The sequence below is a fragment of the Streptomyces sp. SAS_272 genome, assembly GCF_052543235.1.
In genome coordinates this window covers 1-57,478 of the sequence record NZ_JBMNDR010000060.1, presented here as the reverse complement: position 1 = coordinate 57,478, position 57,478 = coordinate 1, and the positions used below count along the sequence as shown (strand labels likewise).

Genomic DNA, 57,478 nt, shown 5'->3' with positions numbered 1-57,478 from the left:
CCGGCACCGGACAGAGGAGTTCAATAAGTTCCTCATCAAGCTGGACCAAGAGATCCCGGCAGATCTGCAGGTACACCTGATCCTCGACAACTACGCCACCCACAAGACCCCGGCCATCAAGACCTGGCTGATCACCCACCCCCGCTTCCACCTGCACTTCACACCCACTGGATCGTCCTGGCTCAACCTCGTGGAGCGGTGGTTCGCCGAGCTCACGAACAAGCGGATACGACGAGGCGTCCACAAGAGCGTCCAAGCCCTCGAGAAGGAAATCCGCTCCTGGATCGCCACCTGGAACACGGACCCCAGACCCTACGTCTGGACCAAGACCGCGGACGAGATCCTCGAACGCCTCGCCAGTTATTTACACAGGATTCCTGACTCAGAAGACCAGATCGAGAACCTGTGCACCTCAACCGTCTTTTCCTTGCCGGCTACCGGCCCCGCGCAGCAAGCGCCCGCATCCGCACGACGAATCCTCTGACCACACCCGCACACGGTGCAACCGGGCCGGTCAGAGGCGAGGCCGGTTCAACAGCCGGGAGAGCACAATGGCACTTTCGGTCCGGTCGACAGGAGGAGTGGCGCGCACCCGTTGGATGGCCTGTTCCAGGTGGGGGATGTCTCGGGCGAGCATGTGGACGACTGCGTCGGCGGCACCGGAGACCGTGCAGGCTTCGACGACCTCGGGGATGTCCCACAGGGCCTGGCGCAGTTCGGCGGGGGTGGGGTTGCCGGTGCAGTAGACCTCGACGAACGCCTCGGTGTGCCAAGCCAGCGCCTGCGGATCCACAAGAGCGGTGAAACCGCTGATCGCTCCGGTGTCCACCAGGCGGTCGAGACGCCGTTTGGCGGCGGACGCGGACAACCCGGCAGCCTTGCCGATCTGGGCGTACGTGGCGCGGGCGTTGCGCAGAACACAACGGATGATTGCTCGGTCGATGGCGTCGATGACTTCACTCCAGACGTCCATGGATATGGCGGCGGCGCAACGATTGGCCACTGCCTCTTTGATTCTGCAAAAAAGTGGCACCATCTCGGAGAAAATTGCGATTGTTTGCGCCACCTGCCGAAACATAGTCTCCGTCTTGTCCTGATGTCACCTGCCGGGAGCAGTGTTGCGATGACAGCAAACGTGAGCGATGTCGAAGCTTCGGCATTGGCCGCAGTGGATGAAACGGCGATCGCTCAGATCCTGTTGGAGCTTCTCGCTGTTCCGAGCGTGACGGGGAGCGCGGCGGAGTCCGAGCTTCAGCACATCCTGGCCCGGCATCTGGAGCGGATGGACCTCGATGTCGACCTGTGGTCCATGAATCTGCCCGAGTTGCGTGCGCATCCCGGCTTTCCGGGGAGCGAGGCCCCGCGCACGGATGCATGGGGCCTGGTGGGCGGCACGCAGCACTCTGGCGACGGGCCGACCCTGATCCTGCAGGGTCACGTCGACGTCGTCCCTCCCGGAGACCCGGCTCAATGGCAGGAGGACCCCTTTCGCCCGCGAGTCACCGGGGACGTGGTGCACGCCCGAGGAGCGTGCGACATGAAGGCCGGGGTAGTGGCGATACTCGCTGCACTGGCAGCAGTACGCGAGGCGGGCGCAAAGCTACGTGGCCAGGTGTCCGCTCACTTCGTCGTCAGTGAAGAAGACGGAGGGCTCGGAGCGTTCGCCACCCTCGAACGCGGCCACACCGGTGACGCCTGCATCATCACCGAACCGACCAGTGGTGCGCTCATGACCGCGAACGCCGGCGCCCTCACGTTTCGGGTCGAGGTACCCGGCCGAGCCACTCATGGCAGCACCAGGTACGCCGGGGTGAGTGCCATCGACGCCTACCTGCATGTCCACCGCGCGCTCGCCCGTCTGGAAACCCTCCGCAACGTCGGCGCCGATCCGCTCATGTCCGAATACCCCATCCCCTACCCGCTGTCCGTCGGCACCGTCCAGGCCGGCGACTGGGCCAGCAGCGTGCCCGACCTGCTGGTGGCCGAGGGAAGACTGGGCGTCCGGCTCGGCGAAGACCCCGCGCAGGCACGCTCCGAACTGGAAGCCTGCGTGGCCGAGGCATGTGGGGCCGACCCGTGGTTGCGCTCCCACCCCGCCACGGTGACGTGGCCAGGCGGCCAGTTCGCCAGCGGCAGACTGCCGGCCGGACACCCGCTGGCAGCCTTGGTCGGCGACGCGCACGCCGACGCCACCAGCGGTCCGCGACCGGCTGAGCGCGGGGCCCCTTACGGCAGTGATCTGCGGCTGTACTCAGGGGCGAGTATCCCTACTCTGCAATACGGCCCCGGCGACGTACGCCTTGCACACGGCCCACAGGAACAGGTCCGCGTGAGCGAAGTTGTCACCGTCGCCCGGGCACTGGTGCTCGCGACACTGCGCACGGTCGGCACGAAGCAGTCCTCCCGCCTGGCCCCCGGCTGATCGCGCGCAAGCTCGGTGTCAGCACCCGCTGTGGACGCGCCCGATGAAGCGTTTCCGGGCGACCCGGCCAGCTGCACTGCATCGGCGGCAGCGGGCGGGCCCCACCGCGGGGCGGCACCACCGGACGTGATGTTCGCCCAGCCTTGTCACACACGCCAAATGCGGAGGCTCCCGTCGACGACGGCGAACGGGATCGGCATCCGGACGACCCACCGGCACGACCTTCTCCTCGAGTGCCGCCCAGTGAGTTCGCGGCAGCACCGGACGTCTACGGGTGAGCAGTCGCGACTCGGCCGCAGAAGGCACCTCGCCCGTCAAAATTCGAACCCCAGGCCTGCCGCGTCGAGGGTGCGTCCCTCTCTCGTCGATTCCTGCTCTGGGCAAGGTCTGTTCGAAGACAGAAGACCGACTCTGGTGATCGGCGCTTGCCCCCCCTGCCTCAGCCGGCGGGGCTGTTCTGGCGTCGGGCGAGGTGCGCCGGGGCGTGGACGTCCGACGGCAGGACGGGGTCCGGCTCCAGCGTTCCCCAGGTGGTATGGAGCGGGAGGACGCCGGCCCAGACCCCGAGCTCGGCGTCAGGTCCATCGCCGTCCTCCGGCGGCCCGGCTGCGACCTTGACGGATGCCTCGTCGAGGGAGAGCGCGAGCAGCGAAGTCGCCGCCAGCTCCTTGCGGCTGGGGCCGCGTGCATAGTCCCACTGGCCCGGGGTGACGTGCTCGGTGAGGCAGCGCAGGCCCGCGAGCTTCTCCTCTGGGTCGGTGACGACGCGCGGTATGCCGTAGACCATGGCGCTGCGGTAGTTCACGCCGTGCTCGAACACCGACCGGGCCAGGACGAGGCCGTCGACATGGGTGACGGTCAGGCACACCGTGCTCTGCGTGGCCTCCACCAGACTGCGGCTGGCCACCGAGCCGTGGAAGTACAACGTCTCGCCGTCCGTGCCGTACACCGTGGGCACGACCATCGTGCGGCCCTCCACCTGCACCCCGAGGTGGCACAGAAATCCGGCGGCGAGTACCGCGTCCAGCTCGGACCGGTCGGACCTTCCCTGCTCGCGCAGGCGGCGGTGCCGGGTCCGTTCGGTGGCGGACAGGGCCAGTCGGGGCAGCGGCTCGAACATGGCGCGAGAGTATCGAATTCGTCGCTGATCGCACAATGATCAGACCTAATCTCCTCTGGAGGAGTCAAAACGCCACGGATTTCGTTGCAAGCTATCACTGTGTTCGCACCGTCAGACCGCCGGCAGACGGATCGGTCCCAGCCCTGATCGTCTTCGGCCTGGACGACATCACGTGGGACCCGGGCCCCTTCGGGAGCCTCCCACGTCCGCGGGAGGTCTCGTCGACATGGAGGTGAAGACGTCGGGGCGCGCGTAGTGGCCGGTGGGGTCCAAGTCGAAGCAGGCGCGCGTGAGGTCGTCAAGGTCGAGTTCGGCTGTCAGGATCCCCTCGCCTCCGCACAGCGGGCCGGCGAGGACCTCGCCGAGCGGGGAACCGATGACGGAGCCACCGCCGATCAGGACGGTGTCGGGTGCGTCGCCTTGGACGGGCCGGATGCCGGCGGGCAGCGCGTCGTGAAGTCGGCCCCGCACTGGGCGCAGACGGGGCGCCGAGTGTTCCGCCGGAAGTCGTACTGCCCCACTCCCCCGCGCTCCGGCTCCGAGTGCTCCCGCGTGCGGGCCGCCGGGGCGACGGCGGCCGCGCCAGCCTGCTGCTTGCAGCCGTCCCACAGGTGAGGGTGGGAGCCCATCGTGGCTCCCCAGTCCGGGTGCCCGGGCCGGCTGGCGCTCGGCCGTCGGTGGCAGCGACTGCCAGGCGTGCGGGGCGGCTGCCGGGTACGGCAGCGTGACACCGCCATGATCGGAGGTGAGAAGAGAGGTGCTGATGAGCAGTGCGGTAGTTCCGCTGGCGATCGCTTTCCTGGGGATCGTCGGCACGCTCGCGTCAGGTCTCATGACCCAGCGGCTCGCCGAAAAGGCCAAAGCCAAAGAACTGGCTCATTCAGACCGACAGCACGCTGACGAACGCCAGTACGAGACCGAGCACGCGACGACAGAGGCCGTTCGAAACTGCTACGTCATACTCAACACGGCTTCCCTGGACTACCACGCCGAGCTAAACAACTTCTGGCACGGGCTGCGATTCGGCCGCGTCACGGACGACCTGAGGTCACGTCTGGACGATGCTCGGCGCGAGCATCGTGCGCGCTACTCCGAGGCGCAGATGCGGGTCCCGGACGACGTGCTTGCCACCGCCGACGACGTCCACCGCAGGCTCAACCGGATGTATGGGGTCCTGAAGCGCCTCGACGGCAAGATTCCGCCACACCGGGAGGACGAATCCCTGGAGCAGACCCGCCCTCAGATCGAGGGGATCTGGGAACAACTCGGCGAGATGCGCCACACCATACGACGAAGCATCGGCGTCCCTGTCAACGGCCCAATCGGGACTTGAGCTCCCGAAACAAGGTCTGCTTCCAGGCGGAGGTCAGGAGGGTCGGCAGGCCGAACAGTGCGGAGTGCGCCCCAGGCCTGCGGTGCAGCAAATCCGGCCGGCAGGACAAGCAGGGCCGGGGCTGGAGTAGTCGTCGTGGTCGTAGTCACGGCCGGTGCAGCAGCTGGTCGTCACCGTTGTTCATCCGTCCAGCCGCCATCGACACCGGTCTGGGATGTCGGTGTGCCCGCACTGCACAGAGGCCGGGCACACCGTGCTCAGTGTGCCTTCGGCCACGCGTCCAGGGGCCAGCGCCCCTCCCCCGCGCCGCGGCCAGCCCATCGCCACACCGGCTCTTCGGCCCCCTTCCAGGTCTCGTGGACTCCGGCTGGATGGGTGGGTTCCTCAACGAGGAGGCGTACCAGTGGGTGCAGCGGTAAACCTGATCGTTTACCCTTCCCCGGCGTCTCGCCGCTGGACTTCCTGCCGTATGCCGCGTCGGCAAGCCGCAGCCCGGAGGGTTCCGCCTCGGACTCACCCCCGGTCTGGCCCAAACTCGAAGGCGTCCAATCCATGCCCTGGGCCGTCGACCTCACGGAACAGGGCTACAACCCCGCCCGCCACATCAAAGGGCGGCGACGCCGTCCTCGACGACGGCGAGTAGACCGTGGCAGAGATCGAGGACGCCATCGAACGCGCCGACCGGGGAGCCTTCACCCGCCAGCCGCCCGAGATCCTCCAGGCCCGCATCAACTTCCTGATGTGGCAGCTCAAGACGAAGCCGTCGCTCAGGAGATTGAGGTCAGCCAGCGGTCGGTGGAGCGCTACCGCAGGGGCGAACGCAAGCACCCGGCCCAAGGCGATCGCGGACCGGATCGACGACGCTCTCCGGGCCCGCTGGCAGCCCCAGGTCCGCAAACGCCGGCGCAAGCAGGCCACCACCACACGCGGGATCACGGTGGAGACCCGCGCCCGGTTCGGCTACACCGCACCGGTCGGCACCACCGACCACAGACGCTTCCGCCGCCTCACCGTCCACCTCCCCCACCCCCCACCGGGCGACCGTGCCGTCCACGGGCTCTTTGTCCGTGTCGATGGTCCTGGGGTCGCGGTCCTCGTTGATGGCGGCTGCGAGTTCTTGCATCAGCGTGATCGTCCGATCCGACCGCAGCAGCATCGCCTTGCGGGCGCTGATGGTGCTGCGCCTGCTGGCGACGGGCCTCAGCAACGCCGAACTCGCGGACCGCCTGTTCCTGAGCTCGACGACGGTGACGACGCACGTGGGCCGCATCCTGTCGAACTCGATCTGCGGGACCGGGTGCAGGCAGTCGTCCTCGCCTACGAGACGGACCGCTCTCTCCGCAGGGGCCGGCCGGCACCGACTGATGTCGCCGGCCCCGGGTCGCCGGTCGCCGGTCGCCGGTCGCCGGTCGCCGGTCGCCGGTCGCCGGCAACAGCGTTGTACGGATCACTGGTTCACGGTCGGGTCCACTACCCTCAGGAATCTGTCAGCGTCGTCGGGTTGCGCCAGGCGGCCCAGCTCCAGCCACGAGCCGTCGCTGAAGTGGAGCCGGAACGTGGCGAATCCCCGGGGCTGACCGGCCTCGCCCACCACACGGACTTCGGAGACCGGGTATTCCGTGACGATCCGGAAGTCGTCCGCCTTCGTGGGCGACAGCCGGCGCCGAGGCGATGCGGCCACGCAGACGCGGTCGCGGGTCAGCATCACCAGGCGCTTCGGGTTGGGCGACTGTGAGTACCAGCCCAGGAGCAGCCGGCCCGCGGTCAGGTTCCAGTCTCCGTCGAAGACGCCGTTGGTCGGGTCCTCCGCGCGGCCAGTGCCCCCTGCCGACCCTTGTCCGTCAACAACCCTACGGTCGCGTGCTGTTGAGCGGCCACCCGGGCCCCGCCCCGACCGCGGCTCTGACCGCGTACCGCCTAGTCGGTCATCGAGTCTGTCGATCAGCATCATCGGAACGACCACGAAGAAGAACGCGACCGCGCCGACGTACAGCAGCCAGTGGTGCCCCGGCTTGAGCGGGCCCTTTCCCGCGGCGCGGTGGACGTCCGCGGGCGGCGTCGGGATTCCCTTGTGGATCTCGCACCAGACCACGGCCGTGGGGTCCTCCCCCAATATCGCCCGAACCCGCCGCTGAACCTTGCGCTTCGCCATGCGAGAGATCCTAGGAGGCCCTGATGCGGGCCCGGTTCACTCCACCGTGACCGTCCTGCTCTCGACGCCCGGGGTCCCCTTGTCCCACCAGTGGTGGTAGCGGCTGTACGGGGCCGGGTCCCTGTCCGCGATCAGGGCGGACAGCTTCCGCGCCTCCTCGGTCAGGCCGCGCCAGGCCGCCTTGTCGAGTTTATGGAACGCGGTCAGTTCCACGCCTTTGTCCGCCGCGCGCCACACCCCGGCGACCTGACCGTCGACGAGCAGGGTGGGCAGCACGTCGCCGTTGCGCCGGACGACGAGCGGTCGGTACTCCTGCGGCATCAGGCGCCCCGGGAGGGCGTGGGCCAGCAGCGTGCTGTCCCACATCGGCAGCAGCCTGGGCGGCGCGGGGGTGTCCTCGGCGGGCACGGTGGCGCCCGCCAGGTCGAAGAGTGCGGCGCGGGCCGGCCCGGGAACGCGCACCACTTGGTCGCGGAGATCGCTCAGCGCCTGGTTGATCACGGGCCGTCCCAGCAGGGTGAAGCGTGCGAAGTCCGGTGCCGACGCCGGTCCGAAGGCCCGCAGGTAGGAGAGCAGGAGCCGCCGTACGCCCGCCGCGGCGCCCTTCGCCTCGTCTGCCGGGTCGACGCCCGAGGCGAGATAGGTGTTCGGCAGCTTGAAGGACCACGGAGCGCCGGTCGGGGTGTGCTGGATCGGCGCGTACGTCCTCAGGGCCCACCACAGGCGGTCCGCGTGGCCGCCGAGGCTCGTTCTGAACTCGGCCTCGACGTCGGCTCCGGTGCGGGGGCGGGCCAGGAACTCGGCGAGCCGCGGAAGCAGCGTGTCGGCGTCCTCCTCGCTCAGCTCGGTCGAGGTGTAGCGGCGGTCGTACAGCCGTGACGCCCGCAGGCTCCGGACCATGGCGGCGTGATACGGCGCGTAGTCGTCGGCGTGGACGGCGTGCAGGGTGGTCCGCATGAGGGTCGCCTTCACGATCCGGCGGTCCGTGAAGGCCGCGTCGAGATCCTCGGGCACGAAGCCCTCCACGCGGCTCCACAGAGCCAGGTAGGGCGAAGCGGGCGCCTGCGCCTGAACGGCGCAGACCTGGCGGACCGCCTCCGCCACGTCGAGGCGCCTGCGCTCCAGGAGGAGCTGCCGGTCCAGGGTCGCCAGGGTGAGCTGCCGTTCGGTGAGGGTCACGGCCGGATTATCCCGCCCGCTCGGCGTCGACGGCACCGCATATCCTTGCCGGAGGGTGTGCCATGAGCGATCCGCTCTGGTACGACGACACCGCGTACGAGCACGCGGTCGAGCATTCCACGGCGGGTGACACAGGCCGGATGGACGGCGATTCTGGGCGTGTCAGGACTGCTGGGCGTGGCCGCGACCGCCGGGTGCTGTCATCTGCGTGGCGTTGCCGCCGCCATGATCCACGTCGTCATGACGGCCGCACGCCAGGGCCCCGCGTTCGTCGCCGATCCCGGTGGTGAAGCGTGGCGCGCCCTGGCAAGCGCCGCCGACGCGTCGTGCGGAGCATCGCGTGAACCCGTGGAAGGGTCGCCCACCAACCCTGATACTGCGTCAGGGTCCGCTCAGGGTCGAGGCGGGGCAGTCACCGATGGCGGTTGCCCGGTCGTAGGCAGCAGGCTGTGCTCATGTTGAACACGACGCCCGTTGACCGCCGTTTGTCACTCCCCCGCCGCGCCGCGCTCGCCCTCGCCGGGGCCGCTGCCCTGACGGGGCTGGTGGGGGCGTACACCCCGAGCTTCGCCGCCGCGGAACCGGGTCCCGCCACCCCGACGTCCGCCACCGACTTCAGCGACTGCCCCGCCCTTCCGGCCGGTGCCGAACCGGCTCTGTGGCGGTGCGAAGTCCACACCGCGGCACCCCGGTTGACGTTGGGGAAGGTCGAGGTGGCTCTCGCCCCGATCACCATGACGCACGCCGAGGGGCGGATGCCCGACGGCTCCAACGCGCAGGTCTGGGGCGCGATGCACAGCGTGCCCACCCCCGTTCCGGGCGGGCTCACCGGCACCGCCGCAGGTGATCCCCCACGACACCTCCGCCTGGCGATCGAACCGCAGTACGGGGGCCGATCCGACTTCTACACCGGGCAGTTCAGCCTGCGCTGGCGGCTGTCGAGCCCGCTGCTGCCGCACGGCTGCACCATAGGGGCGAGCACACCGGTCGACTTCCAGCTCAAGCGGTCGGGCCCCTCCAAGTGGGTCTCCCAGGATCCGCCGATCATCGAGTTCTCGGCCTACGACGACACCTTCAACGCCCCCGCCGCCGAACACTGCGGGCCCCTGGCAGGGCCCCTCAACCGCCGACTGGGGCTGCCGGCGCCGAGCGGCAACCTGATGACGTACGACGCCACCTACACGTTCCGGATGTACGACCAACTGCCCTCCGCGTAGTGCCAGAAGCCGACCACCTCGCGCCGAGGGGGCCACGGCCCCCTCAGCACGCTCGACGAGCCCTCACTCGGTGGTGTGAACTTGCCGGTCACACCCGTAGCGGCTGATCGGCTCGACGCGTTTGGAAAGTCGTGTCCCCTCTGGAATCCCCGCACGTCTCGCTCTGGCTGCTCAACCACTACAGCACCTTCACGCTGACCGTCGTCATCGTCGGCGGGACCGTCCTCCTCGCTGTCGGCGGCAGCGTGCTGTTGCGCCGCAGGTACCCCTCGGTGGCCCGCGGCGAACACAACGAGATGGTCGGCGTGACGCTCGGCATGTTCGGCGCGATCTACGGGATCATCCTCGCCTTCGTCATCGTCACTCTCTGGACCCAGCTGGAGGACACCCAGACCATCGTCGCCTCCGAGGCCACCGACGCGGCGCTCATCACCCGGGACGCCGCCGCGTTCCCGGCGCCGGTCCGTGCTCGGCTCGACGCCACGATGAACGGATACGTCCACGCCGTCGTCGAGGACCAGTGGCCCCGGATGCGTGCGGGAAACCCCAGCTACGGAGCCACGGAGACCCACCTCAGGTCCGCCTACGAGACACTCCAGCGATACGACCCCAAGAGCCAGAGCGAGCAAATCTTCTACGAGGAGGCCGTCAACCATCTCAACGACATCGCCTCCCAGCGCCGCGCCCGCATCACCATGGCACGCCAGGAACTCCCCCCGCTCCTACAGGTACTGGCCTTCGGCGGCGCACTCGTCCTCCTCCCGCTGACGTTCCTCTACGGCATGCGCAAGCTGAGAGTCCAGATCCTCTTCGTCGCCTCCGTCGCAGGACTCGTCGGTTTCAGCCTGCTCCTCGTCTTCGTCCTGGACCGCCCCTTCGCAGGCGAACTCAGCGTGACTCCGGCCCCGTTCAAAGAGGGAGCTCTGACCCAGTACTGGACCCAGTGAAACGACTGCGTGCGCAGGATGTGCTGAACAGCGCTCGCCGTCCGGGAAGTTCTGCAAATGGAGACCTCGGCGTTGCCTCAAACGGTGCCGTCCACGGCCTCGACGGGGCCGCCGACGCGGCGCGACGGCCCTGCGCGGGCCTGGGGCCGACCGTCGTCCCACAGGCCCGCACCGACAGATCCGAAGCCTCGCGAAATGGTCGCTGACCTGGCCCTTCAGGGAATTTCGCGTACCGTGACGAGCTCTGCCGGACAGCTCCTCAGGGGGTCTTCATGAGCCAGGAAGCCACCGGAACCGACACAGCTCGCCTTCGGGTCCTGGAAGGGTTCGACACGGTGCGCAAGCGGCCCGGTATGTGCGTCGGCTCGACCGGTGAACGCGGCCTGCATCACCTGGTGTTCGATGTCGTGGAACGCGCGGTCGACGAGGCTCCGGCCGGTCAGGGCGAACACATCGACGTCACCCGCACCGAAGACGGCGGTGTCCAGGTGGCCGAGTCCGGGCCGGACATTGCCGTGGAAGCGTCCGGTCACACCGACGGCCATGGCCTGGAAGACATGCTGACCCGCCTGCACACCTCCGCCCGGCCTTCGCGGCCGTCACACCATGGCCATGAGCCCGTTGCGCACCGAACCGTCCGTGGTCAACGCGCTGTCGAGCCGGTTGACGGTCGAGGTGCGCCGTGAAGGCGACGCTGGGTCCAGCAGTACACACGCAGCGTCGCTGTCTCCCCGCCCGCCGCGACAGGGGCGGCGACCGGAAGCGGGACCACCATCGCCTTCCGGCCCGACGCCGACATCTTCGAGACCACGCGGCCCTCGTTCGGTGACCTGGCGATCCGCTTCCGTGAAGCGGCCGCTCTGAACCGGGGCTTGAGTCCTTCGCTGACCGACGAGTGCGACCGGGACGAGCCGCGGTCCGCGTTGTTCCGGTGCCCGGACGAGGAGCGGGACCTGGTCTCCGCCCCCGGCATGGAGACACGGCCGCGCGTGCACCCGGACGTCATCGCCTTCGAGGAGGAGGACACCGGATGGCGGGCACAGTCGAAGTGTCCCTCCGGTGGTGCGACTCCCCCAGGGCAACGGTCCGGAAAACGGCAACGCCGCCTCGTGCCGTGTCGCGGAGAAGGCCGGGTACGGCGTGGAGGCCGCGTGCTGCCCGCCATGCCTCCCGCGTATCCCGAGGACGGCCATCTGCATCTGCACGGGTGCAGATGGCCGTCACCGTTCCGTCACAAGTAGTTGCCGCACGGAACCCTGCCGCTCTGCCGCCCTGTCTGCACTCACGTACCACGATCACGCGTACCGCGGGACAACAACCGACGACCGAAACCCGCGGACGAGACGACTCAGGGGGACGACAGCATGCGGCACAGCAACGGAATTCGCAGGGCGGCTCTGGCGACGGCGACGGTCACGGCCGTCGCGGCGGCGGTGACCGGCATCCTGCCCGGCACCGCCATGGCGGCGGGCACCACCCCCTCCACCCCGCCGCCCGCCTGCCCGGCCTCCGCCCTCCAGGTCAGCGCCCGGCAGGCCGTCCACCGGCCCGTCGGGACCGGGACCGGGGCGGCGGTCGTGCAGTTCACCAACGTCTCCCGAAGGACGTGCGTCCTGAAGGGCCATCCGACGCTCGCGGGCGCCGGCAACGGCTCCCCCGCCCACAGCGTCCCGCTCAAGGTCACCCGCACCGGCACAGCGGCCACCGTGACGGTCCGGCCGCACGGCAAGGCGTGGGTGAAGCTGACCTTCGTCCAGGTCCACGGGGAAGCCGACGGCTACTGCGTGTCGGGCAAGGACCCGGTGACGTATCCGACGATGGTCATCGGGCTGGCGCACTCCGGGAAGCACCAGGTCGCCCTGAACGACGGGGTGTGGGCCGAGTGCGACAACAAGGTGACCGTCACCCCGGTCTCGGCGGTCAAGCCTTCCTGACGCCACCGCCCCACAAATCGAGCAGCCCGCAGGACGATCGCAAAGCTCTGACCTGCACTTTTACTAGGCACTGCATATAAGTGCAGGTCAGAGGCTTGCAACTGCACTACGAGCGGCGCAGATGGGCGCCCGCGACATAACTACCACCCGGACACGACGCAGCAAGATCGCCCGCCCGAATACAGCCTGCACCCTGGGGAGGGACCCCTCCCCGCCCCCTCTGGCGCTCGGGAGGTGCTGCGGCCAAAGAATTTCGCCATCGGGCAGGCCGCGCTGTTCCAGCTCGACGACGAGCACGGACGTGTCCTCGCCGTCCAGTTGCTCTTCTTCGACGAACCGGATCACGTCGACGTAGTGCGCGGGGTTCAGCTGGGCCTGTTCGTCCAGCACATCAGGAGCCGGGCCGGGATCGGGCTGCCTTCGACGGTGTCGCGGCCGGCCATGGAGACTCCTTCGCCAGTCGCGTCCGTCTGGATCGGCGTTCGGCCACCATCCGGTTCTCGCGAGCGTCATCGAGGGTGATCTGCTGAGCGATCTGGTCGGCGTCGATCACATCCTCGCCTCGGTGCGGTAGATCTCCCACGACTTGATCGACACCCCCACTTCGGGGGGCCGTCCGCCGGCCCTCGATGACGACGCTCTGGCGGTGGCGCGCGACCGCCGCCGCTCTACCCCGCCGCAGTCCGTGACCGCCATCGCTCGCAGCCTCGGAGTAGGCCGGTCAACTCTGTACCGGGCCCTTGCCGAAGAGGACCAAGTCGCCGAGACATTGCGAGTTCACCCCGGCGGAATACATCGAGAGGCATCCGGCAAGATGCCGGTGGGACGGATACGGCGAGCCGATACGAACCACCCGCGAGACGAACTGCCCAAGTGTGGCCGGACCGCAGAGATGATCCATATGCGATGGGAGCGCCCGGCGGACCTCCAGCGGCTCGTTCAGCGGCCATTCGGTCACGCCTGACGTGAACGGACGATTGCTCGTTGGAGAGGCGCGGCGAGGTAGCTGGGGCAGGTGGATCCCCGGGCGTGCTGCGTCCAGGGTTCTCGCGCGGGCGATAACACCACCGTCACCCGAAGGAACCGGCGCGGCTCTCAGCATGGTGGGCAGCTTCTTGATGATCATGATCGATCGTGGAGGAGAACAGCACATGCGGGTTCACGACGGTACAGCGCGTCCGTATCGGGCGCTCTGAGTCTGCTCCTGGCCGCCTCGTTCACCGGGTCGGAGCAGGTCACAGGCGGCACCCGGGCGGTAGACGCCCCGAAGCAAGCAGCCGGGGCCGCGATGGAGACCTGTCAGGCCGAGGACTGCTCGTACTGCTGACCCGGCCTGGACACCGACAGCATCACTGTTGAACCCAAGCCGCTTGAGAAAGGCAAGCCTCTCGTCATCACGCTGCACGGGAACCTCAGGGACACCGTGCGCGATGGAGCCGAGGTTCGGTACACCCTGAGGGTCGGGGCTGACGCATGTGACTCTCGACCTCGCCAACGAACTCAAGGCGCACAACTCTCCGGTTCGACTACCTGTCGGACCGGGGCCGGTCTCACTGCCGATCCTCTACGACGACTCCTTCGCCGATGCCCGAGGGCGAACTTCCGGATCCACGCTGAGGCGTACAACGCGTCGGCAATGACCTGGCTTGGTGCGGGCCCACGTGGACGCCCTCCTCAGCCCCTGCGCTGCGGAGACCCCGCCGTGCCCATGCAGCTTCAGCGGGTAGGCACAGTGCGGAACGGTCATCCGAGCTGATTCGGCAGGTGAGGCGCGCCGAGCGTGCCGGGCCGGGACCTCGTCCTCGACCCGGCAGCCGGTTAGGTAGGAGGTGGGGCCCACCATGACCTGTCGTCCCAGGACCGTCGGCTCCCGTCGGGTGCCGCGCAGGACCGTGTTCTCCCTCACGATGCTGCCTTCGCCCAGTTCCACCGGCCCGCCCTCGGCGGTGAGCACCGCGCCGAACAGCACCCGACACTCGGCCCCACGCGCACCTCTCCGCACAGCGTGGCATCGGAGCCACATAAGCCGTGGGGTGGACGGAGGGCGAACGGCCCTGATGGGTGATGGGCATGGCCGCGATCAGGCCGTCCTCTCGTGTACCTGCGGTTGTTCCCGGCGTCCGGTCATGAGGGTCGGGGAGCTGGTCAACTCGTCGACCAGCTGGACGAACTCGCTCCGTTGCCGGTCGGTCAGTGTGGCGTAGAGCGGCGCCTGAAGCTCGTCGGTGAGTTGCTCGGCACGCTGCCATCGAGGGATCAGGGGCGCGGCGACGGGACGCGACTCCTGCCAGCCGTAGCGGGTCGCCTGCTCGACGCCGAGGTTGACGACCATCGCCTCCCGGGCGCTCAGCCCGCTCAGGCGCACCGCCGCCAGATGGCAGGCGCCACGGTGTTCCCGCAGGACGTGGATGCGCTGCATCGCCGCGCCGACCGGGTCATCGGCGGGTACGGGCTGCGCGCGCCAGCCGGCGAACAGGGGCAGGCCGTCAGCATCGGCGGCGTCGATCAGCTGCTGAGCCAGGCGGTTGAAGTGCTCCACGTCGACATCGGCGGGGATGTGGGCGCATCCCCACGTCCGGACGGCCCCTGCGTAGCAGGCGGCGGCTTCCTCCGCCGGCATCACCGGCCGGCCGGCCCGCCAGCCGGTGGCAACGAGATCGGGGCCGAGGAAGCCCTGTACCGCCTGGACCACGGCGGCCGGTGCCTCGCCGAGCACTCCGAACCGGCCGCGGCAGTAGAAGCCGCGTCCCGGGGCGAAACCGGCGCGCAGGCCGATGGTGGCGGTCGCCTCGTCGGACATGAACTCGTCGCCGAAGTCGTGGACCGGCCTGGCCACGGCGGCGATGCAGTCGAAGATCTCCATGCGCAGAAGGTCGCTCACCCCTACTCGACAGGTCAAGGGGATGTTTTTTGATGAAACCCTTTAGCTAACCTATCGAGTCATGCTCGACATCCGCCGTCTGCACATGCTCAAGACCGTCGCCGCCCGCGGCTCCATCACCGCGGCCGCCCAGTCCCTGGCGCTGTCCGCGGGCGCCGTGTCCCAGCAGCTCGCCGCACTCAGACACGACGTCGGGGTTGATCTCCTGCGCCCCGACGGGCGGACCGTCGCACTCACGGAGGCGGGCCGCGTCCTCCTCGAACACACCGACCGGATCCTCGCCGCCGTGCAGGAGGCCGAGTGCGCGGTCGCGGCGGTCAAGGGCACGGTCGGCGCCACCGCCACGCTCGCCGCGCTGCCGTCGACAGTCGCCAGGATCGTGGCCCCCGCGCTGACTGCGCTGGGCGCGGACCAGCCGCAGCTCGCCGTGACCTGCCTCGTCACCGACCAGGCACAACTGCGGGAACTCACAATCGGCACCGTCGACGTGGTGCTGGGGCAGCGCTACCGCCACCTGCCGGAGACCACACCCAAGGGGATCGCGGTCTCGCCGCTGCTCGACGACCCACTGCTCGTCGTCACCGCCGACGTCGGAGCCGTCGACGGATCCGACGAACGGCCCGTCGGCCTGCGCGAACTGGCCACGCACCACCTCGTCGTGCCACCGGCGACGACAGACTGCGGACAGGCCATACTGCACGCCTGCCAGCAGGCCGGCTTCACACCCACGACCCGCTACGTCACCGCCGACATCGCCGCCCAGGTCGCCCTCGCCCGGTCCGGCCTCGCCACCGCGCTCGTCCCCCGGACGGCCATCGACCCGGGCACGCCCGGAATCCGTACGGCCCCCATCGAGGACCACCCGATCCAGCGCCTCCTGTTCGCCGCGACCCGCCACACCGAAACGACCAACCCGACGACCGCAGCCGTCATCGCGGCACTCCGCACAGCAGCGTGGCAGGACCGCACCATGCACCTCCCGCCGGCCTGAAATTCTCGCGACGCTACAGGTGTATTGATCACGAGCGTTGTTGACACTCGCCGGTGCTTGATCATGACGAAGACCTCCGGTGCGGTGGAGCTGTCTAGGAACACATCGCATCGGAGGTCATCGTGTCCCGCCGTAATGCCCGGCTGAGGTAGACAGGCTCCAGGGCGGACCCTACGGCCGGGCTGTCCCGTCCGGCACCGGCGTGGCCTGGTGGTAGTAGAGCCGGAACTCCCGGCGGCGTCGCGGCGCCAGATCGACGAACGACGGGCGTGCCGGTCCTCGATGCGGGTCTCGTACGTGAGGTGGACAATGCCGGGGGCGAGGAGTGTGCCCTCGAAGTGCTCTGCGGTGATGGGGGTGCTCTTCTCGAGGCCGCCGTGGAGCGTGGGCAGGGCCGCGATCATCTCCGCGTGAGTCCACCGCCGCCCGGAGGCGCCGACCTCGATGAATTCAGGGTCGAAGAGGGCTTCGGCGAGGGGGCCGGAGAGGCGGACGGAGGGGTCGTGAAGGCGACGCTCCCGGATAGTCGCCTCGGTGACGTCCGGATGCTGCGGGAGCGCTTCGGGTGCTTGCTGGTCGTTCTGGATCATGGCGACATGATGCCCGGTTGCAGCTGGCGGGCCCTCGGCAGCAGCGGTCTCCAGCGGCGACGGGCCCTGGCACTGCCTGATAGTTGATCTTGTGGTGGGTCGTGGTGAGCTGACGGATGCGGCGTGGGAGCGGATAGCGCCGCAGTTGCCGGGTGTTGACGGGCGGGGTCGTCCGTGGCGGGATCACCGGCAGGCGATCAACGGGGTGCTGCGCGGTTGCGGACGGGTGCTCCGTGGCGTGACCTGCCGGAACGCTTCGGGCCATAGCAGACGGTCTGTCTATGAGCGGTTCGCCCGCTGGGAGGTCGACGGGACATGGGCGCGTCTGCTCGAGGAGGTCCAGGTCCACGACGACCCCGTCGTGGCCATGGAATGGACGGACTCGATCGACTCCGCAATCAACCGGGCCCACCAATACGCCGCCGGCGCCCGTAACCATTCAGCCCACCGACCTCGCGGCGGTCGGGCCAGCTGTTTCTCAACGACCGAAAGCCTCCGGTCGGCACACCCTTGACGTGCGCCCGGAGCCCGGCCCGGCTCCGGCTGGCGGACGGAGGAGATCTTCGAAGTGAACATCCGGCTGCTGTCCAACCCGCTCGTCCCCCGAGGACATCAAGGACTTGGACGCTGGACTTTCCCCGGCTGAGGCACAGTTCATCGACACGCGACGCCGAGCACGGTACGTCCACACCGGTGTTTTTGGCCCGCTCCCTCCGCGCCTCCGGGCGGTCCCCGGAGAGACACGCCCGCCCTGGTGTCGAGGCGGCCGTCGCCCGGCACGTCGCCGAACGCGCCCGTGCCGCATGCACAAGAGGTTGAGCCTCCTGAAACTCCGGCGGGTTACGTGCTCCCTGGTGTCCGAGCTGGGACCACAAGGTCTGGAAGAGAAGTGAGCTTGCCGTCTGCCGGGTGGGCTGTCCACGCAAGCCGGCGTTGTCAGCTTCGAGTTGGGCTTTGCGCGGGCTGAGAATCTGTATGTGGTCGGCGTAGGCGGCAAGGGTGGCGCGGTTCTCCCGCCGTTCGGCTGCGTGCTGGGAGCGTAGGGCGCGGTCGGCCCGTTCGAGACGGGATATCTGGTTGGCGAGGGTGTCGGTCTGCAGGCGGGGCGCGTCCGGGGCCTGGAGAAGTGTGGTGACGGTCTTCGCCAGGGGTGAGCGATAGTAGGTGTGGCTCTTGAGATGCCAGCCTCGGTGCACAGGGGCACCGACGGAACTCGCTAGCCAGGCACTTCGGCATCCCTGCGATGAGCGTTTCCCACGGTACTCAAGGTCTTTTCCCAATTCTCAGGTGTGGGCGCCTGAGCCGCCGAGCGCCGACCGAACACGAACCAACCAACCGCTCGGTCGAGGTCTGCACACAGCACCAGCGTGGTCTGCCGACGTTCCGTGGATTCACCGAACGGCCGGCTCGTACGCCACCGCGGCGGCCGGGACCCGCTTCGGTCGTAGCAAGCGGATCCCGGCCGTCAAGGTAGCGGTGGCGCTAAGGGCGGCGGTCGCGGCGAATCCATAGCGGGTGTCGCTTTGGTCGGTGATCGTAGCGACTATCAGCATGGCCATGATGGTGGCGGCCAGGCCGCTGCCGTTGGCCACGCCGAAGGCCCGGCCCGCCTGGTTCGCGTCCACCGACGCCATCAGCAGGTTGCGGGACGCGATCCGCGCCTGGCCGAAGATGAAGGCTGCGACCGGGACGAGCACCGCCAACCCAGCCACTCCGAACTGCGGTTGGAAGACGAACAAGACGTCGCAGACGAGGAAGGCGACCACCGCGATGCCCAGGTCGCGAAACCGGCGGCCGAGGATCCGGTAGGCGCTGGCTGCGAAGAGGAAACCGAGGCCGCCGAGCGCGTCGATGGCGCCGAAGGTTCCCGCGCCCCGGTGCAGTTCACCCAGGACGAGCACGGGCAGCAGTGCGTTGAATACGGTGACCACGACGCTGCCCTGGGCGAAGAGCAGGATGATCCCGCTCATCGACAAGCCTGCGGTGCGCACCGCCGGGATCGGAAGCACTCGGCCGGGGTCCGCAGCCGCAATGCTGGTGATCATCGGGGTCGGCCGACGGCCGACCCCGATGACGCAGATCGCCGAAACGGCAAAAGTGCCCACGTTGACGAGCAGCAGCGGTATCACCCCGAACGCCTGGACTGCCAAACCGCCGGCAGTCGCCGAGAGCAGCATCCCGGCCTGGGTCGCCGTCTCGTAGTGCGCGTTGAACGCCCGCAGCCGTTCCGGCCGGACTCGTTCCTTGATCAGCGCGGCGCTGGCCGGGAAGAAGAGCGCGCTGACAACCGCGAGGGCGAAGTTGGCCGCGTAGATTCCCGGGCCGGGTGCACCGCCCCCGGCGAGCCATAGCGGGAGCGCGAGCGCCGTGACGGCACTGGTGATATCGCTGCCGAACCATAGGGTCCTGCGGTCGAAGCGGTCGACGAGGCGGCCGAAGACAGGAGAGAGGAGAGCCTGGGGCGCGGCGACCGCGATGAACAGCCAGCCGACGGCCATCATCGTCCGGTCGGCTCTGACCACGATCAGAGCACCCGCGATCAGCTGCACGTTGTTGCCCAGGGCGGTGATGAAGGCGGCGGCGACGAGCAGTCGCTCGGTCCTGCTGGTGTGGTGATGGACAGCCATGACGGAAGTGAAGCGACTGTCTCCTGACAACATCTGTCAGGAGACATTGAGAGACTTCCGTCATGCGTGCGAGCCGTCTGCTGTCGATCGTCCTCCTGTTGCAGAACCGCGGCCGAATGACGGCGCAGGAATTGGCGGACGAACTGGAAGTCTCGGTCCGGACGGTCTACCGGGACATGGATTCGCTCAGTGCTGCGGGTATCCCCGTCTGCGGCGACCCGGGCCATGGTGGCGGTTTCGCGCTGCTCGACGGATACCGCACCCGGCTGACCGGCCTGCATAGCGACGAGGCCGACGCCCTGGCGCTGGCCGGGCTGCCGGGCCCGGCAGCGGAACTCGGACTGGGATCCGTGCTCGCGGCGGCCCAGCTGAAACTGGATGCAGCCCTGCCGCCGGCTCTGCGGGCGCGGTCCGCCCGAGTCCGTGAGCGTTTCCACCTCGACGCACCTGGCTGGTATCGCGACGCCGAGTCCCTACCCCATCTGCCCGCGGTAGCCGACGCCGTGTGGAATCAGCAGCCCCTGCGCATCCGCTACCGCCGCTGGGCCGAGCCCCGCGAGGTGGACCGGGACCTGAGCCCTCTCGGCATCGTGCTGAAAGGCGGTACCTGGTACCTCGTCGCCGCCGGCACGGCCGGCTCCGGCGGCATCCGCACCTACCGGGTGTCGCAGATCCAAGAACTGGCCCCGGGCACTGAACCGTTCGAAATGCCTGCCGACTTCGACCTGGCCGAATACTGGCAGGCCTCGCTCGCCGACTTCGACGCCCGCCGCTTCCGCGGACACGCCGTCGTCCGCCTCTCCCCGGAGACAATGCGCCGTTTGCCGGACCTCTTCGAATCAGCGGTGCTCGACGCCGTCGGGTCAAGCGCCCGACCGCCGGACACGCATGGCTGGATCGAGGCGTTCATCCCCATCGAATCGACCACGCACGCCCTGGGCGAGATCTTCCGGATCGGCTGGGGCGTCGAGGTACTCGCCCCACCTGAACTGCGCCAACTGGTCGCGCAGACCGCCGCAGGGATGCTCAGCCTCCACTCCCGCGAGTGAGATGCCCGCTGGGGCATAGGACTTGGAGAGCATGCTGCGTATCCCATGGTGCCGGCGTCCAAGGAACCTCAGAGTCTGGCAGGAGGCCAGGGACATCCTCGCTCGGCACCGCGCCATCCGCCGACCCAGGACTCGAACCAGACTGCGTCGAAGGCTTCAACGGCTTCGCTGAAGACTCCCTCCACCAGGCAATCCCCTCATCGTGATCACGATGAGGGTCTTTCGTCACTGCTCAGAACACCGATCCGTCGGTGCTCCGCACAAGGCGGTGATGGTGATGGTGCCGTCGTGTGCGGGGCGCCCGGACATGATCCGCTCGAAGGCGTGCACGATGGCCCGGTCGACGCCTGGCCGTACGGGAATGTCGACGGCTTCCGGTGCGTGCCGCAGGCGCAGCGCTGATGGGTCAGTCGCGGGCAGGGCCTTCGGATTCGGGTTGCAGTCTGCCGATCGTACGAAGGACCGGCATCTACCCGCTACCAAGGTAAGGAGCACTTCAGTTGACGAGTCAGCGCTTCAGTTGACGAGTCAGCGCTTGAGCTGGCGCGGGCTGAGCGTTCGATTGGTGGGCAGGGGAATTACAGGTGGCGCAAAACATCCGACATCACGGCGAGCGGCAGCGACGGGTTGGCGGCCGCCGCTTCCACCACCTGCCAGTCGGTGTCGGTGAGCAGTTCTACGATGACCGGCGCCGGGAGGGCCGGGTGGCGGGCGGCAATGGGCCTCGCCTGATTGTCGGCCAGGCAGGCGAGCAGCGCCGGGGCCGTCGCGTTGCGATGCCGGGCCACCTCGCGGAACGCTTTCTGTACCGATGGTTCGTGCCGGGCCAGGTCCTCCAGCAGCGCCGGAGTCGCGTCCGGGTTGGCTGCCACCTTGGCGACGACCCGGACTCCGTGCCGGTCGAGCATGGCGCGCAGTTGGGCTTCGGACAGGCCCGGGTGCGGCGCGATGGACTTGACCACTTTCGCGTCGGGATCGGCTGCCAGCGCGTCGCGTATCGCGGGCGGCAGATCGCGTCGTTGGGCCAGGAGCATCCGCGCGGCCGGGTTCGGCGACTGGGCCAGCTCCTTGACCTCGTCGGGGGAGGCGGCGGCGATCCGCGGCAACAGGGTGGCGCCGATCTTGGCAGCCCCGGCCAAGTGGGTGAGCACGTCGAGCGGCACGTGGGGGTTGTGGGCGAGCCTGCGCCGCACGTCGTGATCACGGTCGCTGGCCAGTACGCGGATCAGGACGTCGCCGATCGCTGGATTCTCGGCGAGGTCGGCTCGGACTCCGGGGTGGGGATCCGCAGCGAGCTGTCCGCACGCCTGCGACGGCAGATCGGGGCGGGCGGCGAGCGCCCAGCGCAGCAGCAGCGAAGGATGGTCCACGAAGTCGACGACGGCTTCGGTGGGTGTGGCCGGGTTCCGCAGTGCCATCTGCTGCATGTCGTGCAGGGTGGACTCGTGGGAACCGTCGCAGGAGGCGCCCGGCAGCAGATCGCAGTCGCGCTGCGGACCTTGCGAACCGTGTACGAAAGGGATCTCTTCCCGGTCGCAGACCAGGCACCACCGCGCCGGAGGCAGCCCCTCGCCGGTGAGCAGCGCCGCCAGTACGGCTGGGGGCGTCGCCTCGTTGGCCGCCACCGCCCGGCGGACCTCGGCATGCGGATGCCCCGCAAGCCTGGCGGCCACTTCCGGCGTCGTCCACAAGGCGAGCTCCGCCACGACCCGTACGTCCGAGTCCGCGGCGAGCGTCTCCACCACATCGGGCGGAAGGGCGGAGCAGGCGGCCAGCTTCTCCCGGCGCTCGACGACCGGATCTGCCGCGAGGAGACGCGCCCACTCCGGGCTGCCGGCACGCTCGCCGAGCAGAGCGAGCGCAACGCGTGGCTGTGCCACGGGATCGACGTCGGCGACAGTCAGCCGCCCCGCGTGCGCCAACCACACAGCGCTCTCCTCAACGCGTGAGGCCAGCTTGAGCGCCTGCGCATGACTGAGGTCCGCCCGATGAGCGAGGTCTGCGGCGATGTCGGCGTCCGCAACCGCGGTCAGCCGGTCGACCAGCGCGGACGGCAGGGCCGCATTGGCAGCGAGCCCACACAGGACAGGGTTCACAGGGGGCATCTTGCCTGGCCCGTGACCGAATGGCTTCTGAATTTCCTCGACGAGTCGTTTGGCGGCACCTCTGCACGTCCTGAGCGCGGCACTTGGCGAAACCCGCCAATTGAAGCGCTCAGTCGCAAGTGCGGCTTCCGCACTGCACCTGGCAGCAATACCGCACCACGATCAGCGGGAACGAACCCGTCGCGGACACACTCCAACGGCGGGCCAACGCCCAACGTGGTCACTGGAGCACCCGCGTCGGCGGGGACGCCCGCTCCTCTGAGCGTTCGCGAGGTGAGCACCCCGACACTCCGGGGAGTCGGCGCACCCCGTCAGCTGCGGGAATGAGCTGAGTCTGTATGTGCCGTGGTCACCGGGCGGCCTCGGTCATGGCCCGCTCGGGGAGGAGGGCGAGGAGCTGTCTCGTGTGGCCGGGCAGTTCTGCCTCCGCCAGTCCAGTGACGATGTCGCGCAGCGCCATGGGCTGATCGACAAGGAGGGTGTCGTGGGACAGGAGCCGGGCGGGCACCAAGGTGCCGAGCTCGGCGTCGCTGAGCGCCGCACTTGCGGCGAGTGCGCACAGGGCGGCTGCTTGTGCGCGGATCCGGTCCCTCAGACCGGCGTTGCCGCCGGCATGTGTGATGGTGTGCCGGATGGTCCAGGTGTCGAGGGCGATCCGGTTGTCGTACGTCGTGTTGGCCCCCGCTGCGATACCTGCGACGGCGGCGATGGTGGCGGCGCTGACGAGAGAGACGTGCGCGAGGATCTCGTCGGCGTTCCACTCGCCGTCCGGTGGGGTGGGGCCGGGGTCGTCGGCGCCGGCCACGGTGGCGGCGGCGTCGAGCAGCGCTCGGTAGGCGTCCTGGAGTGAGCTGGCGTCCAGCATGTCGTGCACCTGTCTATGCGGGCGTATGCGGAATGGACCAGGGGCTGTGAGGCGCGGCTCAGGTGTGGGCGCGGGTCATCTCCCAGGGCGCCTGCGGCAGGACCTCGCCGGTCTCCAGCATCGACTTGAGGTTGGCGAGCACGGCCGGCCAGCCGGCCGAGATGCCGCCCAGCATCTCCTGGTTGGGGAGCTTCTCGTGGGTCACTGTGAGGCGGACGATGTCCTGATGCGGCTCGACGAGGAAGGTGACGACCGACGGCTCTCTCGGCGATGGGGCATCGGGGGCGTCGTCGAAGGTGATGACCAGCCGGGTCGGGGGTTCGGTTTCCAGGACGCGGCCCACCACGTCGATCTTGCCCGAGCCGTCGGCTCGCCGGTGCTCCCAGGCCGATCCAGGCTGCCAGTCCGAGACGTTCGCGTGTCCCCAGTAGCGCGCCGTCAGGTCGGCGTCGGTGAGGGCTTGCCACACCTGCTCCGCACCGGCGCGGATGTAGGTGACGTAGACGTAGTCCGGCACCGGGGCGGGTGTGGGTGTGTTACTCATGGCGTGCTCCTCTGCCTGGTGCTTGATGGCGCTGAGCGCCTGTAGGCGGGGTTTGTCGAAGCCGGAGATCCAGCGCTCCTCGATCTCGTGGATCGGAGTCGGGTTCAGGTAGTGCAGCCGCTCCCGGCCGCGCCGTACGACGGTGACGAGGTTGGCCCGCACGAGGACGTCCAGGTGCTGTGTCGCCGACTGGCGCGCCATGTCAAGGCGCTCGCACAGTTCGCGCAGCGTCTGTCCATTGTGCTCGCGCAGTCGGTCGAGCAGGAGCCGCCGAGTGGGATCGGCGAGCGCCTTGAACACCGAGTCGATCGCTGTTGCTTCGAGGCTCACACCCAACATTATGCAGGCATTCACCTGCCTATCGTCAAGCACGATGACCGGGGACGCGATGACCGGCCCTGCGAGCCGGGGTACAGCTCACGCCGGACAAGCCGCCGAGCGCTCGCCGCACTCGCTCCGGACCGGGCCCAGCGCTGCAACGGTGTCTACCGTGACTGCTGGCCAGGTTCGCCGTTGGTGTGGTTATGGGTGGGGACCTTCCTGATGTGCGTGTGTGGGCGAGTGAACTGGATGCGGTGCACGGGCGGTCCGTGCACCGGTTCAGCCGGTCGGAGCCGCGGGAGTCGGCGCCGGCCTCTATGCGGGGCCTGATCGCTCCGTTCCAGCGCAAGAACGGCTGGACCCTGACCGAGGAGGCCTGCCGAACTGGCGCTGCGGGACCAAGACTCAACTGCCGTCCCTGAGCGACCGCGAGTGGTTCGTCTTCGTCGCTCTTGACCCGACGCCTGCGTCGTACGCCGTCCCGCGCGACCGTGTGTGGGCTGCGGCATGGATGGAGCACCAGGCATCGCTGACCGACCCGGGCATCCCGCCCGGCAAGAGGAACACCGGCTTCGATCGGGCCCGCGCGTACGCGCCAACATGGGAGGGCTACCGCGACGCGCGGGACCTGATGAAGCAGCCCACGTAGCAGTGCTCGGTTCGGCTGCCGCAAGCCTGGAGAGCGTGGGTGGACGATCCACGCGTCGGCTTGCCGCCGGGGCACCCCTGGGGGGATGCCCGGGGCAGGACCCAGTTCCAGGCTGATTGCGGTCGATGGCCGGTAGCGTGGTCGTCTGCCGCAGGGAGGGTCCATGTGTCCGGCCAGCCCGTGCGACGGATTCCGGTGGCGAGCGATGGGACCGCGATGAGCGAACTGACGAAGCCCAGAATCGACATTCCGGAGGGTGGTGCGCCCACCGAGCTATCGATCAGGGACCTCGTGGTCGGGGATGGAGCCGAGGCACAGCCGGGCCGGGTCGTCCGGGTTCACTATGTGGGTGTCACGTTCGCGTCCGGTAGAGAGTTCGACTCTTCCTGGGAGGAGGACCGGCCGTTCAAGTTCGCCGTGGGCGGTGGCAGGGCCATCAAAGGCTGGGACCGGGGTGTGAGGGGAATGAAGGTGGGCGGCCGACGCGAGATCATCGTTCCCCCGCATCTCGCATACGGCAGGCAGTCGCCGTCTCCCCTGATCCCGGCGGGCTCGACGCTGATCTTCGTCGTGGATCTGCTCTCGGTCGTGGGCGGGCCCGCCGGAGCGAGCCCGGGCTCGACCGGCTCGGCCTGAGCCTGGGGCCTCTGAGGAAGACGGAACACCCCGTCGCTGCCCGGGGCCGCCGCGCTGGAGGCCGAGGTCAATGCCTATCTGGCGCAGCTGGCCGATGTCCGTGACGATGCTGGGCGGCGTCTGGTGGTGCGCAACGGCTTCCACACCGAGCGGACGATAGCCACGGCGGCCGGCCCGGTGCAGGTCAAGGCGCCGCGGGTGAACGACCGGCGGGTCGATGCCGCCACCGGGGAGCGCAAGCGGTTCGCCTCGGCGATCCTGCCGCGGTGGGCTCGCAAGACCCCGAAGATCTCCGAGGTGCTGCCGTTGCTGTACCTGCACGGCCTGTCCACCGGCGACTTCGTCCCGGGGCTGGAGCAGTTCCTCGGCTCGACCGCCGGGCTGTCGTCAGCGACCGTGTCGCGGCTGACCGCACAGTGGAGCGAGGACCACAAGGCGTTCTGCAAGCGGGACTTGTCGAAAACCGACTTCTTCTACGTGTGGGCCGACGGCGTGCACTTGAAGGTTCGCCTGGACGAGGCCAAGGCGTGCGTGCTGGTCATGGTCGGTGTCCACGCCGACGGCAGCAAAGAGCTGATAGCCCTGAACGAGGGTTACCGGGAGTCTGGCGAGTCGTGGGCGAACCTGCTGCGCGACTGCTCCCGGCGCGGCATGCGGGCCCCGGTGCTCGCGGTCGGCGAGGCGCGCTGGGGTTCTGGAAGGCGCTACATGAGGTGTTCCCCGAGACCCGCGAGCAGAGGTGCTGGGTGCACAAAACGGCCAATGTGCTCGACGCCCTCCCGAAGTCGGCGCAGCCGGCGGCGAAGAACGCCATCGCAGACATCTACAACGCCGAGGACAAAAGCCAGGCCAAGGCCGCCGTTAAGGCGTTCGCCCGGCAGTACGGCGCGAAGTTCCCCAAGGCCGCGGCGTAGATCGTCGACGACGAGGACGTGCTGCTAGCGTTCTACGACTACCCGGCCGAGCACTGGACCCACCTGCGCACCACGAACCCCATCGAGTCCACCTTCGCCACCGTCCGACTGCGCACCAAGGTCACCCGCGGCGCCGGGTCCCGCTCGGCCGCCCTGGCCATGACGTTCAAGCTCATCGAATCCGCGCAAGACCGCTGGCGCGCGGTCAACGCTCCCCACCTGGTCGCCCTCGTGCGGGCCGGAGCCCGCTTCGACAAGGGCGTCCTCGTCGAACGCGAGATGATGACAGCAGTCTGAGCTACGTCCCGATCACAGGACTCGGCAGCTGCACGTTCACGACCGGCCTCATGCGGACGGTCGGCCTCGTCCCAGCAGGCCGCCCAGTTCGGCAGCCAGAGCGACCGAAGCCTCGATCTCGACCCTGCGGATCGACACGCTCTCCACGAGGAACCCGAACGGCATGCCGAGTTTGCGGCAGAAGGCAATCAAGTCGCGGGCGTTCGCCAGACAGTGCTGGTAGGACTCGGCCAGCGTGTCGTCCGCGTGGCGCAGAGAGTTCTCCAGCCAGCGTGGGACGTCCACGCCGAGCCACTTGAGGAACGCCAGCGTCTTCACCGACCCGCACACCGAGAGCGTGAACAGGACGGGCTTGGGTTCCAACTGCCGCTCGCGGCAAACGTAGTAGTAGTCGGAGACCATGCTCTTGGCCGCGTCGGCATTGTAAATGACCTGCGAGATGAAGTACGCGCATCCCGCCTGGTGCTTGGCGAGCAGCCGCTGATGCTCCTCGGGGCGTTCGGTGATGGCGACGCCGCCGAGCAGCAGGTCCGGACGGGCGTCAAGGCGCAGGGCCTGCGCCTCGGGCAAGCCGGTCCGCACCGCCTTGCCCTTCGAGGACGCGCCGACGAAGACGGAAAGCACGCGGTCGGTGTCGGCCATCCGCAACCAGGTCCGCAGCTCCGCCTCGGTGTACTTGCCGACGCACCGGTAGATGACCGCGGGGCGGTTCCACCCGCCGAGGTACTCCGCGTGATACACGGCGGGATCGATCGTCGGCAGATACGGAAACGGCCGCTCCGCCGGATTGCGGTCGCTCTCATCGGCGATGTCGTACAGCGCCAGACCGTCCACATCGAGGAAGTCCAACCGCGCCAAGGTGGCCGCGGTGATCTCCCGGATCCGCTCGGGCGTGGTGCTCAGCCGCGGCGGCGTGATACCGAACAGCAGGACACCACCCTCGGCACCGGCCACCAGTATCCGCTCGGCAGTGCTGTCGTCACGGTCCACCATGATGCGGAAGCTAGCAGCTCATCCACCAGGCAACGGGCAAAGCGCCAGTCTGTGAGACGGAACACCGCTCGTCATCGCACCTTACGATGCGATCGACGCCCGGCAGTGAGGGGGCGATCAGATCCACAGGATTTGACAATTGCTCTCGTCGCCGAATCGCAGGGCATTGTGTGGGCCTGGCAGGAGAGCGTGCACCACCGGTGGGAGGAACTGTACGAACCATGGCCGCTCTGGACACTCACCTGTCTCGGACTGATCCTGGTCGGCGGCTGGTTCGTACTGCACTACGGGAACGTGCTGCTGATCGAGGGGTCCAGTCGGTACACCGAACTGGCCGAGCGGTTGGTCGCCGCGTACGCGGGAGTGAGCTTTGCGGGGATGGGGATCCTCGTCGGGTTCGCCCTCTCCTGGATCTTCGGGCTGGTGTCCATCGTCGTCGTGGCAGGGGCCGTCGGTGTCAACGGCGCGGACCAGTGGCACCATTGGCAAAGCGCCTGGCGCCGTGCCCGCCGTGTACCCCGTTGACCGTACCCGTACCCGCACCCGCGTCCGTGCAGGACGGCAGCCACTTCCGCCCGGCGCACGGCCGCGGCGGCCAGACGTCAAGCTCGTGCGCGCGGCTGCTGGCCGCGGAGTCCACTCAGGTGCTGGACGGCCACGACACTCGGGAGACGGGCTGGGATCCCGCGGCGATCGGCGCACTGATCGGGGCGGCGGGCGTTGGTGTCGCGCCAGCGCAGGTAGGCGTGCAGGGCCCGCTCTGCACGCTGTGGGGGTGGAGCGAGGATCCTCTCGAATTGGCCCTCCAGACCGATGCCGCCCTTATGCCCCCGGTCGCACCATGGAGACATGAGCGCAGGGACCATCACCCACGCCCCGGCACCGGGCCGTCCGCCCGGCGCCACGGCCCGGTCGACGTCCGGCAGCCACCACCGCCTCGGCGACACCCTGTGGGCGATACGCGTCTTCGCGGGCGCCGCCTTCGACGTGATCATCCTCGGGGAGTACGGCGAGGAATCGGGAGTCCGCCGCTCCTGACGGCGCCCCGCCGTCCCTCCCCGGCGATGACGATGACCTCGTCGCCGTCGGACCAGCGCCGGCGGTCCGCCTTGGGCGGATTGAGGCGCAGCCCGTACCCGGGGGCCCGGCGGGCGTCGGCGTGGCTGCGGTAGCCGACAGCGCACTCGCCCCGGGCGCGTGCTGCCGCGACGACCGTGGCGAAGCACGTCTCGTGGCCGGTCACGACGTAGTCGGCGGCCGACCGCAGGTGGATCTGCGTGCCGCCGGCCGAGAACAGTTCGTCGAACACGTCCGCCAAGTGGTGGTTCTGGGAGATCTGCGCCATCAGCAGCCCGATGAGCTTGCCGCTGATGATCACGTCCGCTCCGGGGCCGAGCGGGGCGAGGGGCCGGTTGCCGTCGTCGGTGAGCTCGGTGACCACCGGCAGCTCCCGGCCGGTGCGCCGTTCGAGGTGGCGCAGGACGAGCAGGGTGACGAGCGTGCGGGTGTCCGGCTCCTCGGGGGGCTCACCGGCCCGTGGCTCCTGGCCGAGCACGATGACGCTGTCGTAGGAGCCGAGGTCCAGGCCGGCCAGGGTCTCTGGGCGGGTGGTGTCGCCCCTGAGGGCCGCACAGGTCCAGCCGGAGCCGTCGCCGTCACTGTCGTCGTCGCAGGCGGCCCGCACCACGGCCTCGTCCTCGTCCGCCACCACGTCGGCCACCGAACCCGGGCGTGCGTTGCGGCCCCACTCCCGCAGGACGAGGGGTGCGCGGCGGTTCCAGCCCAGCACCAGCAGCCGCTCCGGCCGGGTGTCCGACGGCCGGGGGCCCGCCACGGAACGCTCGTCGACCAGCGGCGCGCAGTCGGCGAGCTCGGCGGTGTCGTCGTCGGCGGCGATGACGAGGAGCTGGTCGTCGGGTTCGAGAACCGTCCGCGCGGGCGGGTTCAGCCAGGGCACCCCGTCGCGGATCAGCCCGACCGCGCTGGCGTTGCCGTAGGAGAGCAGCGCCTCGCCGAACGCCCGGCCGGCCAGGTACGGGTGGGCAGCCGGGTAGAACTCGTCCCCGGCGAAGTCGAGCAGGTCGCGGTGGACCAGGGACAGTCCCGGTCGGCGCGCCGCCTGCGCGATCAGCCGGGCGGTGACGGTGTCGCTCTCCAGGACGACGCCCCGGGACCCGGCGGCCAGGCGGGCGGCGAGCAGGTAGCCGCTGTCGCGGACCGCCGCCACGACGGGCACGGTGACGTCGCCCCCGCGCGCCGTCGCCCGCAGGGCCAGCAGCGCCTTGACGACGTCCGCGTCGCTGCGGGACGCGTCGGGCGGCAGCACGATCACCGAGTCGGCGGCGGCCGGGCTGGTCAGCGCCAGCACGGCCGGGTCGGCCGGCGGACCGCTGCGGCAGACCAGCCGGGTCCGGCCGGTCGGGCCGACCTTGCTCTGCAGGGACTCCTCCATGGCCGTCTTGTCCCGGTCGGCCAGGATCGCCACGGCCGACCGCCGCTGGTTGGCGCCGGCCGCGACCAGTTCGCTCACCACCGTGAAGACCTGTTCCGACCAGCCCAGGACCACCACGTGGCCGCGCTCCAGGAGCTTGGAGCGGCCGCGCCGCAGGGCGATGAGCCGCTCGGTGAGCCCGGTCGTGATGAGACCGACGAGGGTCGAGACGTACACCAGGGCGACCAGGGCCAGCAGCACCGACAGCGCCACCCGGGCCGGACTGCCCGTGGCGCCGCTCAGCCGCATCGTCTCCCCGGTCAGGCGCCAGATCGCCGCCACCTTCCCGGAGAGGGTGGCGGGGGCGTGCCCGCTCGTCCACACCAGCGCCGCGCTCGCGGGGACGACGACGGCCAGGCAGACCAGCACCAGCCAGCCCACCAGGGCCGAGGTGCCGCGCGCCAGGGTCGTGTCGAACCAGTACCGCGCTCGGGCACCCGCCCCGGGCCGCTGTTCCACTGTGTTCCCCCTCCGCGCGCAGGTCTGTAGGGGGCAGTGTCCTGACCGGCCTCGCGCGCCGGGCGGCACGGGGGCGCGATTCATCCCTTCGCCGTAATCGGGGGCAGGCGCCCGCCCCCGCGTGCCCCCGCGCACCCGGTCCACACCGGTTTGAACGGGGACCTTCCCTCGTCCGTGGCAATTCACCACAACCCGGAGCGAACCGGTCCGGCAGGCCCGTAGAAGTTGCGGCATGACCGAGCATCACCAGGCTGACGCCGAGCACGGCTGCCTGACCAGACGTACGCTCACGACGGCCGCGGGCACGACCGCCGTGGCCGCCTTCCTCAGCGCCGGCAGCGCGGCGGCCCTGCCCGCACAGTCGCCCCCGCGCAATCCCGCCCCGGCGGCGGCCCCGTCCGCCGCGCGCGGCGCGGACTTCGACCGCTGCCTCGCCGTCGCCCGGGCCCTGCTCGTCGTTGACGACGACGGCCGGCCCCTCGTCCCCGGCTACCGGCGCGTGCTCAAGGACGGCCTGCCCCGCACCCGGACGGCCAGGGCCAAGAAGGTCCTCGTCATCGGGGCGGGCCCGGCCGGCCTCGTCACGGCGTGGCTGCTCCAGCGCGCCGGACACCACGTGACCGTCCTGGAGGCCAACGGCAACCGGGTGGGCGGGCGCATCAAGACGTTCCGCCGCGGCGGCCACGAGAAGGCGGCGCAGCCCTTCGCCGACCCGCGCCAGTACGCCGAGGCCGGCGCGATGCGGCTGCCCGGCAGCCACCCGCTGGTGATGGACCTCATCGGCCAACTGGGCCTGAAGAAGCGGCCGTTCTATTACGTCGACGTGGACGGCCACGGACGGCCCGCCGCGCACACCTGGATCCACGTCAACGGCGTGCGCATGCGCCGCGCCGACTACGCCAGCGCCCCCCGGCGCATCAACCGCTCCTTCGGCGTCCCGCGCGCCCACTGGGACACCCCGGCCGCGGCCATCCTGCGCTCGGTCCTCGACCCGGTGCGCGACGAGTTCAGCACACTCGGGCCGGACGGCAAGCGCACCGACAAGCCGCTGCCCGAACGCATCCAGGGCTGGGCCAGGGTGACCCAGCGCTTCGGCGACTGGTCGATGTTCCGCTTCCTGACCGAGCACGCGGGCCTGGACGAGCGGACGGTCGACCTGATCGGCACCGTCGAGAACCTCACCTCACGGCTGCCGCTGTCCTTCGTGCACAGCTTCATCGGGTCCTCCCTGATCAGCCCGGACACCGCGTTCTGGGAGCTGGAGGGCGGCACGGCCGTCCTGCCCGACGCCCTGTTGGCCAAGATCCGCGACATCGTGCGGTTCGACCGGCGGGTGACCCGGATCGAGTACTACGACCCCGACCCTGACCGGGCCGGCAGCGACACCCGGCACGTACGCGCCCGGGGACCCCACGTGTGGGTGGACACCGTCTCCGAGGGACGGGGCGGCCCGGTCGTGCGCGAGCAGTTCACGGCGGACGCGGCGGTGGTGACCGTGCCCTTCTCCGGCCTGCGGCACGTGCAGGTCAGCCCGCCGATGTCGTACACCAAGCGCCGGGCGGTCACCGAGCTGCACTACGACTGCGCGACCAAGGTGCTGCTGGAGTTCAGCCGCCGCTGGTGGGAGTTCGACGAGGCCGACTGGAAGCGGGAGCTGGGCCGCATCGACCCCGGGCTGTACGACGCCTACCGCGCCGGACGGACCCCGGGCGACGGCAGCCTGCTCGGCGCCCACCCGTCCGTCCCGTCCGGCCACATCACCGCCGGCCAGCGCACCCACTACGCCGCGAACCGCGCCGTCACCCGCGACCAGCCGGCCGCGGTCGACGTCGTCGGTGGCGGCTCGGTCTCGGACAACGCCAACCGGTTCATGTACCAGCCGTCCCATCCGGTGCCCGGCAGCGCCGGCGGGGTGGTCCTGGCGTCCTACAGCTGGGCGGACGACGCCCTGCGCTGGGACTCCCTGGACGACGAGGCCCGCTACCCGCACGCCCTGTGCGGGCTCCAGGAGGTGTACGGCCAGCGGATCGAGGTCTTCTGCACCGGCGCGGGCCGCACCCAGAGCTGGATGCGCGACCCGTACGCCTACGGCGAGGCGTCCGTGCTGCTGCCCGGCCAGCACACGGAGCTGCTCACGTCCATCCCGGCCCCCGAGGGGCCGCTGCACTTCGCGGGCGACCACACCTCCGTGAAACCGGCGTGGATCGAGGGAGCGCTGGAGTCCGCCGTGCGCGCCGCCCTGGAGGTCCACTCGGCGTGAACCGCGCCGGGCGCCGCTCCCGATCGAGGGGGCGGCGCCCGGCGTCACCGCGGCGCACGGGCTCTGGTACTCCAGTGAGACTTCGCGTCCTGAGCTGGCGCGGGTCGTTGTCAGGGCATGGTGGGGATGGTTGACGCCGAGGTGTGGGCGGCGGAGCTGGAGTCGGTGTTCGGCCGGGTTGAACCACCTGCGGCGATGGTCAGCCGGCCGAGGCATTCCGGCACCGCATCGCCCGCAAGGGCATCGAGACCTCGCAACGGCTCGGCCGCCACCGCTGGACCATCGAACGCACCATCGGCCTGGCTCGCCGGATGCCGACGCCTGCACCGCCGCTACGAACGCAAGGCCGACCGCTTCCTCGCCTTCACCAGCATCGCCTGCACCCTGATCTACTACCGCAGACTCACCACATGAGATGACTTCAGGAGCGAGGCCTTGCTGGCGGTGCGGCTGACTTCGGATTGCGGTGCGTTTCGTTTAACAGGGGCGCGGGGAAACCGCGCGACCCGCCTTCACCCCACCCGCAGGCGAGCACGCACCCGCGGCTCCCACTACTCCCGGGGGAGTAATCCGCACCCCCCGCCACCCCGGGCAGTACCCGCAGGCTCCCCCTCCCGTCCGACGCAAACCCCTCCCCGTGCCGGAAGGCTGACAGCTGAAACGGTAGCCGTCGCAGCGAGGGAGATCTGCTCATGACGGTCGGGAAGACAACCACGAAGGGTGTGGGACGCAGGCGGGCCGTGCCCTGGGCGCTGCTCGGGCTATGGGTGGCCGCGCTCGCGCTGGTCGGCCCGTTCGCGGCGAAGCTCGGCGACGTGCAGCACGACCGGGCCACCGACTACCTGCCCTCCAGCGCCGACTCGACCCAAGTGGCCCGGATACAGGACGCGCTGCCCGGGGGCGAGAGCACCGAGATGGTGATCGTGTATCACCGGGACGGTGGGCTGAGCGCCGACGACCGGCGGGTGGCGGCCGGGCAGGTCAAGGAGATCGCCGAAGCGCATGAGCTGGTCGGCGGGGCGCCCAAGGCGATTCCGTCCGACGACGGTACGACCCTCATGTACCCCGTCGTCAGCAACGAACCCGGGCATGACGAGAAGCTGCGGGACGCGCTCGTCGAGGACGTCCGGGGCATCGCCCGCGACCAGGACGGGCTCAGCGTCGAGGTGGGCGGCACCGCAGCGCTGGGCACCGACGCCGGCAAGGTCTACGACTCACTCGGCGGACCGCTGCTCTACACCACCGTCGCCGTCGTCGCCCTCCTGCTGATCCTGATCTACCGCAGCCCGGTGCTGTGGCTCGTGCCGCTCGTCGTCGCCGGCGTCGCCGACTACATGTCGATGGGCGTCGCCTACGGCCTCAACCAGGCCTTCGGTACCACCGTCACGGGCCAGAGCTCCGGCGTGATGACGATCCTCGTGTTCGGGGCGGGCACGGACTACGCGCTGCTGCTCATCTCGCGCTACCGGGAGGAACTGCGGCGCATCGAGCGCCCGTACGAGGCCATGGTCGCCGCCCTGCGCGGCTGCGGGCCCGCCGTGCTCGCCTCCTCCGGCACCGTCGCCGCCGGACTGCTGTGCCTGCTCGCCGCCGACCTCAACAGCAGCCGCGGCATGGGACCGCTCGGCACGGTCGGTGTGCTGTGCGCGCTGATCGCGATGCTGACACTGCTCCCCGCCGTCCTCGTACTGCTCGGGCGGCGGGTCTTCTGGCCGCTCGTACCGGCCTACGGCAGCGAACCCAAAGCGCGGCGCAGCGTCTTCGCCGCCATGGGCGACTCCGCCGCACGCAGGCCGCTGACCGTGCTCGCGACCGGAGCCGTCCTGCTCGGCGCCCTCGCCCTCGGCTCACTCAACCTGCCGGGACCGCTCAAGCAGGAGGACTCCTTCGTCACCGAGCCGGAGGCCGTCACCGCCATGGAGACCCTCGCCCGGGCCTACCCCGAGCGCGGCACCCAGCCCATCGACGTGATCACCCCGGCGGACCAGGTCGACCGGACCCTCGCGGCGATCCGGGACACCCGGGGAGTCGAGAGCGCCGAGAAGGGCCGTACAGGAGACGGCTGGGCCGAGATCTCCGTCATCGCGAAGGACACACCCCAGTCGGCGGGAGAGAGCGCCACCATCAAGTCCCTGCGCAGCCAACTGAAGGGCTCGTACGTCGGCGGGGACAGCGCCCAGCAGATCGACCTGGAGGACACCAACCGCCGGGACACGAAGATCGTCGTACCCCTGGTCCTCGTCTCGGTGCTGCTCATCCTGTTCGTCCTGCTGCGCAGCCTCGTCGCGCCGCTCATCCTGGTGGCCGCCGTGGTCGCGGTCTGGGGCGCGGCCCTCGGGATCGGCGGGCTGGTCTTCGGGCCGGTCCTCGACATCAAGGGAACCGATCCGGGGCTCGGACTGCTGTCCTTCGTGTTCCTCGTCGCCCTCGGCGTCGACTACGGCATCTTCCTCATGCACCGGATGCGGGAGGACTCCCTGGCCGGCGCGGAACCGGCCACTGCTGCGCTCACCGCCCTGCGGAGCACAGGCGCCGTCATCGCCTCGGCCGGCCTGGTCCTCGCCGCGACCTTCGCCGTGCTGATGAACATGGGGCTCGTGCAACTCGTCGAACTCGGCTTCGTGATCGCCGTCGGCGTACTCCTCGACACCTTCCTCGTGCGGACGTACCTGGTGACCAGTGCCAGCGTCGCCCTGCGCCGGAAGATGTGGTGGCCGGGCGGCCTCTCCCGCGAACCCGCGCCCGGCGCCGGGCCGTCCGAACCGGCCGAGCCGCCGCGGCAGCCGGAACAGGTCGGCGCGCCTTGACCTGCCGGGCTCACCACAGCCGAGCCGGCGCCTCTCCTGCCTTCTGCCAAAGGGGCGCCTCCATGACGGAAGATGGAGCCGTGCAAGATCGGGGAGCAACCTCAGCCACAGGGGACCGGAGAACTTCCGTCGTACGGGGTGACGCGCGGCCCCGCCGGATCGAGCGCGTCATGGCGGTCGTCAACCGGGACCCGCTCACCGCGCCGCGCCGCACCCGCAACGACGCGTTCCTCGCCGTCGGTGTCGCCGTCCTGGCCTTCGTCTTCGCGTTGCTCCTCGACGACGGACTCCCGCTCGATCCGCCCGGCTGGGCGCTGCTGGCCGGTGCACATGTGCCGCTCGTGTGGCGGCGCAGCCGTCCGCTGCTCGTGCTGCTCGCGGTGGCGGCCTGCGTCACCCCTTACCACGCCCTCGACTACAACCACGCCGTACCGATCCCCGCGACCCTCCTGGCGCTCTATACGGTCGCGGCGACCGGCACGGTACGCCGCTCGCTGCTCACCGCTGTCGTCGTCCTCGGCCCGACGCTGGTCATCAACACTTTCACCAACCCCGACGGGGCACTGGAGCTCCTGCGGATCTCCGGCTGGGTCATCGCGGTCCTGTTCTTCGGCGTCGACGCCCGTTTCTACCGCCAGTACGTCGCCTCCATCGTCGAGCGGGCCGAACGGGCCGAACGGACCCGCGAGGAGGAGGCGCGGCGCCGGGTCGTCGAGGAGCGGCTGCGGATCGCCCGCGACCTGCACGACCTGCTCGCACACAGCATCACCCTGATCGGTGTGCAGACGTCCGTGGCGGCCCACGTCCTCACCGCGGATCCGGACCGGCTCGACCGCAAGGCGGTCGCCCAGGCGCTCGACGACATCGCCGAGACCTGCCGGACGGCCCGGGGCGAGTTGCGTACGACGCTGGAGGTGCTACGGGCGAACGAGATGAGCGTGAGTGTCGGAGGGGAACGGGAGTGGGTGGCCGAGCCGGGATCCGGATCGAGTTCCGGTTCCTGGCTCGGCTCTTCGGACGGGCGCGGGCCGCTGCCCGGGCTCGACGGGCTGGGCGCGCTCGCGGATGCGGCCAGGGTGGCCGGGGCCGAGGTCGAACTGTCCGTCCACGCGGACGGCGTGCCGCCTTCGGTGGGCGCCGCCGCCTACCGGATCGTGCAGGAGGCGCTCACCAACGCCGTACGCCACGGGGGCCGCGACGACCTGACCGTCCGGGTGGGACTGCGGGCGGCGGAGGGGACCCTGCGGGTGACCGTCACCGACGACGGGGCGGGGCAGGTGGCGAGCAACGCGGTGCGCAAGGGGGTGGGGCACGGACAGGGAGTCGACGGCGGCGCGCCGGGGTTCGGGCTCGTCGGGATGCGTGAGCGGGCCCGTAGCGTGGGCGGCACACTGGACGCCGGGCCCAGCCCCACCGTGGGCTTCCAAGTGACCGCCGAGCTGCCGCTGCCCCGGGAGGAACCCTCGTGACGACCCCGATGCCGATCCGCGTACTGCTCGCCGACGACCAGACCCTCGTACGGGCCTCGTTCGCGATGCTCGTCGCGTCCGCCGGGGACATGGAGGTCGTCGCCGAGGCGGGTACCGGGCGGCAGGCCGTGGACCTCGCCCGTTCCGCGAGGGCCGACCTCGTCGTGATGGACATCCGCATGCCCGACCTGGACGGCATCGAGGCGACCCGGCTCATCGCCGCCGACGAGGACTTGGCGGGCGTGAAGGTGCTCGTCCTGACGACCTACGACACCGACGAGCACATAGTCGATGCGCTGCGGGCCGGGGCGTCCGGCTTCCTGGTGAAGGACATCCGGCCGGCCGAACTCCTCGAAGCCATCCGGACCGTGGCCGCCGGGGACTCCCTGCTCTCGCCAGGACCCACCTCGCGGCTCATCGCCCGTTTCCTGCGCGCACCCGGCACGGCGATGTCAGCGGTGGGCGGCCCGGAAGGGCTGTCCGAGCGGGAGCGGCAGGTGCTCACGCTGGTCGCGCGCGGGCTCAACAACACCGAGATCGCCGAAGCGCTGGGGCTCAGCCCGCTCACCGCGAAGACCCATGTCAGCCGGATCATGGGCAAGTTGGAGGCACGTGACCGGGCGCAGCTGGTGATAGTGGCGTACGAGTCGGGGCTCGTGATACCCGGGACGGTCTGAGCGTCGCCGCCAAGTCCCCTCCCTATGAAGCTGCTTGGCCGTCCCGCAGGGCCCTGCCGAGGCGGCGATCGTCCTTGACCGATCGGCTCTGTGGCCCCGGCTCCCAGAGTCGGGGCCCCTTCCGCATGCCCCGAACCGCGCCGGGCCGGCCCTTCGATGCCACGGTGACGCAGCGTGCGGGCGGCGGCGAACAGGGCCGACTGCCGGTGCGCGGGCGGTGATGCCGGCACGGGGCGCAGCGGTACGGGAGGGGGATCGCGGCGCCGCGGTGACGGCTGGAGAACAGGTCGGCCAGGAACAGCTGCTGCCCGCTCCGGCCGGTCTCCTGCCGCGAGGTCGCGGGGCGGGCGCCGAGGGTGAGGGCGGCCTGCTTGCGGCTGTGTCCGGCTGACGCACGAAGCGGGTTGGACGCTTGAAGCAGGTCATGCGCTCTGCCCGCGCACCAGCATGCGCCCGCCGCGGAACGTGCCCTGGCCGAGCAAAGGGTTTGGGAGTTGGTCTCAGTCCGGGCGAGGGAACATGCGCTCGACGGCGGTCACGAGTGCGGCGCGGCGGGCGGTGACAGAGGGGTCCACGGCCTGGTCTGCGGCAGCGGCGGCGATTTCGGGCTGACCTGCCCAGGTCATGGCGATCTGGTTGATCAGGGCGAGGACGTCTACTGGGTCCCAGGCCGGGTCGAGCAACCCGATGCGCTGAGCGTCGCGGAGTTTTTCGATTTTGCCGGCAATCGTGGCCTGGAGGGGGCTGGTGGTGTTGTCTGCGGACTCGGCCAGTTCCAGGCGGCCCCATGTGATCAGGCGGTAGTGGTCCGGACGGGCCGCGAAGTGGTCGAAGAGGGTGCCGGCGTAACCGGGCAGGTCGGCCGGATCCAGCTGAGTCGCCTCGATGAGTGCGGTCGTCTCGCGTTCGGTGATGTGTGCGTAAAGGGCTTCCTTGCTGCGGAAGTAGGCGTAGACGCGCTCCTTGCTCGTCCTGGCCTGCTTGGCGATGCGGTCCACGCGGGCGCCGGCGATCCGTACAGCCTGCCGAACGGGAGACCCTCGCTGCAGTGGGCGCTGCGCTGACGATCTGTGCGGATGATGTGGCGTGATAGCTCACGGCGGCGCGGACGCCGTCGGGAGCCCCGGGTGGGCCTGGGCCCCTCGCGCCCTCCCGGCGGGGGATTCATTTCTGCTGCGGGTCGGTGAGGGCTGGTCGCGCACACGCGGCGGTAGCCGCAGATCGAAGCAGGCCCGCGCCCCCCTTCCGGGGCGGCGTGCCGTCCGCCGCTTACTCCCCAGGGAGTAATCCGCAGCCGCCGTCACCCCCGGCAGTACGCGTCACCTCGCCCTCCCGCCCGACGAAAGCCGTGGTTCTCACCGGAAGTCTGGGGACCGAAGCAGACGTCACCCGGAGGGAGATCGGTCGATGAGGGCCGGAGAGACAACCACGACGAGGACGGGGCGCGGGCGAGCCGTTCCATGGGCGGTGCTCGGGCTGTGGATTGCGGTGATCGCACTCGTCGGGCCGTTCGCGGCGAAGCTCGCCGACGTGCAGCACGACAAGGTCACCGACTACCTGCCGGCGAGCGCGGACTCGACGCAAGCGGCGAAGATCGAGGAGAAGTTGCCCGGTGGAGAGACCACCGAGATGGTGCTCGTCTACCACCGGGACGGCGGGCTCAGCGCCGCCGACCGGAAGACCGCGGCCGGGCAGGTCGCGGAGATCGCCCGACAGCACGAGCTGATCGGCGGTGCTCCCCAGGGGATTCCGTCCAAGGACGGCACGACCCTGATGTACCCGATCGCCAGCAACGAGCCCGGGGCTAACGAGGAGCAGCAGGACAAGCTCGTCAACGACGTCCGCGAAGTCGCCCGGGACGAGGGCGGGTTGAGCGTCGATGTGGGCGGCACCGGCGCGCTGGCCACCGACTCCGGCGCGGTCTACGACTCGCTCGGCGGACCGCTGCTCTACACCACCGTCGCCGTCGTCGCCGTACTGCTGATCCTGATCTACCGCAGCCCCGTGCTGTGGCTCGTGCCCCTCGTCGTCGCCGGGATCGCCGACTACATGTCGATGGGCGTCGCCTACGGCCTCAACCAGGCCTTCGGCACGACCGTCTCGGGGCAGAGTTCGGGTGTGATGACGATCCTCGTGTTCGGGGCCGGCACGGACTACGCGCTGCTGCTCATCTCGCGCTACCGGGAGGAGCTGCGGCGCATCGAGCGACCGTACGAGGCCATGGTCACCGCCCTGCGCGGCTGCGGGCCCGCCGTGCTCGCCTCCTCCGGCACCGTCGCCGCCGGCCTGCTGTGCCTGCTCGCCGCCGACCTCAACAGCAGCCGCGGCATGGGCCCGCTCGGCGCCGTCGGTGTGCTGTGCGCGCTGATCGCGATGATCACCCTGCTTCCTGCCGTCCTCGTACTGGTCGGACGGCGGGTGTTCTGGCCGCTCGTGCCCGCCTTCGGGAGCACGCCCAAGCAGCGGCGGAGCCTGTTCTCGGCGATGGGCAGCTCTGCCGGACGCAGGCCGCTGACCGTACTCGCGAGCGGTGCCGTACTGCTCGGCGCCCTCGCCCTCGGCTCACTCAACCTGCCGGGACCGCTCAAGCAGGAGGACTCCTTCGTCGAGAAGCCGGAGGCCGTCGTCGCGATGGAGACCCTTGCCAAGGCCTATCCCGGGCAGGGCAGCCAGCCCATCGACGTGATCACCCCGCAGGGGCGCGCCGACGAGACCCTCGCGACCGTCCGCGGCACACCAGGCGTGGGCAGCGCGGAGAAGGGGCGTACGGGAGACGGCTGGACCGAGATCGCCGTCTTCGCGAAGAGCGCACCCCAGTCGGCGGAGGAGACCGTCACCATCAAGTCCCTGCGCAACGAACTGAAGGGCTCCTACGTCGGCGGGGACAGCGCCCAGCAGATCGACCTGGAGGTCACCAACGCCCGGGACACGAAGATCGTCGTACCGCTCGTCCTCGTCTTCGTGATGCTCATCCTGATCGGGCTGCTGCGGAGTCTGGTCGCACCGCTGCTCCTGGTGGTCGCGGTCGTCGCGGTGTGGGGCGCCTCCCTCGGGATCGGCGGACTGGTCTTCGAACCGCTCCTCGGCCTCAAGGGCACCGATCCGGGGCTCGGACTGCTGTCCTTCGTGTTCCTGGTCGCCCTCGGCGTCGACTACGGCATCTTCCTCATGCACCGGATGAGGGAGGAGTCCCTGGCGGGAGCGGAACCGGCCACGGCGGCACTGACCGCACTGCGCACCACCGGCGGCGTCATCGCCTCCGCCGGACTCGTCCTCGCCGCGACCTTCGCCGTGCTGATGAACATGGGCCTGGTGCAGCTGGTCCAGCTCGGCTTCGTGATCGCCGTCGGCGTCCTGCTCGACACCTTCCTCGTACGGACGTACCTGGTGACCAGTGCCAGCGTCGCCCTGCGCCGGAAGGTGTGGTGGCCGGGCGGGCTCTCACGGCAGCCCGGGCCGGCCGAACGGGCCGGGTCGAGCGGAAGGGGCGGACCGACCGAGCCGCCCCGGCAGCCGGAGACCGTCAGTGCACCCTGAGCACGCTGATCGTGCACCTTGATCCGGCGGGCCCGCCCGGGCGCCTCTGCTTCCGCAGGGGCGCCCGGGTTCCCGTACGAGTACCGGAAGATGGAGCCGTGGAAGAACGGGCAACGACCACAGGGGTACGCGACCGGTCGGCGGCGGAGACGGCGGCCGGTGGCGGCGGGCGGTCCCGTCGCGGCGAGCGCATCATGTCCGCCATCAACCGAGAACCGCTGACCGCACCGCACCGCACCGCACCGCACCCGCAACGACGCGGTCCTCGCCCTGTGCGTCGCCGTGCCCTGCAGCGCGACCAGGCCGAGGATTTCGGCATCCGAACGCTGACCGAGGAGAGGGATGGCGAATCTGAACGCCCAGACGACCTGGATTGACGCACGTGAAAGACTGCCGCGGGACGGTGTACCGGTGGCAGCGGCGATCACAGGCCGGTACCCAGCTGACAGCCCTGAGTCCGTGAACGCGGTGGACGAGGCGTTCTGGCTGGTGAGGCCGATGTACTTCACGGCTCGGCACTTCAGTGAGGACGGAACGGAACACCGGGACTGCTTCGTCGACTCTGACGGATATGTCCGCCTGCCCTACGGTCTTGCCGACGATGACACGGTGACTCACTGGGCTGAGCTGCCCGCTCTGCCGGGCAGGACGACACACCTCGTTCTCGGGGAAGACGTGCAACCGGCGCTCCAGGATGCGTGGCGCGTTCGCCCTGGCACCTGACACACATCCCGTTTGGGGCACTTACTGATCATTTCGGGATGAAGTTCGGATTCGCCGCAAGCAGATGATGCTGCAGGCGAGTTCGAGCAGGCCCCTGATGGAGGTCAGCGCGTCGCTCGTAGCGGATGCGGAGTCGCTTGAATTGATGCAGCCAGGCGAAGGCGCGCTCTTGTCAGCGAGCCGGTGGGGTGAGGGTGGTGCGGTCGAACGGGCCACCGTGTGAGGCGGCGTAGGCGACGGCCTCGTTGACGGCGTTGAGGCCGAACGACCGGACCCGTTCGGTGCCGAGGTCCAGGCTGCCCGAGGCGAGAAGCCGGATGATGCCGACGTTCGCTGTACGCGGGTACATCCACTGGCCGCGCACGGTGATCGAGTTGCGCATGATCCATGGGTACGGGAGGGCGAGGTCGTCGCCGCCGAGCATGCCGACGCCGCCCATGAGAACGACGCGGCCGTATTCGCGCACAGTCATGGCTGCCGTGCGCACTGCCGAGCTGGGTGCGCTCGGCGGTAGCAGGTCGATCACCATGTCGATCGGGCCGTCGGCCGCCGCGGACATCGCCGCGCGGTCGCCGGCCTCGTCCCCGGTGAGCGGAACCGGGCGCACGAGCGGACCGAACCGATCGGCGAGGAGGTCGAGCGCGGCCTGGTTGCGGCCGGGGGCGACCACGCGGCCCGCCCCCATGGCAAGCGCCACCGCAACCGCACTGCTGCCGAGGTTGCCGGTGGCCCCGTTGACGAGCAGCGTCTCACCGGCTGCGAGCCCCCCGGCCAGCAGCCCGCCGTAAGGGATGACGTGCACGCCGAGCGCGGCCCAGCGGGCCGGGTCCCCCGCCGCTGCGGGGAGCGGGAAGACGTTCTCCGTCGGGACCCGCATGAGCTCGGCGAACGACCCGTCGTGCAGGTACCGGGCGAGGCGCGCGCCGCCCTCGCCGCGGGAACTCCAGCCCTGGAGCGTGATGTCGGGCGTCAGGACGTCATCACGTGAGCGCACCGTCGAGTCGCACCACACCAGGTCGCCGGGGCGCAGTCGAGTGGCGTCGGGGCCCACGTGGACGACCCGTCCCACGCCGCCGACCCCAGGCACGACGGGAGGGACCAGGGGATAGTTCCGCTCGCCGCTGAAGACCTCAGCCGCGTAGGGCGCCACGCCGGCGGCGAGGACCTCGACCACCACCTCGCCGCCGTCGGCCTCGGGGTCGGGAACCTCCCGCACCGTGAGCGGGGCACCGAACTGCGTCAGAACTGCTGCTCGCACGTGATGACCTCCGTGTTCGTCCGTGTTCGTCGGGATCGACACTAGGAAATCGGCGGGCATGCGGGAAGCGACGATCAAGCATCTGTGGTATGCGTATCTCGCATGGACATCTCCAGCACAGGTCTACGGGTCCTGCGGCAGATCGCCGAGTCCGGCAGCTTCACCGCAGCAGCCACCCGGCTCGGCTACACACAGTCGGCGGTCTCACGCCAGGCCGCCGCCCTCGAACGAAGCGCGGGCACCGCCCTGTTCGAACGCCGCCCTGACGGAGTGCGACTCACCCCCGCGGGTCTGACTCTGTTGCGCCACGCTCGCACGATCCTGGACTGTCTGACGGCGGCCGAGCGCGACCTCACCGGCACCGTCTCGCGTACCGAACTGGTGCGGCTCGGACTGTTCCTGAGCGCGGGCGCGGCCATCCTGCCTCTCTCACTCACCCGCCTCGCGGCTACCGACCCGCAGATCACGGTCACGACTACCGAGGGCACCACGCCCTCCCTGGTCCGGGCACTGCGCGCGGGCTCGATCGACCTTGCCGTGCTGACGTCCCGCCCGCCCCATCGGCCTTTGGACGGCGAGTCGCCGCGCCTGCACGTCGAGACCGTTATGGACACCGAACTCGTCGTGGCGGCGCCTTCGACCGGAGAGTTCGCCGGCCGCACCGCGGTGCACGTCGACGAATTGATCGACGCCCCGTGGATCGCCGCCCCGGCGTCGAACGCCGAGCCACTGCTCGGCGTCTGGCCTGGCCTGCCCGGACGGCCGGACATCGTCCACTGCGCGCGCGACTGGCTGACGAAGCTTCAGCTGGTCGCCGGCGGCTTCGGGGTGACAACGGTGCCCTCGCGGCTCTCGCCGGTGCTGCCGCCCGGGGTGAGCCTGCTGCACGTCGAAGGCGCACCTCCCGAGATCCGCCGGGTTCTCGTGGCGCGGCTCCCCGGCCGCCCCACCCCGGCGATCACGGCCGTCACCCGAGCAATTGCCTCGGCCACCTGACACGTGCCCTGCCCGACCACCCGCGGCACCCCGTGCTGGAGCAGGACGGCACCCTGCGCACCGGCGCCGAAGCGGCCTAACGGACCGGAACTGGACCTGGCCGACCACCCGGGCGGCACCCGGATCATCGTCCGGCGCGCGCGCCCACATCCCGGCGCCCAGTGTCCTTGTCCGATCGCGGCGAGGGCATGCGTCACCAGGTCTTCCTCACCGACACCCCCACGGCGAAGGCTCCCTGCAGCATCTGGAGGTTCGCCACCGTGCGCACGCCCGCGTCGAGGACCGCATCCGGTGCGGCAAGAACACCGGTCTCGGCCGCTTCTCCTCCCGCCACTTCGCCGTCAACGCCGCCTGGCTGGAGCTGACGCTGACCGCCGTCGACCTACTCGCCTGTGATCCACGCCCGTACGCGGCCCGCAGCGCCGCCACCGCCTGCTCGTAGGTGTCAGCCTGGGTGTCGATGGTCAGCTGCACACCGGGCCCGGCTCCTTGGCGGAGTCGGCGCTGTCCTGCAATGGGCACCATCGCCAACTCCCACCACCCCAACCACACCGTGCAGACCCGGGCCCTGCACGCCTACCTGCGCCGGCGCAACGCCAACGCCCGCCACCGCGACGTCCTGGCCACCGAACGCAAAGAACGTGCCCGCGTCCGCAGCGAGAAAGGCATCCGCTGGGGTGGCCGGCCCCGGTCAGCGGCGGCCTGCGTCGGCTGGAAGGCGAGTCACCGAAATCGCTCGGTAGCGTTTGCCCGATATCGTTCCAGTACGCCAATGGACAGTGCCGATGCGGCCATCAGCCCGAACACGATCGAGCTCGAACCACCGCCGTGGTCCCGCTCCCAGACACGGAATCCGACCAGCAGGACAACGACTCCGAACAGCACGACCTGTATCCACCTGATAGCCACGGCCCGCTGGCTGTGGCCACCAGCGTCGCCGTCTCTTTTGCGCACCGGGACTCCTCCGCTCCTTCAGTGCACCGACTGTAGTGGCGCCGAGAGCCATCAGTAGGGCCCAACCCGGTGAACCTTCGCGGCCACAGCGCTCGCTCACTAGGCTGTGACGGTGACCGGAACCGAACTGGACGAGTTGATCGTGGCCGACAGCGCGGCGCTGCGCGCGTGGCTGATGGACAACCACACCGCCTCTCCCGGCGTGTGGCTCGCCCTGACCAGGAAGGGCGGCTCCGTCACCACGCTGACCTGGCAGCAGGCCGTCGACGAGGCACTGTGCTTCGGCTGGATCGACGGGCAGGCCCGCAAGCGCGATGAGGAGAGCTCTTGGAGGCGGTTCACCCCGCGCCGGCCCCGCAGCGTCTGGTCCCAACGCAACGTCGCCAACGTGGCCCGATTGGAGGCGGCCGGCCTGATGCTGGCCGCCGGCCGCACCGCGGTGGACGCCGCGAAGGCCGACGGGCGGTGGACGGCCGCCTATGCGCCGCCGTCGGAAGCGGAGGTGCCGGCCGACCTGCGAGCCGCGATCGCCGACGACCCAGCGGCGCAGGCGATGTTCGAGGTGCTCACCAAGGCCAACCGCTTCTCCCTCATCACCCGGGTCAATGCCGTCAAGCGGGCCGACACGCGCACCCGGAAGATCGCCGAGTTCGTGGCGATGCTGGCGCGGCACGAGACGATCCACCCTCAGCGAGCCAGGCCCACGAACCCGCCGACGTCGTGACCGTGGTGAGCTGGTCGTGAGTCTGACGGTCGCCACTTGGGTTGCCTTGTGTAACTGGGTGGTGACCACTGGTGTTTGAGGTGTGTGCCGGTGGGATGGGCGACAACAGGCTGCCGCCGCTGGTGCTGCCCGCAACGAAGGCATCGCCGTCTGCTTCCGGCACTCCCCCGACGTCGAGGTCCTGTTGGACGACGGCTACCCGGGCCTGAGCCGCGACCGCCGCGGGCAAGCGATCACGCCGCCGAGAAAACCCCGGCCGGGAGCATGGCCCGGCAGAGCCGAACATTGGGAAGGCGACCGCCACGGACACTCGTCCGACCGCATCACCGTCGAACACGCCCTCGCTGATCACAAATGCTGGAAGCAACTGGCCGAAGTCGGCTGCAAGGCGTCATCTGGGCGCGATCACCGCGCAGCAGACCGACCTCACGGACCTCGGCGTCAACGCGCTGACTACGGCGGAGCGCGGCCGGCCGCTGTCCGCCACCTCGGTGTTCAACAGCACCGGCACAGTCGACGCCGTACGCCCCACGACTACTCCCCAAAGAGGACCCCCGCCGGGATGTCCTCCTCGCGTCCCGCCGATATGGGTCCGGCTGCCGACGCGGCGCGGCCCTCCTCGCTCCTAGCGTCGGTCGGGCCCAGCCGGGCGGAACGTACGGACTCGAGGAGCACCCCCATGCCTACCACGCCAGTGATCGAACTGCGCGACGTGAGCCGCCGCTACGACGCAGCCTTCGAGGGGCCGCCCGCCCTGCAGGGCGCCTCCCTGACCGTGCAGGCCGGTGAGGCCGTCGCGATTCTCGGGCCGTCGGGCAGCGGCAAGTCCACACTGCTCAATCTGATCGCGGGCCTTGACCGGCCGGACGCGGGGACGGTCACTGTGGACGGCGTACGGGTCGACGGGCTCGGTGAAGCGGCGGCGGCACGCTTCCGGCGGGCCAAGATCGGGATGGTGTTCCAGTTCTTCCATCTGCTCGACGATCTGACCGTCGCCGACAATGTGGTGCTGCCCGCCCAGCTGGCCGGCATGGCGCGCGGTGCGGCGTACCGGCGGGCGGCGGAGCTTCTGGAGAGCCTGGGCATCGACCGGCATGCCCGCGCCTATCCCGGCCGGCTCTCGGGTGGTGAGCGGCAGCGCGTCGCGGTGGCAAGGGCGTTGATGAACCGGCCGCCGCTGCTGCTGGCCGACGAGCCGACCGGGGCCCTGGACTCGGCGTCCGGCGAGGACGTCAGCGAGCTGCTGCGCGAGCTGCATGCCGACGGCCAGACCGTCGTCCTGGTCACCCACGATGTGGCCCTGGCCCAGGCGTGCACGACCCGCACGATCCGCCTCGGCGACGGCAGGATCGCCGCCGACTCCCCTGTGGAGGCGGTCCGTTGAGCGCCGAACGCCGAAAGTCGCTGCGCGGTCGGGCGGGCGCCCTGAGCCGTGTCGTCCGCTCCGGAGTGGGGCGGCGGCGCGTGCAGACCGTGGTGATCGCGCTCGCCGCGCTGATTGCCGTGGCCTCGTCCGTGCTCGCCGGGTCACTGCTCGTGGCGTCCAGCGGGCCGTTCGACGCTGCCTTCGCGCGACAGGACGGTGCGCATCTGTCCGTGCAGTACGCGCCGGGCACCAGCGACGCCGAACTGCGGGCCACTGGCAGCGCTGCCGGGGTGAGCGCCGCGGCGGGTCCTTTCCGTACGACGACGCTCACCCCGCGCTTCTCCGACGGCTTCCCCGAGCCGCCGATGACCGTGGTCGGACGGGCCGAGCCGGGCGGAACCGTCGACCGCCTCGCCCTGACCGCGGGCCGATGGGCCACCGGCCAGGGCGAAATCGTGCTACCGGCCGACGGCTGGAGCGCGTCCGTCATCGGCCGGCAGGTCGCCTTCCCCGATCTGCCCGGCTCACCGGCCCTCAAGGTGGTCGGTGCCGCCCGCTCCGCGACCGGCACCGCCGAGGCCTGGGTCACCCCGGCCCAGATCACCGCCCTCACCCCGCACGGGCAGGCGAACGGCCGCCAGATGCTGTACCGCTTCACCGCGGCGAACACCGCCGCCCAGGTCGCGGCCGGCCGCAAGGCGGTTACCGCACAGCTTCCCGCGAAGGCGGTCGCCGGATCCCAGTCATGGCTCACCGTGCAGCAGAGCGCCGAGCGCGACACCGCGCTCTACATCCCCTTCCTGGTGGCGTTCGGCGTGCTCGGTCTGGTCATGTCGGTGCTCATCGTGGGCAATGTGGTCGCAACCACCGTCGGCTCGTCCACCCGCCGGATCGGCATCCTCAAGGCGATCGGTTTCACTCCCGCCCAGGTCGTACGCGCCTACCTGGGCCAGGCCCTGCTGCCGACGCTCGCGGGCACGGCGCTCGGCGTGGTGACGGGTCATCTCCTTGCCGTCCCGATCCTGTCCGACGCCGAAGAGGCGTACGGCACAAGCAGGTTGGGGGTGGAGCCGTGGGTGGACGCGGCCGTGATCGCCGGGGTGCTCGGCCTGGTCGCCGCGACCGCGTGCGCTGCCGCTTGGCGGGCGGGCCGGCTCCGTACCGTCGACGCGCTCGCCACGGGCCGCGCCCAGCAAGCAGGCCGCGGCCGGTGGGCGGCTCGCCTGGCGGCACGGATGCCCGTGTCCCGCCCGATCGCGCTCGGTCTGACGCGACCCTTCGCGAGGCCCGCCCGCGCCTTGGCCATGGGGGCGGCGATCGTGTTCGGCGCCGTCGCCGTCACCTTCACGGTGGGCCTCGGCTCCTCTCTCGGAGAAGTGATGAAGGCCCGGGACCATGACACCGCGGATGTCACCATCGGCGTCCTGCGTCCTCCGCTGCCGGACGAGGAGAAGCCGCGGGCCGACCCGAGCAAAGTGATCGGCCAACAGCCCGGCACCCGTGCGCAGTTCGGCACGGCCACCACTTCGGCGACCGTGGCCGGGGTCTCTGGTTCGACCCGGGTCACCGCGTTCACCGGTGATGCCTCGTGGGCCGGGTACGCGATGGTCGGCGGACGCTGGCTGGCCAGGCCGGGCGAGGCCGTGGTGCCGACCGGTTTCCTGACCGCGACCGGACGGCATGTGGGTGACCTCGTCACGCTCAACGGGCATCGGACACCGGTCACGGTGCGGATCGTGGGCGAGGTGCTCGACCCCCGCTACGACGGCATGCAGGTGCTCACGGACGCCGCGACGCTCGTATCAGCCGATCCGGGTCTCGCGCCGACGGCCCATTACATCGCGGTCAAGTCCGGTACAGACGCGGCCAGTTATACGGACGCCCTGAACACGGACCTGCGCCCGCTGGGTCTGACCGCCGACGTGGGCGGCTCCGAGGACAGCAGCGAGATGGTCGTCACCCTCAACTCCCTGTCCGCACTGCTGACCCTGATGCTCGTCGCGGTGGCCGCCCTCGGCGTACTCAACGGTGTGCTCCTCGACACCCGTGAGCGGGTTCGTGAGGTGGGCATCCACAAGGCACTCGGCATGACGCCGCGCCAGACTACCGGCATGGTCCTCACCTCGGTCGTGCTGACCGGTCTCGCCGGCGGCGCCCTCGGCGTGCCCCTCGGCGTGGCACTGCACGGCTGGGTGATGCCCGCGATGGGCGACAGCGCGGGGCTGCGCCTGCCGGACACCGTGATCGCCGTCTATCAGGCGCCGGAGCTGGTGCTGCTCGGCGTGGGCGGGCTGGTCATCGCCGTTCTCGGCGCGCTGCTGCCGGCCCGGTGGGCGGCCCGGATGCGGACGGCTGCCGCCTTGCGCACGGAGTAGACCCACCACCGGCAACCGCCAGGCACGATGCTGAGCGAGCCTTCCGCCGTCGAGTACGAAGACGCACCGCCGGAAGTCCCGAGCGCCCCGGTCTGGAGACCGGGGCGCTCGTGCTGGGCGCACATCGGGCGGCTGCACGCCCCTGGCCTGCCCCTGAGCCGACCCCGAGATGGCTCTGGCAGACAGGGGTGGCCGCGACCCGCTGAGGGATGACGGGAGCGTTCAGAACTCCTTGACGCTTGTCTCGTACCCCGCCCCATACCGAGACCAACGTCCGCCTCACCACGTAGGACACGGTCTAAGGACTCCTAACAAAGGGGGTGGACTTGACCTCGTCAGAGGTCGGTGTCGCGCACGAGGCGGCCGGGTGTCGGGACGCAGTCAGCCCGCGTACTCGCACGCGATAGACCTGGCGACGTCGGCGGTCATCCCTGGGATACTGGTCGCCCATGGATGAGGTCGAAGTCGTCGTCGCCCATTCCGAGCGCGCGACCCTGCGCGTCGGTGACGTGTTCTTGAAGGTGGACGCCGATCAGGCGCGCATCGACGTCGAGGTCGAGGCGATGGCCTTGGTGCCGGTCCCGACTCCGAAGGTCTTGTGGCGCAAGCCACCCGTGCTCGCGATCGCCACTGTCCCGGGGACGGTGCTCGGCCGTCTCGGTGAGCCGTCGACCGCGTCGTCGGCTGCGTGGGCCGCGGCGGGCGCCGCCATCCGGAAACTGCACGATGCGCCGTTGCCGCCCTGGCCCGGCCGGCGCCGCCGGAGTCCCGACGAGTTGGCGGCTGAACTCGACGGCGAGTGCGAGTTGCTCGTGACGAGCGGCGTCCTGCCCGCAGATCTGGTCACCCGCAACCGCCAGGTCGCCGAGGCCGCGATCCGGCCGTGGACTCCGGTGTTCACGCACGGCGACCTGCAGATCGAGCACGTCTTTGTCGACGGCGACGAGGTCACCGGCATCATCGACTGGTCCGAGGCGGGCCGGGGTGATGCCCTGTTCGATCTCGCCACCTTGACGCTCGGACACGAGGGGCACCTCGACGACGTCATCGCCGGTTATGGCACCGACGTCGACCGCGAAGTGATCCGTGCGTGGTGATCGCTACGAAGCCTGCTGGGGGTTCGCTGGCTGGTCGAGCACGGCTTCGACCCGTCCGCGCCGGGCTGCGAGGTCGACGTGCTGAGATCCCGGATGTGAGGCTGCACGAGCCCGACTGCTGCAAGTGCGTTCTGACGCATCGAGCAGGCCATCCCCGGGGCAGCATCGCCGGCCCGACCTCAACAACGTGCGGTGCGCAGTCGCCGCCAGAGATCAGGCCCGCTTCACCGGCGTGGGTGCGGGGCGGCTCGGCCGCCAGGCCGTCGTCGTCCGGTCCACGTCGTCACCGCGCCGAGCACCAGCTGGCGCATCCTGCACGCCCCGGCCCCGAGACGCGGGTGCCGTACGCGAACCGGACTGGTCGCCAACCGCACCCGGACAGACAAGGGAGGCACCGCGTCAGCACCGAGCAGCCGGGCGTGGAGCGTACGGCCAGGAGCCGGCCCGCATCACCCACCGGCGTGCTGTACCTGGTCGCCACGGCCGCGTTCCTCGGCGTCGGGGTCGCCCCGGACGCCGCCGGCTGGGCGGTCGTGGTCGACCGCAACCGCACCGGCCTGCTCGTCCAACCCTGGGCCTTGGTCGTCCCTCGCGCGGCAGTGCGGCCGCCGAGCTCTCGGTGGAGACCCCTTTGTCCCGGGGCCGATGCCGTGCACAATGCACGGGACCCCGCCCCACGGGCGGCGGAGGTCCTGAGGAGGACGTGTCATGGTCACCGTCTGGTGGCTGCCGGTGGCGGCGTTGGCCGGTGCCGGTACGGCCGCGCTGCTGACGCTCATACGGTCGCGCCGCACCGCTGCAGCCCGGGTGGCGCAGCTGGCCCAGCTGGAACAGCTGGTGGAGCGCCGGGCGGAGCAGGTGACCGCGCTCAGTCACGAGTTGCGCACCCCGCTCAGCATGGTCAAGGGTGCGGTGGATCTGCTGCGGGAAGGGACCCCGGGTCCGCTGACCGCGGCGCAGGAGCGGTTGCTGCAGGTCGCGGACCATCAGTCCACGCAGGTCATCGGCTTGTGCGAGAGCCTGCTGATCCAGGCGAAGATCGAGGCGGGCCTGTTCACCCCCCGTATGGAGAAGGTGGACGTGTCGGTGGTGGCACGCGACGTCGTCACCGCGATGCGGCCGCTGTGCGCCCAGCGCGGGCAGCGGATCAGCTTGGACGTGCCCCAGGTGATGCCGCGCATCCCCGCGGACCCGATGCTGTTGACGCAGGCGCTGACGAACCTGCTGTCGAACGCGAGCCGGTTCACCACCACGGGGGGCAGCGTCGACGTCCGGGTCGCGCTCATAGACACCGGAGTCGCCGTGTACGTCACCGACGACGGCGCGGGCATGACGCGCGCCGAGCGGCACCGCCTGTTTCACCGCTTCGCCACCGGTCGGCCCCTGGCCGACGGGACCGGTCTCGGCCTCGTGATCACGAAGACCGTCGTGGAGCTGCACGGAGGGGAAATCATGGTGCACACCGCGTCCACCCGCGGGACGACGTTCCTGCTGACGCTGCCCGATACGTCATGACGGCTCCGGCAGACACGACGGCCGGGCCCACCGCGCTGGTGGTCGACGACGAGCCGCAGATGACGATCATCATCGAGTACGCCCTGCAGACTCAGGGGTTCACCGTGCTCACCGCGCATGACGGCGCCACCGCGCTGAACCTGCTGCGCACCCGTGCCGTCGACCTGGTCGTGCTGGACGTGATGATGCCGGCCATGGACGGGATCACGCTGTGCGGACGCATCCGGGCCCGGTCGGACGTGCCGGTCATGCTGCTCACCGCGCTGTCCCAGCACGAAGACGTCATCGTCGGCCTGGAGAACGGCGCGGACGACTACGTGACCAAGCCGTTCCATCCCCGTGAGGTGGCGCTGCGCGCCCAGGCACTGGTGCGCCGGCACCGCCGGGGCAGCGGCGCGGCGGTGCGAGTCGGCGGGCTGGTCATCGACCCGGTGGCGCAGTCGGCGACCCTGGGACGGCACCGGCTGGACCTGCCGTTCACGGAGTTCAAACTGCTGGCCCACCTGGCCAACCGGCGCGGTGTGCCGCAGTCCTGGCAGGACCTGCTGCGGGAGGTGTGGGGCGCCACGGACCTGCTGGGCGGACGGGACGTGGTCAAGTCCACGGTGTACCGGCTGCGCTCCCGGCTGGCGGGGGCGCCGGGCGGCTCGGCGTACATCCACACGCTGCGCGGGGTCGGCTATCTGATGCCGGACCTGCCGGTGGAGGCCCGCGACGGCGATCCGGCCGACGAGCCGGACGGGACGCCCGCTGGGTGACGGCGCTGTCACCGGGGATCACTCCGCCGTCACCGGCACCCCGTTCACACGCTCCTAATCTGGCCGAAACATCGCTCGGCCGAGCCGTCCCGGCTCGCATATGCGGAGGTCAACGTCGTGACAAAGGGAAGACGGTCGCGCCGCGGCACGGCACTGACGATGGCGCTGGCGGCTGTGGTCCTCGCCGCCGCGAGTGGTTGTGCGCGGGAAGCCGACGACGTCAGCGCCGCACAGGACGGCGGCGTGGTGCACGTCGCCTGCGGTGCGACGGAGGAGTGGTGCGCCGCCACCACCGAGCAGTTCGCCAAGACCAGCGGGGTGAAGGCCGACTTCGTCCGCCTCTCCAGCGGCGAGGCGCTGGCCCGGATCCAGGCCGGCAAGGACAACACCGAGTTCGACGTGTGGTACGGCGGGCCCGCTGACGGATACGCCGCCGCGGGCGCCATGGGCCTGCTGGAGCCCTATGCGTCGGCGAACGCGAAGGTCATCCCCGCCAAGTACAAGGACGCCTCCGGTCTGTGGACCGGCGTCTACGTCGGCGCGCTGGGCTTCTGCAGCAACGGAGAGCTGCTGAAGGAGAAGGGACTCAGCGCCCCGAAGTCCTGGGCCGACCTCCTCGACCCGAAGCTGAAGAAGGACATCGGCATCGCGCATCCGTCCACCTCGGGCACCGCGTACACGGCCCTGTGGACGCAGGTCCAGCTGGCCGGCGGCGACCAGGACGAGGCGCTGACGTACATGCGCCGGCTCCACCCGAACGTGCTGCAGTACACCAAGTCCGGCTCGGCGCCGGCGCAGATGACGGCCCGCGGCGAGGTCGCCGTCGGCGTGATCTTCTCCCACGACTGTGTGGCCACCAAGGAGGAGGGCTTCCCCGACCTCGAGGTGACCTTCCCGTCCGAGGGCACCGGCTACGAGACCGGCGGCGTCGCGCTGGTCAAGGGCGCGAAGAACCCGGTGAGCGCCAAGAAGTTCGTCGACTGGGCGCTGACCCCCGAGGCGCAGGAGATCGGCCCCCGAGTGAAGGCGTACCAGTTCCCGACCAACCCGAACGCCAAGGTGTCGGACAAGGTCGTCGACCTGGACAGTCTCAAGCTGGTGGACTACGACGCGGCCGCGGCCGGGGCGGCCAAGCCGGCTCTCACCAAGCGGTTCGACGAAGAAGTCGGGCAGGCGCCGAAGTCATGACCACGATGCTCTCCGGCCGCGGGCCGTCCACCTCGACGAAGGTGGCGGCCCCGCGGCGGCGCCGCCGGCCCGACCTGGGCGTCCGGATCCTGATCAGCGCCGTCGCCCTGCTGGTGGTGATCGGCGCGGTCGTGCCGCTGGTCGCGGTGCTCGCCACCGCCTTCTCGCCCGACGCGCTCCCGCGCTACGCCGAGTTCTTCACGTCGTGGGTCGACCTCGCCACCCTGCGCAACACCCTGGTGCTCGGCGCTCTCGTCGGCCTCTGCGGAACGGCGCTGGGCTTCCTGTTCGCGTTCGTCCAGGCCAGGCTCGATGTGCCGGGGAAGAAGATCCTGCACGTCATCGCCCTGATACCGATCGTCAGCCCGCCTTTCGCGGTCGCCACGGCCACCGTCGTGCTGTACGGCCGGCGCGGTGTCATCAGCCACGGCGTGTTCGGTGTGGAGTACGACATCTACGGCCTCGACGGGCTGGTGTTCGTGCTGTCGCTGTCGCTGTTCCCCGTGGCGTACCTGGGGCTGCTCGGCATGCTGCGGGGCTTGGACCCGGCGCTGGAGGAGGCGGCCATGAACATGGGCGCCTCGCGGTGGCGCATCCTGCGGACGCTGATACTGCCGCTGGTGGCACCCGGTCTGGTCGCGCCGTTCCTGCTGCTGTTCGTGGAGGCGATCGCCGACCTGGCCAACCCCTTGGTGCTCGGCGGGGACTACAGCGTCCTGGCCGGCCGCGCCTATCTGGCGGTCACCGGGGAGTACGACATCACCGGCGCCGCGGTCTACTGCGTGATCCTGCTCGTGCCGTCGCTGGCGATGTACTTCGGGCAGCGACGGTGGATGAACCGGAAGGTGCGCACGACGATCACCGGCCGTCCGTCCGGCAGCGTCCACCTGATCACCGGCTGGGCGCGGTGGCCCGTCTACGGGCTGGCGCTGCTGGCCGCCGCGGTGATCCTGAGTCTCTACGGCACGGTGATCGTCGGCTCGGTGACCCGGGTGTTCGGCGTCGACAACACGTTCACGCTGGACTACCTCAAGGAGGTCGTCGCCGGGGTCGGGGCCGAGGCGGTGCTGGACACGCTCCGGTTCGCGGCCATCGCAACGCCCGTCGCGGGCCTCGTCGGCCTGGTCATCGCCTGGCTGGTCGTACGGCACCTGGACCGCACGGCCTGGCTGCTCGACCTCGGCGGCACCCTGGGCGTCGCCGTTCCCGGCACCGTACTGGGCATCGGCTTCGTGCTGGCGTACCGGCCGGACCGGTGGATCGGCCCGGTGCACGCCTTCCCGAGCCTGGTGGGAGGCAGCGCCGTCGCCGGCGGCGCGGTCGCCATCGTCCTGGCGTACATCGTCCGCAGCGTCCCGGCGGGCCAGCGCACCGCGGTGGGCTCGCTCTCCCAGCTGCACCCCCACATCGAGCAGGCGTCGACGGACCTGGGGGCGAGTCCGCTGCAGACCTTCCGCCGGGTGACGCTTCCGCTGATCCGGCCCGCGCTGCTGACCGGTCTGAGCTACAGCTTCGCCCGCAGCATGACCTCCGTCTCGACGATCGTCCTGCTGGTCACACCCGAGACGAAGATCATCACGTCCCAGGTCCTCAGCGCCGCCAGCACGGGCCGGTACGGCGTCGCCTTCGCCTACTGCACGGTGCTGACGACACTCGTGCTCATCGGTTTCGCCCTCATCCGCTTCGTCGTCGGCACCGGCGCCGCCCTGCAACGCACCGCCACCTCCGAAAGGCAGAAGACATGACCGCCGCCGCGCCCGAACTCATCACCGCGCCACCGCGCGAGGCCGACAGCGGACGCCTGCGGCTCGACGCCCTGACCAAGCGGTTCACCGGCCGCTCCGGCACCGTGACCGCCGTGGACAGCGTGTCCCTCGACGTCGAGCCCGGGGAGTTCATCACCCTGCTCGGCCCGTCGGGCTGCGGCAAGACCACCACCCTGCGCATGGTGGCCGGCTTCGAGGACTGCTCCAGCGGCAGCATCCTCCTCGACGGCAAGGCCATCGACGCCATGCCCCCGCAGCGCAGGCCCATGGCGATGGTGTTCCAGAGCTACGCGCTGTTCCCGCACCTGACCGTGGCGGAGAACATCGCCTACGGGATGCGACTGCAGCGGCGCACCCGCGACGACATCGCCACCAGCATGAGGATGGCCGTCACCAGCATGAACCTGGTCGGACTGGAGGACCGCAGCCCGCACGAGCTGTCCGGCGGCCAGCAGCAGCGCGTCGCACTGGCCCGCGCCCTGGTGGTGCAGCCGAAGGTCCTGCTGTTCGACGAGCCGCTGTCCAACCTGGACGCGAAGCTGCGCGACGCGATGCGGGCGGAGATCCGGCGCATCCAGAAGATGTTCGGCATCACCAGCATCTACGTCACGCACGACCAGGACGAGGCGATGAGCATGTCCGACCGGATCGTGGTGATGAACAAGGGAAGGGTGGAGCAGGCCGCCACGCCGGGCGAGATCTACGCCCGGCCGGCCAGTGTGTTCGTCGCCGACTTCATCGGCCGGGCGAACTTCCTGGAGGCGGCCCCCGAGCGGGTCGGCGGCGGACGCGCCACCGTGACCGTGCTGGGTCGGCAGCTCACCGTCGCCGCGCACCCCAAGGTGAGCGCCGACGCGGCCGCGTACCTGATGGTGCGGCCGGAGACAGTCAGCCTGTCCGCCGTCACCGACGGCGGCACCGGTATCGGCGCGGTGCTGCGCTCCACCTTCCACGGCGCCACGATCGACTACGAGGTGGAGACGACGGGCGGCACCATCACGGTCACCGAGCCGGGGGTCGACCCCCGGGAGGCGCTGGCCGAGGGCACCCCTGTCGACGTGACCTTCGACCCCGACCGGTCCTACCTGCTCACCCGGGACTAGGGCGTGTATCGAAAGTAGCGTCGTCCGCCCGAAGGGCGGGTCCGGCGGCGTCCGGTGCGTGCGATCGCAAGGCGGAGGGTCGCCCCGATACCGGTTGTATCGGGGTGATCCCGACAACGCGGCTGGGGGTCCCCCCTCTGGGGGAGTGCGTGCCAGACGCCGCCGGGAGGCGGGACTTTCGATACACGC

At 70.2% G+C, this 57,478-nt stretch carries 44 protein-coding genes and 12 pseudogenes (1 of these 56 cut by a window edge); 38 read left to right on the top strand and 18 right to left on the bottom strand.

What is annotated here, in order from left to right; translation table 11 throughout:
- Positions 1 to 385, top strand: a pseudogene (locus tag ACN6LD_RS28910) (IS630 family transposase); its annotated part reaches 478 nt to the left of the window's first position; the annotation flags it as partial.
- A 129-nt stretch (positions 386 to 514) separates the two neighbouring features.
- Here ACN6LD_RS28910 and ACN6LD_RS28905 read toward each other — a convergent pair.
- Positions 515 to 1,066, bottom strand: coding sequence for an Lrp/AsnC family transcriptional regulator (locus ACN6LD_RS28905; protein WP_445044744.1), 552 nt, complete (start codon positions 1,064 to 1,066; stop codon positions 515 to 517).
- 69 nt (positions 1,067 to 1,135) lie between these two features.
- Between ACN6LD_RS28905 and ACN6LD_RS28900 the strand changes: the two genes are divergently transcribed.
- A complete protein-coding gene (locus tag ACN6LD_RS28900; protein ID WP_445044743.1) occupies positions 1,136 to 2,422 on the top strand; it encodes an ArgE/DapE family deacylase in 1,287 nt (428 codons plus the stop codon).
- A gap of 439 nt (positions 2,423 to 2,861) precedes the next feature.
- On the opposite strand, the gene ACN6LD_RS28895 is transcribed toward ACN6LD_RS28900, so the two are convergent.
- On the bottom strand, positions 2,862 to 3,542 hold the full coding sequence (locus ACN6LD_RS28895) for a pyridoxamine 5'-phosphate oxidase family protein (RefSeq protein WP_319190061.1): 681 nt from the start codon (positions 3,540 to 3,542) through the stop codon (positions 2,862 to 2,864).
- Between the two features lie 168 nt (positions 3,543 to 3,710).
- Positions 3,711 to 4,013: a hypothetical protein gene (locus ACN6LD_RS28890; protein WP_445044742.1), complete on the bottom strand. Its 303-nt coding sequence runs from the start codon at positions 4,011 to 4,013 to the stop codon at positions 3,711 to 3,713.
- 292 nt (positions 4,014 to 4,305) lie between these two features.
- On the opposite strand from ACN6LD_RS28890, the gene ACN6LD_RS28885 reads away from it, so the two are divergent.
- The 4 genes and pseudogenes from ACN6LD_RS28885 to ACN6LD_RS28870 all read left to right on the top strand — a co-directional run.
- Entirely contained in the window at positions 4,306 to 4,875 is a 570-nt protein-coding gene (locus ACN6LD_RS28885; RefSeq protein WP_319190060.1) for a hypothetical protein, read from the top strand.
- 424 nt (positions 4,876 to 5,299) lie between these two features.
- A pseudogene (locus ACN6LD_RS28880) lies at positions 5,300 to 5,518 on the top strand (telomere-associated protein Tap); the annotation flags it as partial.
- Positions 5,519 to 5,521: 3 nt separating this feature from the next.
- A pseudogene (tpg, locus tag ACN6LD_RS28875) lies at positions 5,522 to 5,890 on the top strand (telomere-protecting terminal protein Tpg); the annotation flags it as partial.
- Between the two features lie 148 nt (positions 5,891 to 6,038).
- A pseudogene (locus ACN6LD_RS28870) lies at positions 6,039 to 6,202 on the top strand (response regulator transcription factor); the annotation flags it as partial.
- Positions 6,203 to 6,322: 120 nt separating this feature from the next.
- On the opposite strand, the gene ACN6LD_RS28865 reads toward ACN6LD_RS28870, so the two are convergent.
- A complete protein-coding gene (locus ACN6LD_RS28865; protein ID WP_445044741.1) occupies positions 6,323 to 7,027 on the bottom strand; it encodes a hypothetical protein in 705 nt (234 codons plus the stop codon).
- A 36-nt stretch (positions 7,028 to 7,063) separates the two neighbouring features.
- Positions 7,064 to 8,206 carry a winged helix DNA-binding domain-containing protein gene (locus ACN6LD_RS28860; protein WP_445044740.1) on the bottom strand — a complete coding sequence of 381 codons (1,143 nt, stop codon included), beginning with the start codon at positions 8,204 to 8,206 and terminating at the stop codon, positions 7,064 to 7,066.
- Positions 8,207 to 8,661: 455 nt separating this feature from the next.
- Between ACN6LD_RS28860 and ACN6LD_RS28855 the strand changes: the two genes are divergently transcribed.
- The 4 genes from ACN6LD_RS28855 (at position 8,662) to ACN6LD_RS28840 (ending at position 12,304) form a co-directional block, all read left to right on the top strand.
- Positions 8,662 to 9,423, top strand: coding sequence for a hypothetical protein (locus ACN6LD_RS28855; RefSeq protein WP_319190054.1), 762 nt, complete (start codon positions 8,662 to 8,664; stop codon positions 9,421 to 9,423).
- Between the two features lie 131 nt (positions 9,424 to 9,554).
- On the top strand, positions 9,555 to 10,370 hold the full coding sequence (locus ACN6LD_RS28850) for a bestrophin-like domain (RefSeq protein WP_319190052.1): 816 nt from the start codon (positions 9,555 to 9,557) through the stop codon (positions 10,368 to 10,370).
- A gap of 272 nt (positions 10,371 to 10,642) precedes the next feature.
- On the top strand, positions 10,643 to 11,056 hold the full coding sequence (locus ACN6LD_RS28845; RefSeq protein WP_319190050.1) for a hypothetical protein: 414 nt from the start codon (positions 10,643 to 10,645) through the stop codon (positions 11,054 to 11,056).
- A gap of 678 nt (positions 11,057 to 11,734) precedes the next feature.
- The gene (locus tag ACN6LD_RS28840) at positions 11,735 to 12,304 is read left to right on the top strand and encodes a DUF4232 domain-containing protein (RefSeq protein WP_445044739.1); all 570 of its coding nucleotides are present in this window, start codon (positions 11,735 to 11,737) and stop codon (positions 12,302 to 12,304) included.
- Positions 12,305 to 12,391: 87 nt separating this feature from the next.
- Here ACN6LD_RS28840 and ACN6LD_RS28835 read toward each other — a convergent pair whose 3' ends face one another.
- The 3 genes from ACN6LD_RS28835 to ACN6LD_RS28825 all read right to left on the bottom strand — a co-directional run bounded on the left by ACN6LD_RS28835 (position 12,392) and on the right by ACN6LD_RS28825 (position 15,185).
- The gene (locus ACN6LD_RS28835) at positions 12,392 to 12,694 is read right to left on the bottom strand and encodes a hypothetical protein (RefSeq protein WP_445044738.1); all 303 of its coding nucleotides are present in this window, start codon (positions 12,692 to 12,694) and stop codon (positions 12,392 to 12,394) included.
- 331 nt (positions 12,695 to 13,025) lie between these two features.
- Entirely contained in the window at positions 13,026 to 13,430 is a 405-nt protein-coding gene (locus ACN6LD_RS28830) for a hypothetical protein (RefSeq protein ID WP_445044749.1), read from the bottom strand.
- A gap of 954 nt (positions 13,431 to 14,384) precedes the next feature.
- Positions 14,385 to 15,185 carry an SCO6745 family protein gene (locus tag ACN6LD_RS28825; protein ID WP_445044737.1) on the bottom strand — a complete coding sequence of 267 codons (801 nt, stop codon included), beginning with the start codon at positions 15,183 to 15,185 and terminating at the stop codon, positions 14,385 to 14,387.
- A 61-nt stretch (positions 15,186 to 15,246) separates the two neighbouring features.
- Between ACN6LD_RS28825 and ACN6LD_RS28820 the strand changes: the two genes are divergently transcribed.
- Positions 15,247 to 16,176, top strand: a complete 930-nt coding sequence (locus ACN6LD_RS28820; protein ID WP_445044736.1) for a LysR substrate-binding domain-containing protein — start codon at positions 15,247 to 15,249, stop codon at positions 16,174 to 16,176.
- A 299-nt stretch (positions 16,177 to 16,475) separates the two neighbouring features.
- Here the strand turns inward: ACN6LD_RS28820 and ACN6LD_RS28815 are convergent.
- Positions 16,476 to 16,766, bottom strand: a pseudogene (locus ACN6LD_RS28815) (DUF4440 domain-containing protein); the annotation flags it as partial.
- Between the two features lie 91 nt (positions 16,767 to 16,857).
- On the opposite strand from ACN6LD_RS28815, the gene ACN6LD_RS28810 reads away from it, so the two are divergent.
- Entirely contained in the window at positions 16,858 to 17,280 is a 423-nt protein-coding gene (locus ACN6LD_RS28810; RefSeq protein WP_445044735.1) for a transposase, read from the top strand.
- 877 nt (positions 17,281 to 18,157) lie between these two features.
- Here the strand turns inward: ACN6LD_RS28810 and ACN6LD_RS28805 are convergent.
- A complete protein-coding gene (locus tag ACN6LD_RS28805; protein WP_445044734.1) occupies positions 18,158 to 19,393 on the bottom strand; it encodes an MFS transporter in 1,236 nt (411 codons plus the stop codon).
- A gap of 62 nt (positions 19,394 to 19,455) precedes the next feature.
- On the opposite strand from ACN6LD_RS28805, the gene ACN6LD_RS28800 reads away from it, so the two are divergent.
- Entirely contained in the window at positions 19,456 to 20,442 is a 987-nt protein-coding gene (locus ACN6LD_RS28800; RefSeq protein ID WP_445044733.1) for a helix-turn-helix transcriptional regulator, read from the top strand.
- A 578-nt stretch (positions 20,443 to 21,020) separates the two neighbouring features.
- On the opposite strand, the gene ACN6LD_RS28795 is transcribed toward ACN6LD_RS28800, so the two are convergent.
- The 3 genes from ACN6LD_RS28795 to ACN6LD_RS28785 form a co-directional block, all read right to left on the bottom strand.
- On the bottom strand, positions 21,021 to 22,538 hold the full coding sequence (locus ACN6LD_RS28795) for a hypothetical protein (RefSeq protein ID WP_445044732.1): 1,518 nt from the start codon (positions 22,536 to 22,538) through the stop codon (positions 21,021 to 21,023).
- Positions 22,539 to 22,896: 358 nt separating this feature from the next.
- The gene (locus ACN6LD_RS28790; RefSeq protein ID WP_445044731.1) at positions 22,897 to 23,412 is read right to left on the bottom strand and encodes a hypothetical protein; all 516 of its coding nucleotides are present in this window, start codon (positions 23,410 to 23,412) and stop codon (positions 22,897 to 22,899) included.
- Between the two features lie 58 nt (positions 23,413 to 23,470).
- Complete coding sequence (locus tag ACN6LD_RS28785; protein ID WP_445044748.1) at positions 23,471 to 24,265, bottom strand: ArsR/SmtB family transcription factor; 795 nt, start codon at positions 24,263 to 24,265, stop codon at positions 23,471 to 23,473.
- 215 nt (positions 24,266 to 24,480) lie between these two features.
- Between ACN6LD_RS28785 and ACN6LD_RS28780 the strand changes: the two are divergent.
- The 4 genes and pseudogenes from ACN6LD_RS28780 to ACN6LD_RS28765 form a co-directional block, all read left to right on the top strand.
- A pseudogene (locus ACN6LD_RS28780) lies at positions 24,481 to 24,678 on the top strand (IS701 family transposase); the annotation flags it as partial.
- Positions 24,679 to 24,788: 110 nt separating this feature from the next.
- A complete protein-coding gene (locus ACN6LD_RS28775; RefSeq protein ID WP_445044730.1) occupies positions 24,789 to 24,926 on the top strand; it encodes a hypothetical protein in 138 nt (45 codons plus the stop codon).
- 216 nt (positions 24,927 to 25,142) lie between these two features.
- Positions 25,143 to 25,562 carry an FKBP-type peptidyl-prolyl cis-trans isomerase gene (locus ACN6LD_RS28770; RefSeq protein WP_445044747.1) on the top strand — a complete coding sequence of 140 codons (420 nt, stop codon included), beginning with the start codon at positions 25,143 to 25,145 and terminating at the stop codon, positions 25,560 to 25,562.
- Positions 25,563 to 25,607: 45 nt separating this feature from the next.
- A pseudogene (locus tag ACN6LD_RS28765) lies at positions 25,608 to 26,773 on the top strand (IS256 family transposase); the annotation flags it as partial.
- Between the two features lie 48 nt (positions 26,774 to 26,821).
- Here the strand turns inward: ACN6LD_RS28765 and ACN6LD_RS28760 are convergent.
- Positions 26,822 to 27,766 (bottom strand): methylenetetrahydrofolate reductase, encoded by a 945-nt coding sequence (locus ACN6LD_RS28760; RefSeq protein WP_319194155.1) that lies wholly within the window; start codon positions 27,764 to 27,766, stop codon positions 26,822 to 26,824.
- 132 nt (positions 27,767 to 27,898) lie between these two features.
- On the opposite strand from ACN6LD_RS28760, the gene ACN6LD_RS28755 reads away from it, so the two are divergent.
- The gene (locus ACN6LD_RS28755) at positions 27,899 to 28,291 is read left to right on the top strand and encodes a hypothetical protein (RefSeq protein ID WP_319194157.1); all 393 of its coding nucleotides are present in this window, start codon (positions 27,899 to 27,901) and stop codon (positions 28,289 to 28,291) included.
- Positions 28,292 to 28,615: 324 nt separating this feature from the next.
- Positions 28,616 to 28,804: a hypothetical protein gene (locus ACN6LD_RS28750; RefSeq protein ID WP_319194158.1), complete on the top strand. Its 189-nt coding sequence runs from the start codon at positions 28,616 to 28,618 to the stop codon at positions 28,802 to 28,804.
- Here ACN6LD_RS28750 and ACN6LD_RS28745 read toward each other — a convergent pair.
- A complete protein-coding gene (locus ACN6LD_RS28745) occupies positions 28,758 to 30,716 on the bottom strand; it encodes a CASTOR/POLLUX-related putative ion channel (protein WP_445044729.1) in 1,959 nt (652 codons plus the stop codon). The genes ACN6LD_RS28750 and ACN6LD_RS28745 overlap by 47 nt on opposite strands.
- Positions 30,717 to 30,948: 232 nt before the next feature.
- Here ACN6LD_RS28745 and ACN6LD_RS28740 point away from each other — a divergent pair, with 232 nt between their 5' ends.
- The 5 genes and pseudogenes from ACN6LD_RS28740 to ACN6LD_RS28720 all read left to right on the top strand — a co-directional run bounded on the left by ACN6LD_RS28740 (position 30,949) and on the right by ACN6LD_RS28720 (position 37,929).
- Positions 30,949 to 32,976: a flavin monoamine oxidase family protein gene (locus tag ACN6LD_RS28740; RefSeq protein ID WP_445044728.1), complete on the top strand. Its 2,028-nt coding sequence runs from the start codon at positions 30,949 to 30,951 to the stop codon at positions 32,974 to 32,976.
- Positions 32,977 to 33,200: 224 nt separating this feature from the next.
- Positions 33,201 to 33,390: pseudogene (locus ACN6LD_RS28735) on the top strand (transposase); the annotation flags it as partial.
- Positions 33,391 to 33,668: 278 nt separating this feature from the next.
- Positions 33,669 to 35,783 carry an MMPL family transporter gene (locus ACN6LD_RS28730; protein ID WP_445044727.1) on the top strand — a complete coding sequence of 705 codons (2,115 nt, stop codon included), beginning with the start codon at positions 33,669 to 33,671 and terminating at the stop codon, positions 35,781 to 35,783.
- Positions 35,784 to 35,953: 170 nt separating this feature from the next.
- Entirely contained in the window at positions 35,954 to 37,252 is a 1,299-nt protein-coding gene (locus ACN6LD_RS28725) for a sensor histidine kinase (protein ID WP_445044726.1), read from the top strand.
- Positions 37,253 to 37,260: 8 nt separating this feature from the next.
- A complete protein-coding gene (locus tag ACN6LD_RS28720) occupies positions 37,261 to 37,929 on the top strand; it encodes a response regulator (RefSeq protein WP_445044746.1) in 669 nt (222 codons plus the stop codon).
- Between the two features lie 500 nt (positions 37,930 to 38,429).
- Here the strand turns inward: ACN6LD_RS28720 and ACN6LD_RS28715 are convergent, their stop codons facing one another.
- Positions 38,430 to 38,927 carry a TetR family transcriptional regulator gene (locus tag ACN6LD_RS28715; RefSeq protein ID WP_445044725.1) on the bottom strand — a complete coding sequence of 166 codons (498 nt, stop codon included), beginning with the start codon at positions 38,925 to 38,927 and terminating at the stop codon, positions 38,430 to 38,432.
- A 409-nt stretch (positions 38,928 to 39,336) separates the two neighbouring features.
- Between ACN6LD_RS28715 and ACN6LD_RS28710 the strand changes: the two genes are divergently transcribed.
- Both ACN6LD_RS28710 and ACN6LD_RS28705 read left to right on the top strand, forming a co-directional pair.
- Positions 39,337 to 41,466, top strand: a complete 2,130-nt coding sequence (locus ACN6LD_RS28710; RefSeq protein WP_445044724.1) for an MMPL family transporter — start codon at positions 39,337 to 39,339, stop codon at positions 41,464 to 41,466.
- Positions 41,467 to 41,808: 342 nt separating this feature from the next.
- Entirely contained in the window at positions 41,809 to 42,189 is a 381-nt protein-coding gene (locus tag ACN6LD_RS28705; RefSeq protein ID WP_445044723.1) for an AQJ64_40280 family protein, read from the top strand.
- Positions 42,190 to 42,210: 21 nt separating this feature from the next.
- Here ACN6LD_RS28705 and ACN6LD_RS28700 read toward each other — a convergent pair.
- Together ACN6LD_RS28700 and ACN6LD_RS28695 are read right to left on the bottom strand one after the other, a co-directional pair.
- Positions 42,211 to 42,358, bottom strand: a pseudogene (locus ACN6LD_RS28700) (IS5/IS1182 family transposase); the annotation flags it as partial.
- A gap of 3 nt (positions 42,359 to 42,361) precedes the next feature.
- Positions 42,362 to 43,447 carry an alcohol dehydrogenase catalytic domain-containing protein gene (locus ACN6LD_RS28695; RefSeq protein ID WP_445044722.1) on the bottom strand — a complete coding sequence of 362 codons (1,086 nt, stop codon included), beginning with the start codon at positions 43,445 to 43,447 and terminating at the stop codon, positions 42,362 to 42,364.
- A gap of 102 nt (positions 43,448 to 43,549) precedes the next feature.
- Here ACN6LD_RS28695 and ACN6LD_RS28690 point away from each other — a divergent pair, with 102 nt between their 5' ends.
- The 12 genes and pseudogenes from ACN6LD_RS28690 (at position 43,550) to ACN6LD_RS28635 (ending at position 57,289) form a co-directional block, all read left to right on the top strand.
- Complete coding sequence (locus tag ACN6LD_RS28690; RefSeq protein ID WP_319189693.1) at positions 43,550 to 44,443, top strand: LysR family transcriptional regulator; 894 nt, start codon at positions 43,550 to 43,552, stop codon at positions 44,441 to 44,443.
- A 93-nt stretch (positions 44,444 to 44,536) separates the two neighbouring features.
- A pseudogene (locus tag ACN6LD_RS28685) lies at positions 44,537 to 44,834 on the top strand (IS1380 family transposase); the annotation flags it as partial.
- A gap of 129 nt (positions 44,835 to 44,963) precedes the next feature.
- Positions 44,964 to 45,146, top strand: a pseudogene (locus tag ACN6LD_RS28680) (IS630 family transposase); the annotation flags it as partial.
- A gap of 363 nt (positions 45,147 to 45,509) precedes the next feature.
- Positions 45,510 to 46,121, top strand: a complete 612-nt coding sequence (locus tag ACN6LD_RS28675) for a YdeI/OmpD-associated family protein (protein WP_445044721.1) — start codon at positions 45,510 to 45,512, stop codon at positions 46,119 to 46,121.
- A gap of 679 nt (positions 46,122 to 46,800) precedes the next feature.
- Positions 46,801 to 47,505, top strand: coding sequence for an ABC transporter ATP-binding protein (locus tag ACN6LD_RS28670; RefSeq protein WP_445044720.1), 705 nt, complete (start codon positions 46,801 to 46,803; stop codon positions 47,503 to 47,505).
- Between the two features lie 80 nt (positions 47,506 to 47,585).
- The gene (locus tag ACN6LD_RS28665) at positions 47,586 to 49,862 is read left to right on the top strand and encodes an FtsX-like permease family protein (protein ID WP_445044745.1); all 2,277 of its coding nucleotides are present in this window, start codon (positions 47,586 to 47,588) and stop codon (positions 49,860 to 49,862) included.
- Positions 49,863 to 50,311: 449 nt separating this feature from the next.
- A pseudogene (locus ACN6LD_RS28660) lies at positions 50,312 to 51,058 on the top strand (phosphotransferase family protein).
- A 609-nt stretch (positions 51,059 to 51,667) separates the two neighbouring features.
- Positions 51,668 to 52,474, top strand: coding sequence for a sensor histidine kinase (locus tag ACN6LD_RS28655; RefSeq protein ID WP_319189700.1), 807 nt, complete (start codon positions 51,668 to 51,670; stop codon positions 52,472 to 52,474).
- Positions 52,471 to 53,232, top strand: coding sequence for a response regulator transcription factor (locus ACN6LD_RS28650; protein WP_445044719.1), 762 nt, complete (start codon positions 52,471 to 52,473; stop codon positions 53,230 to 53,232). The genes ACN6LD_RS28655 and ACN6LD_RS28650 overlap by 4 nt, the downstream gene beginning before the upstream one ends.
- A gap of 117 nt (positions 53,233 to 53,349) precedes the next feature.
- Positions 53,350 to 54,420, top strand: a complete 1,071-nt coding sequence (locus ACN6LD_RS28645) for an ABC transporter substrate-binding protein (RefSeq protein ID WP_445044718.1) — start codon at positions 53,350 to 53,352, stop codon at positions 54,418 to 54,420.
- Entirely contained in the window at positions 54,417 to 56,165 is a 1,749-nt protein-coding gene (locus ACN6LD_RS28640) for an ABC transporter permease (protein ID WP_445044717.1), read from the top strand. Before ACN6LD_RS28645 ends, ACN6LD_RS28640 begins: the two co-directional genes overlap by 4 nt.
- A complete protein-coding gene (locus tag ACN6LD_RS28635; RefSeq protein ID WP_445044716.1) occupies positions 56,162 to 57,289 on the top strand; it encodes an ABC transporter ATP-binding protein in 1,128 nt (375 codons plus the stop codon). The genes ACN6LD_RS28640 and ACN6LD_RS28635 overlap by 4 nt, the downstream gene beginning before the upstream one ends.
- The last annotated feature ends 189 nt before the right edge of the window (positions 57,290 to 57,478 follow it).

Excerpts from the sequence above, each read along its gene's own strand:
- ACN6LD_RS28895 (WP_319190061.1), bottom strand. The coding sequence starts at position 3,542 with ATGTTCGAGCCGCTGCCCCGACTGGCCCTGTCCGCCACCGAACGGACC.
- ACN6LD_RS28885 (WP_319190060.1), top strand. The coding sequence starts at position 4,306 with ATGAGCAGTGCGGTAGTTCCGCTGGCGATCGCTTTCCTGGGGATCGTC.
- ACN6LD_RS28865 (WP_445044741.1), bottom strand. The coding sequence starts at position 7,027 with ATGGCGAAGCGCAAGGTTCAGCGGCGGGTTCGGGCGATATTGGGGGAG.
- ACN6LD_RS28855 (WP_319190054.1), top strand. The coding sequence starts at position 8,662 with ATGTTGAACACGACGCCCGTTGACCGCCGTTTGTCACTCCCCCGCCGC.
- ACN6LD_RS28845 (WP_319190050.1), top strand. The coding sequence starts at position 10,643 with ATGAGCCAGGAAGCCACCGGAACCGACACAGCTCGCCTTCGGGTCCTG.
- ACN6LD_RS28840 (WP_445044739.1), top strand. The coding sequence starts at position 11,735 with ATGCGGCACAGCAACGGAATTCGCAGGGCGGCTCTGGCGACGGCGACG.
- ACN6LD_RS28830 (WP_445044749.1), bottom strand. The coding sequence starts at position 13,430 with ATGATCATCAAGAAGCTGCCCACCATGCTGAGAGCCGCGCCGGTTCCT.
- ACN6LD_RS28820 (WP_445044736.1), top strand. The coding sequence starts at position 15,247 with ATGCTCGACATCCGCCGTCTGCACATGCTCAAGACCGTCGCCGCCCGC.
- ACN6LD_RS28805 (WP_445044734.1), bottom strand. The coding sequence starts at position 19,393 with ATGGCTGTCCATCACCACACCAGCAGGACCGAGCGACTGCTCGTCGCC.
- ACN6LD_RS28800 (WP_445044733.1), top strand. The coding sequence starts at position 19,456 with ATGCGTGCGAGCCGTCTGCTGTCGATCGTCCTCCTGTTGCAGAACCGC.
- ACN6LD_RS28790 (WP_445044731.1), bottom strand. The coding sequence starts at position 23,412 with ATGCTGGACGCCAGCTCACTCCAGGACGCCTACCGAGCGCTGCTCGAC.
- ACN6LD_RS28775 (WP_445044730.1), top strand. The coding sequence starts at position 24,789 with ATGGAGCACCAGGCATCGCTGACCGACCCGGGCATCCCGCCCGGCAAG.
- ACN6LD_RS28770 (WP_445044747.1), top strand. The coding sequence starts at position 25,143 with ATGAGCGAACTGACGAAGCCCAGAATCGACATTCCGGAGGGTGGTGCG.
- ACN6LD_RS28760 (WP_319194155.1), bottom strand. The coding sequence starts at position 27,766 with ATGGTGGACCGTGACGACAGCACTGCCGAGCGGATACTGGTGGCCGGT.
- ACN6LD_RS28750 (WP_319194158.1), top strand. The coding sequence starts at position 28,616 with ATGAGCGCAGGGACCATCACCCACGCCCCGGCACCGGGCCGTCCGCCC.
- ACN6LD_RS28740 (WP_445044728.1), top strand. The coding sequence starts at position 30,949 with ATGACCGAGCATCACCAGGCTGACGCCGAGCACGGCTGCCTGACCAGA.
- ACN6LD_RS28730 (WP_445044727.1), top strand. The coding sequence starts at position 33,669 with ATGACGGTCGGGAAGACAACCACGAAGGGTGTGGGACGCAGGCGGGCC.
- ACN6LD_RS28725 (WP_445044726.1), top strand. The coding sequence starts at position 35,954 with ATGGCGGTCGTCAACCGGGACCCGCTCACCGCGCCGCGCCGCACCCGC.
- ACN6LD_RS28720 (WP_445044746.1), top strand. The coding sequence starts at position 37,261 with ATGCCGATCCGCGTACTGCTCGCCGACGACCAGACCCTCGTACGGGCC.
- ACN6LD_RS28710 (WP_445044724.1), top strand. The coding sequence starts at position 39,337 with ATGAGGGCCGGAGAGACAACCACGACGAGGACGGGGCGCGGGCGAGCC.
- ACN6LD_RS28705 (WP_445044723.1), top strand. The coding sequence starts at position 41,809 with ATGGCGAATCTGAACGCCCAGACGACCTGGATTGACGCACGTGAAAGA.
- ACN6LD_RS28690 (WP_319189693.1), top strand. The coding sequence starts at position 43,550 with ATGGACATCTCCAGCACAGGTCTACGGGTCCTGCGGCAGATCGCCGAG.
- ACN6LD_RS28670 (WP_445044720.1), top strand. The coding sequence starts at position 46,801 with ATGCCTACCACGCCAGTGATCGAACTGCGCGACGTGAGCCGCCGCTAC.
- ACN6LD_RS28655 (WP_319189700.1), top strand. The coding sequence starts at position 51,668 with ATGGTCACCGTCTGGTGGCTGCCGGTGGCGGCGTTGGCCGGTGCCGGT.
- ACN6LD_RS28650 (WP_445044719.1), top strand. The coding sequence starts at position 52,471 with ATGACGGCTCCGGCAGACACGACGGCCGGGCCCACCGCGCTGGTGGTC.
- ACN6LD_RS28640 (WP_445044717.1), top strand. The coding sequence starts at position 54,417 with ATGACCACGATGCTCTCCGGCCGCGGGCCGTCCACCTCGACGAAGGTG.
- ACN6LD_RS28635 (WP_445044716.1), top strand. The coding sequence starts at position 56,162 with ATGACCGCCGCCGCGCCCGAACTCATCACCGCGCCACCGCGCGAGGCC.